The 55851-nt window shown below is 73.9% G+C and carries 48 protein-coding genes, 1 tRNA gene and 1 pseudogene; 21 read left to right on the plus strand and 29 right to left on the minus strand.

The window, feature by feature from the left end; genetic code table 11:
- From ACFVYI_RS22520 to ACFVYI_RS22530, 3 genes are all read right to left on the minus strand, one after another.
- Positions 1 to 1016 (minus strand): heavy metal translocating P-type ATPase (locus ACFVYI_RS22520; RefSeq protein ID WP_387888351.1); only part of this gene is annotated, 1016 nt, incomplete at its 3' end.
- A gap of 70 nt (positions 1017 to 1086) precedes the next feature.
- Entirely contained in the window at positions 1087 to 1305 is a 219-nt protein-coding gene (locus ACFVYI_RS22525) for a heavy-metal-associated domain-containing protein (RefSeq protein WP_380579522.1), read from the minus strand.
- Positions 1306 to 1547: 242 nt separating this feature from the next.
- The gene (locus tag ACFVYI_RS22530; RefSeq protein WP_387888354.1) at positions 1548 to 2489 is read right to left on the minus strand and encodes a PrsW family intramembrane metalloprotease; all 942 of its coding nucleotides are present in this window, start codon (positions 2487 to 2489) and stop codon (positions 1548 to 1550) included.
- Between the two features lie 151 nt (positions 2490 to 2640).
- On the opposite strand from ACFVYI_RS22530, the gene ACFVYI_RS22535 reads away from it, so the two are divergent.
- Positions 2641 to 3813, plus strand: coding sequence for a PP2C family protein-serine/threonine phosphatase (locus tag ACFVYI_RS22535; RefSeq protein ID WP_387888356.1), 1173 nt, complete (start codon positions 2641 to 2643; stop codon positions 3811 to 3813).
- Between the two features lie 24 nt (positions 3814 to 3837).
- Here the strand turns inward: ACFVYI_RS22535 and dhaL are convergent, their stop codons facing one another.
- Complete coding sequence (gene dhaL / locus ACFVYI_RS22540) at positions 3838 to 4464, minus strand: dihydroxyacetone kinase subunit DhaL (protein ID WP_387888359.1); 627 nt, start codon at positions 4462 to 4464, stop codon at positions 3838 to 3840.
- Between the two features lie 16 nt (positions 4465 to 4480).
- Positions 4481 to 5476, minus strand: a complete 996-nt coding sequence (dhaK, locus tag ACFVYI_RS22545) for a dihydroxyacetone kinase subunit DhaK (RefSeq protein WP_387888362.1) — start codon at positions 5474 to 5476, stop codon at positions 4481 to 4483.
- A gap of 158 nt (positions 5477 to 5634) precedes the next feature.
- Here dhaK and dhaM point away from each other — a divergent pair, with 158 nt between their 5' ends.
- Positions 5635 to 6027 carry a dihydroxyacetone kinase phosphoryl donor subunit DhaM gene (dhaM, locus tag ACFVYI_RS22550; protein ID WP_387888365.1) on the plus strand — a complete coding sequence of 131 codons (393 nt, stop codon included), beginning with the start codon at positions 5635 to 5637 and terminating at the stop codon, positions 6025 to 6027.
- A 28-nt stretch (positions 6028 to 6055) separates the two neighbouring features.
- Here the strand turns inward: dhaM and ACFVYI_RS22555 are convergent, their stop codons facing one another.
- On the minus strand, positions 6056 to 7771 hold the full coding sequence (locus ACFVYI_RS22555; protein WP_387888367.1) for a bifunctional 3'-5' exonuclease/DNA polymerase: 1716 nt from the start codon (positions 7769 to 7771) through the stop codon (positions 6056 to 6058).
- A 169-nt stretch (positions 7772 to 7940) separates the two neighbouring features.
- Between ACFVYI_RS22555 and ACFVYI_RS22560 the strand changes: the two genes are divergently transcribed.
- A complete protein-coding gene (locus ACFVYI_RS22560) occupies positions 7941 to 9965 on the plus strand; it encodes a M3 family metallopeptidase (RefSeq protein ID WP_387888369.1) in 2025 nt (674 codons plus the stop codon).
- A gap of 43 nt (positions 9966 to 10008) precedes the next feature.
- Here the strand turns inward: ACFVYI_RS22560 and ACFVYI_RS22565 are convergent, their stop codons facing one another.
- Together ACFVYI_RS22565 and ACFVYI_RS22570 are read right to left on the minus strand one after the other, a co-directional pair.
- Positions 10009 to 11478 (minus strand): cellulase family glycosylhydrolase, encoded by a 1470-nt coding sequence (locus ACFVYI_RS22565; RefSeq protein ID WP_387888371.1) that lies wholly within the window; start codon positions 11476 to 11478, stop codon positions 10009 to 10011.
- Between the two features lie 75 nt (positions 11479 to 11553).
- Complete coding sequence (locus ACFVYI_RS22570) at positions 11554 to 12186, minus strand: TetR family transcriptional regulator (RefSeq protein ID WP_387888372.1); 633 nt, start codon at positions 12184 to 12186, stop codon at positions 11554 to 11556.
- Between the two features lie 289 nt (positions 12187 to 12475).
- Here ACFVYI_RS22570 and ACFVYI_RS22575 point away from each other — a divergent pair, with 289 nt between their 5' ends.
- Positions 12476 to 13699, plus strand: a complete 1224-nt coding sequence (locus ACFVYI_RS22575; RefSeq protein WP_387888373.1) for an acyl-CoA dehydrogenase family protein — start codon at positions 12476 to 12478, stop codon at positions 13697 to 13699.
- Between the two features lie 246 nt (positions 13700 to 13945).
- On the opposite strand, the gene ACFVYI_RS22580 is transcribed toward ACFVYI_RS22575, so the two are convergent.
- Both ACFVYI_RS22580 and ACFVYI_RS22585 read right to left on the minus strand, forming a co-directional pair.
- On the minus strand, positions 13946 to 14755 hold the full coding sequence (locus ACFVYI_RS22580; RefSeq protein ID WP_387888375.1) for an enoyl-CoA hydratase/isomerase family protein: 810 nt from the start codon (positions 14753 to 14755) through the stop codon (positions 13946 to 13948).
- Positions 14756 to 14901: 146 nt separating this feature from the next.
- A complete protein-coding gene (locus tag ACFVYI_RS22585; protein WP_387888376.1) occupies positions 14902 to 15597 on the minus strand; it encodes a TetR/AcrR family transcriptional regulator in 696 nt (231 codons plus the stop codon).
- Positions 15598 to 15789: 192 nt separating this feature from the next.
- Here ACFVYI_RS22585 and ACFVYI_RS22590 point away from each other — a divergent pair, with 192 nt between their 5' ends.
- Complete coding sequence (locus ACFVYI_RS22590; protein WP_387888379.1) at positions 15790 to 17298, plus strand: MFS transporter; 1509 nt, start codon at positions 15790 to 15792, stop codon at positions 17296 to 17298.
- Positions 17299 to 17371: 73 nt separating this feature from the next.
- On the opposite strand, the gene ACFVYI_RS22595 is transcribed toward ACFVYI_RS22590, so the two are convergent.
- Positions 17372 to 17920 (minus strand): GNAT family N-acetyltransferase, encoded by a 549-nt coding sequence (locus tag ACFVYI_RS22595; protein WP_387888382.1) that lies wholly within the window; start codon positions 17918 to 17920, stop codon positions 17372 to 17374.
- A gap of 133 nt (positions 17921 to 18053) precedes the next feature.
- Here ACFVYI_RS22595 and ACFVYI_RS22600 point away from each other — a divergent pair, with 133 nt between their 5' ends.
- A complete protein-coding gene (locus ACFVYI_RS22600; protein ID WP_387888383.1) occupies positions 18054 to 18686 on the plus strand; it encodes a TetR/AcrR family transcriptional regulator in 633 nt (210 codons plus the stop codon).
- A gap of 399 nt (positions 18687 to 19085) precedes the next feature.
- Here the strand turns inward: ACFVYI_RS22600 and ACFVYI_RS22605 are convergent.
- Positions 19086 to 19158, minus strand: a tRNA-Arg gene (locus tag ACFVYI_RS22605).
- Positions 19159 to 19794: 636 nt separating this feature from the next.
- Between ACFVYI_RS22605 and ACFVYI_RS22610 the strand changes: the two genes are divergently transcribed.
- From ACFVYI_RS22610 to ACFVYI_RS22630, 5 genes are all read left to right on the plus strand, one after another.
- Positions 19795 to 20334 (plus strand): single-stranded DNA-binding protein, encoded by a 540-nt coding sequence (locus ACFVYI_RS22610; protein WP_387888386.1) that lies wholly within the window; start codon positions 19795 to 19797, stop codon positions 20332 to 20334.
- Between the two features lie 349 nt (positions 20335 to 20683).
- Positions 20684 to 22153, plus strand: a complete 1470-nt coding sequence (locus ACFVYI_RS22615; protein ID WP_387888388.1) for a Cys-Gln thioester bond-forming surface protein — start codon at positions 20684 to 20686, stop codon at positions 22151 to 22153.
- Positions 22154 to 22438: 285 nt separating this feature from the next.
- Complete coding sequence (ettA, locus tag ACFVYI_RS22620; protein WP_387888391.1) at positions 22439 to 24103, plus strand: energy-dependent translational throttle protein EttA; 1665 nt, start codon at positions 22439 to 22441, stop codon at positions 24101 to 24103.
- A 109-nt stretch (positions 24104 to 24212) separates the two neighbouring features.
- Positions 24213 to 24698, plus strand: coding sequence for an acyl-CoA thioesterase (locus tag ACFVYI_RS22625; protein ID WP_387888393.1), 486 nt, complete (start codon positions 24213 to 24215; stop codon positions 24696 to 24698).
- Between the two features lie 54 nt (positions 24699 to 24752).
- Positions 24753 to 25448 carry a hypothetical protein gene (locus tag ACFVYI_RS22630; RefSeq protein WP_387888396.1) on the plus strand — a complete coding sequence of 232 codons (696 nt, stop codon included), beginning with the start codon at positions 24753 to 24755 and terminating at the stop codon, positions 25446 to 25448.
- Positions 25449 to 25560: 112 nt separating this feature from the next.
- On the opposite strand, the gene ACFVYI_RS22635 is transcribed toward ACFVYI_RS22630, so the two are convergent.
- The 10 genes from ACFVYI_RS22635 to ACFVYI_RS22680 form a co-directional block, all read right to left on the minus strand.
- Positions 25561 to 25965 carry a globin gene (locus ACFVYI_RS22635; protein WP_360635919.1) on the minus strand — a complete coding sequence of 135 codons (405 nt, stop codon included), beginning with the start codon at positions 25963 to 25965 and terminating at the stop codon, positions 25561 to 25563.
- A gap of 92 nt (positions 25966 to 26057) precedes the next feature.
- Entirely contained in the window at positions 26058 to 27125 is a 1068-nt protein-coding gene (locus tag ACFVYI_RS22640; RefSeq protein WP_387888399.1) for an ABC transporter permease, read from the minus strand.
- Between the two features lie 89 nt (positions 27126 to 27214).
- On the minus strand, positions 27215 to 28132 hold the full coding sequence (locus ACFVYI_RS22645) for an ABC transporter ATP-binding protein (RefSeq protein WP_387888401.1): 918 nt from the start codon (positions 28130 to 28132) through the stop codon (positions 27215 to 27217).
- Between the two features lie 199 nt (positions 28133 to 28331).
- Positions 28332 to 29543, minus strand: a complete 1212-nt coding sequence (locus tag ACFVYI_RS22650) for an FHA domain-containing protein (RefSeq protein ID WP_387888403.1) — start codon at positions 29541 to 29543, stop codon at positions 28332 to 28334.
- A 73-nt stretch (positions 29544 to 29616) separates the two neighbouring features.
- Positions 29617 to 30972, minus strand: coding sequence for a VWA domain-containing protein (locus tag ACFVYI_RS22655; RefSeq protein WP_360635907.1), 1356 nt, complete (start codon positions 30970 to 30972; stop codon positions 29617 to 29619).
- A 67-nt stretch (positions 30973 to 31039) separates the two neighbouring features.
- Positions 31040 to 32395, minus strand: coding sequence for a PP2C family protein-serine/threonine phosphatase (locus tag ACFVYI_RS22660; protein WP_387888405.1), 1356 nt, complete (start codon positions 32393 to 32395; stop codon positions 31040 to 31042).
- A 3-nt stretch (positions 32396 to 32398) separates the two neighbouring features.
- On the minus strand, positions 32399 to 35029 hold the full coding sequence (locus tag ACFVYI_RS22665; protein ID WP_387888407.1) for a tetratricopeptide repeat protein: 2631 nt from the start codon (positions 35027 to 35029) through the stop codon (positions 32399 to 32401).
- A 4-nt stretch (positions 35030 to 35033) separates the two neighbouring features.
- Positions 35034 to 36392, minus strand: coding sequence for a hypothetical protein (locus ACFVYI_RS22670; protein WP_387888410.1), 1359 nt, complete (start codon positions 36390 to 36392; stop codon positions 35034 to 35036).
- 154 nt (positions 36393 to 36546) lie between these two features.
- On the minus strand, positions 36547 to 37506 hold the full coding sequence (locus ACFVYI_RS22675; protein WP_387888412.1) for a glutamate ABC transporter substrate-binding protein: 960 nt from the start codon (positions 37504 to 37506) through the stop codon (positions 36547 to 36549).
- A gap of 17 nt (positions 37507 to 37523) precedes the next feature.
- A complete protein-coding gene (locus ACFVYI_RS22680) occupies positions 37524 to 38918 on the minus strand; it encodes a hypothetical protein (RefSeq protein WP_387888414.1) in 1395 nt (464 codons plus the stop codon).
- A 325-nt stretch (positions 38919 to 39243) separates the two neighbouring features.
- On the opposite strand from ACFVYI_RS22680, the gene ACFVYI_RS22685 reads away from it, so the two are divergent.
- From ACFVYI_RS22685 to ACFVYI_RS22695, 3 genes are all read left to right on the plus strand, one after another.
- Entirely contained in the window at positions 39244 to 39819 is a 576-nt protein-coding gene (locus ACFVYI_RS22685; RefSeq protein ID WP_387888416.1) for a nucleosidase, read from the plus strand.
- Positions 39820 to 39850: 31 nt separating this feature from the next.
- The gene (locus ACFVYI_RS22690) at positions 39851 to 40381 is read left to right on the plus strand and encodes a DinB family protein (RefSeq protein WP_387888419.1); all 531 of its coding nucleotides are present in this window, start codon (positions 39851 to 39853) and stop codon (positions 40379 to 40381) included.
- 109 nt (positions 40382 to 40490) lie between these two features.
- Positions 40491 to 41927 carry a hypothetical protein gene (locus ACFVYI_RS22695; RefSeq protein WP_387888420.1) on the plus strand — a complete coding sequence of 479 codons (1437 nt, stop codon included), beginning with the start codon at positions 40491 to 40493 and terminating at the stop codon, positions 41925 to 41927.
- A gap of 90 nt (positions 41928 to 42017) precedes the next feature.
- Here ACFVYI_RS22695 and sigJ read toward each other — a convergent pair whose 3' ends face one another.
- A complete protein-coding gene (sigJ, locus tag ACFVYI_RS22700) occupies positions 42018 to 42905 on the minus strand; it encodes an RNA polymerase sigma factor SigJ (protein WP_387888423.1) in 888 nt (295 codons plus the stop codon).
- Positions 42906 to 43009: 104 nt separating this feature from the next.
- Between sigJ and ACFVYI_RS22705 the strand changes: the two genes are divergently transcribed.
- Positions 43010 to 43774, plus strand: a complete 765-nt coding sequence (locus ACFVYI_RS22705) for an SDR family oxidoreductase (RefSeq protein WP_387888426.1) — start codon at positions 43010 to 43012, stop codon at positions 43772 to 43774.
- 87 nt (positions 43775 to 43861) lie between these two features.
- Positions 43862 to 44386: a hypothetical protein gene (locus ACFVYI_RS22710; protein ID WP_387888428.1), complete on the plus strand. Its 525-nt coding sequence runs from the start codon at positions 43862 to 43864 to the stop codon at positions 44384 to 44386.
- A 24-nt stretch (positions 44387 to 44410) separates the two neighbouring features.
- On the opposite strand, the gene ACFVYI_RS22715 is transcribed toward ACFVYI_RS22710, so the two are convergent.
- Together ACFVYI_RS22715 and ACFVYI_RS22720 are read right to left on the minus strand one after the other, a co-directional pair.
- On the minus strand, positions 44411 to 45031 hold the full coding sequence (locus ACFVYI_RS22715; protein WP_387888431.1) for a cysteine hydrolase family protein: 621 nt from the start codon (positions 45029 to 45031) through the stop codon (positions 44411 to 44413).
- A gap of 97 nt (positions 45032 to 45128) precedes the next feature.
- Positions 45129 to 46196, minus strand: coding sequence for a hypothetical protein (locus ACFVYI_RS22720; RefSeq protein ID WP_387888434.1), 1068 nt, complete (start codon positions 46194 to 46196; stop codon positions 45129 to 45131).
- A gap of 134 nt (positions 46197 to 46330) precedes the next feature.
- Here ACFVYI_RS22720 and ACFVYI_RS22725 point away from each other — a divergent pair.
- A pseudogene (locus tag ACFVYI_RS22725) lies at positions 46331 to 47254 on the plus strand (GlxA family transcriptional regulator); the annotation flags it as partial.
- A gap of 35 nt (positions 47255 to 47289) precedes the next feature.
- Here ACFVYI_RS22725 and ACFVYI_RS22730 read toward each other — a convergent pair.
- Positions 47290 to 48336 carry a TetR/AcrR family transcriptional regulator C-terminal domain-containing protein gene (locus tag ACFVYI_RS22730; protein WP_387888436.1) on the minus strand — a complete coding sequence of 349 codons (1047 nt, stop codon included), beginning with the start codon at positions 48334 to 48336 and terminating at the stop codon, positions 47290 to 47292.
- A 223-nt stretch (positions 48337 to 48559) separates the two neighbouring features.
- On the opposite strand from ACFVYI_RS22730, the gene ACFVYI_RS22735 reads away from it, so the two are divergent.
- Positions 48560 to 49672: an FAD-dependent monooxygenase gene (locus tag ACFVYI_RS22735; RefSeq protein WP_387888439.1), complete on the plus strand. Its 1113-nt coding sequence runs from the start codon at positions 48560 to 48562 to the stop codon at positions 49670 to 49672.
- A gap of 14 nt (positions 49673 to 49686) precedes the next feature.
- On the opposite strand, the gene ACFVYI_RS22740 is transcribed toward ACFVYI_RS22735, so the two are convergent.
- The 3 genes from ACFVYI_RS22740 to ACFVYI_RS22750 form a co-directional block, all read right to left on the minus strand.
- Entirely contained in the window at positions 49687 to 51048 is a 1362-nt protein-coding gene (locus ACFVYI_RS22740) for an erythromycin esterase family protein (RefSeq protein ID WP_387888441.1), read from the minus strand.
- A gap of 231 nt (positions 51049 to 51279) precedes the next feature.
- Positions 51280 to 51957: a response regulator gene (locus ACFVYI_RS22745; RefSeq protein WP_387888444.1), complete on the minus strand. Its 678-nt coding sequence runs from the start codon at positions 51955 to 51957 to the stop codon at positions 51280 to 51282.
- Positions 51954 to 53207: a sensor histidine kinase gene (locus tag ACFVYI_RS22750; RefSeq protein WP_387888447.1), complete on the minus strand. Its 1254-nt coding sequence runs from the start codon at positions 53205 to 53207 to the stop codon at positions 51954 to 51956. Before ACFVYI_RS22750 ends, ACFVYI_RS22745 begins: the two co-directional genes overlap by 4 nt.
- Before the next feature lie 132 nt (positions 53208 to 53339).
- Here ACFVYI_RS22750 and ACFVYI_RS22755 point away from each other — a divergent pair, with 132 nt between their 5' ends.
- The 3 genes from ACFVYI_RS22755 to ACFVYI_RS22765 all read left to right on the plus strand — a co-directional run bounded on the left by ACFVYI_RS22755 (position 53340) and on the right by ACFVYI_RS22765 (position 55779).
- Entirely contained in the window at positions 53340 to 54257 is a 918-nt protein-coding gene (locus ACFVYI_RS22755) for an ATP-binding cassette domain-containing protein (protein ID WP_387888450.1), read from the plus strand.
- Positions 54257 to 55081 carry an ABC transporter permease gene (locus tag ACFVYI_RS22760; protein WP_387888452.1) on the plus strand — a complete coding sequence of 275 codons (825 nt, stop codon included), beginning with the start codon at positions 54257 to 54259 and terminating at the stop codon, positions 55079 to 55081. Before ACFVYI_RS22755 ends, ACFVYI_RS22760 begins: the two co-directional genes overlap by 1 nt.
- Positions 55082 to 55278: 197 nt before the next feature.
- Complete coding sequence (locus tag ACFVYI_RS22765) at positions 55279 to 55779, plus strand: cupin domain-containing protein (protein ID WP_387888453.1); 501 nt, start codon at positions 55279 to 55281, stop codon at positions 55777 to 55779.
- Positions 55780 to 55851: the final 72 nt, after the last annotated feature.

Below are 55851 nucleotides of genomic sequence, written 5' to 3' on the forward strand. Positions count from 1 at the left end.
CCGGCGTTGACGGTGGCACCGGTGACGGTGTCGCCGACCGCGACCTCGACCGGGACGGACTCGCCCGTGAGCATCGAGGCGTCCACCGCGGAGGACCCTTCGACGACGGTGCCGTCGGTGGCGATCTTCTCGCCCGGGCGGACCACGAACCGCATGCCGGGGGTCAGCCGGTCCACCGGCAGCCGGACCTCGGAGCCGTTCTGCAGCACCGACACGTCCTTGGCCCCGAGCCCGAGCAGGGCGTGCAGGGCGGCGCCGGCGCGGCGCTTGGAGCGCGCCTCCAGGTAGCGGCCGAGCAGGATCAGCACGGTGACGGCGGCGGCCGTCTCCAGGTACAGGGTGGAGGAGGCGTCGGTGTCGCCGATCGAGAGCGAGAACGCGTGCCGCATCCCGGGCATCCCGGCGTGGCCCCAGAACAGCGCCCAGAACGACCAGCCGAAGGCGGCCAGCGTGCCGAGCGAGACCAGGGTGTCCATGGTCGCGGCGCCGTGCTTCAGATTGGTCCAGGCGGCCCGGTGGAACGGCAGCCCGCCGTAGACGACGACCGGGCCGGTGAGGGCGAAGGCCAGCCACTGCCAGTTGGCGAACTGCAGGGACGGGATCATCGACAGCATGACCACCGGGACGCTGAGGACGGCGCTGATCAGCAGCCGGTCCAGCAGGGGGTCGGCCGCGGGTTGCTCCGGGGCGGGAGCGGGCCCGGCGGGGTCGGCCGGTTCGGCGACCGGCGGCGCGGGGACCTCGGCGGTGTAGCCGGTGTTCTCGACGGTGGTGATGAGGTCGGCCACGCTCACGCCCGGTCCGAAGTCGATCCGGGCCTTCTCGGTGGCGTAGTTGACCGTGGCCTCGACGCCCTCCATCCGGTTGAGCTTCTTCTCGATCCGGGCCGCGCAGGAGGCGCAGGTCATCCCGCCGATCGACAGCTCGACGCGGTCGCGTACCGCGGCCCCGCCGTCCTGGTCACGCGGGCCGGCGGCCAGGTCCGCGGCGGTGGTGGCCGGGGTGGAGGTGCTCATGCTGATCAGCTCCTTGAGGAGGGCGCGCGGCGGGGGCCGGGGCGAGCGGCCCCCGCCGCACCGCGGGGGCTCAGACGGACCGGCCGACCAGCTCGTAGCCGGCCTCGTCGACGGCGGCGCGGATCTGGTCGTCGTCGAGCGGGGCCGCGGAGGAGACCGTCACGGTGCCGGCCTTGGCGTCGGCCGCCACCTGGGTGACGCCGGCCAGTGCGGTGAGCTCCTTGCTGACCGAGCTCTCGCAGTGGCCGCAGCTCATGCCGGTCACGGTGTAGGTGATGGTGCTGGACATCGGGGCCTCCGGGAGATCTGTACGGCCGCGGGCATGCGCCCGGGCTCTCACTCTTGATGACACCATACCCCTGCGGGGTATTCCCCAAAGAGGGGGGTGGCGATGTGGATCGCATCGGGACGCGGTCCGACAGCAGAGCGTATGCGCCCGGACACGCTGCGCCCGAATCCGCGCCGGGTGGCGGCCGGATTCGGGCGCGGCGGGTGGTGCGGGGCCGGACGGTTTCGGCCGGGCCGGGGCCGCTAGGCGGGCGCCGACGGGTGCTGGGCCGGGATCGGGGCGGCCCGCTCGCGGCGGACCAGCAGGCGCAGCCAGAGCAGGCCGCCGAGCGAGACCGCGATCAGCCCCAGTGTGTCGTAGAGCGTGTAGAGGTGGACCTGTTCGCTGGTCGGGTCCGGCATGTAGCCGAGGTCGAACAGTGCGCGCTGCCAGTCGCTGGTGGTGGTCCTGGCGACCAGCCAGACGGCGATGCCGCCCATGCTGTCCCAGAGCGCGTGCAGCAGCGCGACGCCCAGATAGGTGAGGACGACCGGGAGCGTGCAGCGGAAGTGGCCGCCGCGCCGCTCGCGGAAGAGCACCCCGCCGAGGATCGCCGTCCACAGGATGTGGCCGACCGGTGCCAGCACCCCGCGCAGGATCTCCGTCTCCACCAGGCTCCTGAGCGAGAGCCCCTGGAGGCTGAGCACCGCGTTGAACGCGTACCCGGCGCTCTCGAAGGCGGCGAAGCCGGCGCCGACGGTGGCGCCCAGGACCAGCCCGTAGCGCAGCCCGCCGACCCGCAGTCGCCGGCTGACCATGACCAGGGCGGCGAGCTTGACCGCCTCCTCGATCAGGCCGACGCCGACGTACATCCAGACCGAGGGGGAGAGCAGGTACGTCTCCAGGACCGAGGCGCCGAGGACGCCGATGATGCCGCCGATGCCGAAGCAGGCGAAGATCCGGTCCGCGCCCAGGTCGGCGGCGTAGCGCTCGTAGGCCCAGACCACCATCGTGGCCGGGACGAGGAAGCTGCCGAGCAGCACGATCGTCGGTACCAGGTTGCTGTTCCCGGTGAGGAAGGTGACGGCGACGGTGGCGATCCAGAGCAGTAGGCCGATCAGGAAGACCCTGAGCCACTGGTCGGGTCGTGCCGCCGTGCGCGTCGGCGGATCGGAGATGCGGGGGGTGTTGCGGTATCCGGACACCGGTGATGGCCTCCCTTGTGTGGCCGCTTTAGTCGCACTGTATGACAAAGCGGTCATTTCGGTACCGATTGGCCCAGTGCGGGAGGTGCGGGTCGGGCCGCCTCCCGGGGGTGCGGGGGTGGGGGTGCTGATCGTCCGTTATGTTCGATATGTGTTCCCGATCCGCCGAGCCCAGTCGCCCGCGGTCCCCACCGCCACCGGACTGCCCCCGGAGCGGCGGCGCGGCGCGCTGCTGGCGGCCGACCTCCAGGACGTGCCGCTCTGGCGCCGGGCCAGCCCCGCACTGGTCGCGATACTGCTGGTCGGGCTGGCCGACCTGTTCTCCGGCAAGGACCGCTACCTCGCACCGCTGATGACGGTCGTGCCCACCATCGCCGCGCTCACCCTGCGGCCGCTCGAACTGCTGCTGGTCTGCCTGCTCGGCCTCTTCACGGTGTTCGGCCTCAGCCACTACGACGAGGTCGACAACGTCAACGACGAGCGCTTCCTCTACGGCGCGATGATCAGCTACCTGCTGCTCACCGTGTTCTCCGCCTGGGTCGCCAAGATCCGCATGCGCCGGGCGGCCGCCTTCGCGGCCGTCAGCTCCGTCGCCGAGGCCGCCCAGCGGGCGCTGCTGCGACTGCCCGGACCGGTGGTCGGACCGCTGCACCTGGCGGTCCGGTACGTGTCCGCCGCCGACGCCTCCCGGATCGGCGGAGACCTCTACTCGGTGCTGGAGACCCCGCACGGCACCCGGGTGGCGGTCGGGGACGTCCGCGGCAAGGGGCTCGGCGCGGTGCAGACCGCCGCCGTGGTGCTCGGCTCCTTCCGCGAGGCCGCCTACGACGAGGCCGGGCTGCGCGGGGTCGCGGCCCGGATCGAGGCCAGCGTCGAGCGGCACGCCCCGGACGGGGAGTTCACCACCGCGCTGTTCGCGGAGTTCCGGACGCCGGGGGTGATGCAGCTGCTGCAGTACGGTCACGTCCCGCCGATCCGGGTGGACCACGACGGCGGGGCGCACGTGCTGCACGCGCCCGACCCGTGGGTGCCGCTCGGCCTGGGCCGGCTGGCCGTCGGCGAGCCGGCCACCTGGGACCAGCCGTTCGGCCACGAGGACGTGCTGGTGCTCTGCACCGACGGCGTGATCGAGGCCAGGCACCGCAAGAGCGGCGACTTCTACCCGCTGGCGGAGCGGGTCGGCCCGCTGGTCCGGGGCGCGGCCCGCTCCGCGACGGAGCTGGAGGCGGCGGTCGGCCGGGTCTACGCCGACCTGCTGGAGCACACCGGCGGGGAGCTGCGGGACGACGCCCTGCTGCTCCTGATCACCCGGACGGACCAGTAGGGCGGGAGCGTTCCGCGTGCTCCCTCAGCCCCCGACGACCTCCGCGAGGGCGCGGAAGAGCAGGGCGGTGGAGGTGGCGCCCGGATCCTGGTGACCGACGCTGCGCGGGCCGAGGTAGGAGGCGCGGCCCTTGCGGGCCTGGAGCGGCACGGTGGCCAGTGCGCCCTGCTCGGCCGCGTCCGCCGCGGCCCCGGCGGCCTGCGGCAGGTCGGCGCCCGCCGCCACCGCCTCGCGGTACGCGGCCAGGGCCGGGGCGTAGGCGTCCACGATGGTCTTGTCGCCCGGCTCGGCCTTGCCGAGGGCCTGGACCGCCCGCAGCCCCTCGGCCAGCGCCCCGCCGAACGCGGCCGGGTCGGCCGGCCCGGGCAGCGCGGCGCCCAGGGCGCGGAAGGCCTTGCCGTACAGCGGGCCGGAGGCCCCGCCGACCTTGGAGATCAGTGTGGTGCCGGTCTTGGTCAGCACCGCCCCCGGACTGTCGGGGGCGAGGCCGTCCAGCGCGGTGAGCACGGCGGCGAAGCCGCGCCGCAGGTTGCTGCCGTGGTCGCCGTCGCCGATCGCGGAGTCCAGGTCGGTGAGCCGACCCTGCTCCTTCTCGACCGCGACCGCGATCGCGCGGACCCAGGCCTCGGCCAGTGCGGTGTCGAAGTCCATGACCGTTCCTCCTCCGTCAGGCCCGCTTGAGGGCGGGGGTGTCCACCGGGGCGTCCCAGAGGTCCAGCAGTCGGGCGTCGGCCTTGGTCAGGGTGAGCGAGAAGCCCGCCATGTCCAGGCTGGTCACGTAGTCCCCGACCAGGTTGCGGGCCACCGTGATGCCGCGCTCGGCCAACCGGGCGGCGACCTCGCCGAAGACGATGTACAGCTCCAGCAGCGGGGTGCCGCCCAGACCGTTCAGCAGGGCGATCACCTCGTCGCCGGCGCTCAGGTGGTGGTCGGCGAGGACGGTCTCCACCACCTCGGCGGCGAGTTCGCGGGCCGGGCGGAGCTTCTCGCGGCGGCGGCCGGGCTCGCCGTGGATGCCGACGCCGACCTCGATCTCGTCCTCCGGCAGGTCGAAGCCGGGCTTGCCGGCGGCCGGGGTGGTCGCGGCGGTCAGCGCGATCGCGAACGACCGGGAGGCGGCGTTGACCTGCTCGCCCACGGCGGCCACCTCGTCCAGCGTGGCGCCGCGCTCGGCCAGCGCACCGGCGATCTTCTCCACCAGTACGGTCGCGCCGGTGCCCCGGCGGCCGGCCGTCCAGGTCGAGTCCTCGACCGCGACGTCGTCGTCGACCAGTACCGTGCGGACCACCAGGCCCTCCTCGGCGGCCAGTTCGGCGGCCAGCTCGAAGTTCATCACGTCGCCGGTGTAGTTCTTCACGACGAAGACCACCCCGGCGCCCGAGTCCACGGCCTTGGCGGCGGCCAGCACCTGGTCCGGCACCGGGGAGGTGAACACCTCGCCGGGGCAGGCGGCGTCCAGCATGCCCGGGCCGACGAAGCCGCCGTGCAGCGGTTCGTGGCCGGAGCCGCCACCGGAGACCAGTGCGACCTTCGACGCCGCCGGGCGGACCGCGCGGGTGATCACCCGGTTCGCGATGTCCACCGTCAACTCCCGGTGGGCGGCGGCGACTCCGGCCAGTGCGTCCTCCAGGACGCTCTCCGGGGTGTTGATCAGCTTCTTCACAGCGCTTCGCTCCCTCGGCAGACGGTGCTGACCCGACGCTACGCCAGACGGGGGTGGCCGGCACGGGGTGCGACACGCGTGCGGGCGGCCGCGGTTCGACACGCGGGGTCGGCCGGACCACTCCCGTGGAGCAGCGGGACGGTCGTAGGGTCGGCGGTATGAGCGACTACGTGGGCATCGTCCTGGTCTCGCACAGCGCACGGCTCGCCGCCGGGGTGCGGGAGCTGCTGGGGGAACTCGCCCCGGACACGGTGCGGGTGGTGCTGGCGGCCGGAACGGAGGACGGCGGGCTCGGGACCAGTTACGACCTGATCGCCGGGGCCGTCGCGGAGGCGGACGGCGGGGCGGGCGTGGTGGTCCTGGCGGACCTCGGCAGCTCGGTGCTGACCGCCGTCACGCTGCTGGAGGACGAGCCGCGCCCCGGGGTGGTGCTGGTGGACGCGCCCTTCGTGGAGGGCGCGGTCGCGGCCGCGGTGACGGCCTCCACCGGGGCGGCCGTCACCGAGGTGGCCGCCGCCGCCGAGGACGCGCGGACGTTCCGCAAGCTGTAGCGGCCGCGGGGCGCGCGGCCGGTGCCGGCTACTTGGCGTCGGCGTAGCAGTCCACCACGGCGGTGGTGAGCGGGAACCGGACCGGCGTCTCCCCGAAGACCAGCCGGCGGGCCTCGTCCGCCGACTCGGCGACCGCGGCGGCCACCTGGTCGGCGAGGTTCGCCGGGGTGTGCACCACCACCTCGTCGTGCTGGAAGAACACCAGGTGCGGGCGTTCGCCCGGGCCCGCGGCGGGCAGCGCGTTCAGCCGCCGGCGCAGTGCCGCGAGCAGGGCGAGCGCCCAGTCGGCCGCACTGGCCTGGATCACGAAGTTGCGGGTGAAGCGGCCCCGGGCGCGGGCCGAGCGGCCGCCGGCCTCCCCCGCCGTCTCCGGTGCCTCGGTGAGGTCGAGCCAGTCGGCGGAGGGCGGCGGGCAGGGCCGGCCCAGCCGGGAGGCGACCACGCCGCCGTCCTCGCCCGTCCGGGCGGCCGCCTCGACGTATCCCATGGCGGCCGGGTAGCGGCGGCGCAGGGTGGCGAGGAGCGGGCCGATGTCCCCGCTGGTCTGGCCGTACATGGCGCCGAGCAGGCCGAGCTTGGCCTTGTCGCGGTCCCCCTGGAACGCGGAGGCGGCCAGCGCCTCGTAGAGGTCGCCCTCGGCCGCGGTGCGGGCCAGGCCGGCGTCCTGGGAGAGCGCGGCCAGCACGCGCGGCTCCAGCTGGGCGGCGTCGGCCACGACGAACAGCCAGCCCGGGTCGGCGACCACGGCGCGGCGCAGGATGCGCGGGATCTGCAGCGCGCCGCCTCCCCGGCTGGCCCAGCGGCCGGAGACCACGCCGCCGACCACGTACTCGGGGCGGAACCGGCCGCCGCGGGCCCAGGCGTCCTGCCAGGCCCAGCCGTGCGCGGCGTGGATCCGGGCGAGCTCCTTGTAGCGGATCATCAGCGCGGCGGCCGGGTGGTCCACCGCCTTCAACTCCCAGGACCGGGTGGAGCCGAGCTGGATGCCCCGGTCGGCGAAGGCGCGCAGCACCTGGCTGTGCGAGTCGGGGTTGAACGGGCGGCCGCCGAGGGACTCCTGGAGCTCGACGGCCAGCTCGGAGAGCAGCCTGGGCTGGGCACCGGGGACGGTCGGGCGGGGGCCGAGCAGCTCGGTGAGCAGCCGGTCGTGGATGTCGGTGCGCCAGGGCAGGCCGTCGTGGGCCATCTCGGCGGCCACCAGCGCGCCGGCCGACTCGGCGGCGACCAGCAGCCGGAACCGGGAGCGGGCGCCCGGGTCGGTGATCGCGGCGAGCCGGCGCTGCTGCTCGGCGTGGACGGCCGACACGGCGGCCAGTGCGTCGGCCCCGGGCGGGAGTTGGAGCCGGTCGGGGGCGAACAGGGTGTCCTGGCCGTCCCCGGACTCGGCGGAGCCGGGCTCGGGCAGGTCGGCGGGGACGGGCAGCCCGCTCAGCCGGGCCCAGGCGGCGCCGAGCGAGCGGGGCGCGCCGAACCGGCCCTCGTACGCCAGCAGCAGGGCCTCGACCAGCCTGAGGTCGTGGCAGCGGGCGAGCCGGTCGGGCAGCCGGGGGAGCAGGGGGGCGTAGGCGCTGTCGGTGGCCGCCCAGACCCAGCGGGGGTGCTCGGCGGCCTCCCGCTCGGCGACGGCGGCCGCGAGGTCCGCCACCGCGGCGGGCGGGCCGAGCGGGGCACCGGCGTCGTCGAGCGGCTGCAGCCGCCCGCCCGGGCCGTGCGGGTCGGGGACGAGGGCGATCCGGGGTGCCACGGGGGCTCCTCCTCTCGGGCGTACGGGCTGCGGACCTCGACGGTAACCGGTGGGTACGACAACCGGCGCAGGCGCGCGTGCCGGCCGGTGCGCCCGCGCGCCGGCAGTGCGCCGCCCACCGGGCCCGGTGGCGTTTGCCGGGCCGCTACTACCGCGTAGGGTCGGCGAAATGACCGAGAACCCGTTCTTCAAGCCCAGCACCCTGGTCTACGAACTGCCACCCTTCGCCGAGATCCGGGAAGAGCACTACCTGCCCGCGTTCGAGCGCGGGATGGCCGAGCAGCTCGCCGAGATCGCCGAGATCGCCGCCAACCCGGAGCCGCCGACCTTCGACAACACCCTGATCGCGCTGGAGCGCTCGGGTGCGCTGCTGAAGCGGGTCCGCGCGGTCTTCGACAACCAGGTCTCCTCGGACACCACGCCGGGCGTGGACCGGGTGGACGCCGAGATCAGCCCGCGGCTGGCGGAGCACCGGGACGCGATCCACCTGGACGCCGCGCTGTTCGCCCGGATCGAGGAGCTGCACGGGGCGCGGGCCGGGCTCGGCCTGGACGAGGAGTCGCTGCGGCTGCTGGAGCGGCGGCACACCGCCTTCGTCCGGGCCGGCGCCCGGCTCGGCGCCGCCGAGCAGCAGCGGCTGCGCGGGCTGAACGCCGAACTGGCCGCCGGCGCCTCGGCGTTCCGCCGCAACGTGTCGGCGGACTCGAAGGCGCGGGCGCTGGTGCTGGACTCCGCGGCGGAGCTGGCCGGGCTCTCGCCGGACGCGATCGCCGGCGCGGCCGAGAACGCCCGGGCGCTCGGGCACGACGGCAAGTACGTGCTGAGCCTGAAGAACTTCTCCAACCAGACCGAGCTGGCCTTCCTCACCGACCGCTCGGTGCGCGAGCGCCTGCTGACGGCCTCGCTGGGCCGCGCGGCCGGGACCAACGGCCCGCTGGCGATCCGGATGTCCGCGCTGCGCGCCGAGCGGGCCCGGCTGCTCGGGTACGACACGCACGCCGCCTACGTGGTGGCGGACGAGACGGCCGGCACCGTCGAGGCGGTCGACGCGCTGCTGGCCCGGCTGGTGCCGCCGGCGGTGGCCAACGCGCGGCGGGAGGCGGTGGAGCTGGCCGGGGCGGCGGCCGCCGACGGGATCGAGGAGATCGCCGCGCACGACTGGGCGTACTACTCGGAGCTCGTCCGGCAGTCCTCCTACCAGGTGGACGCGGCGGCGCTGCGCCCCTGGTTCGAGCTGGAGCGGGTGCTGCGCGACGGCGTCTTCTTCGCCGCCAACCTGGCGTACGGGGTGACCTTCACCGAGCGGCCGGACCTCACCGCGTACCACCCTGACGTGCGGGTCTTCGAGGTGTTCGAGGAGGACGGCGGCTCGCTGGGCCTGTTCCTCGGGGACTTCCACGCCCGGGCGTCCAAGCGCGGCGGCGCCTGGATGGACGAACTGGTCACCCAGTCGCGGCTGCTGGGCCGGCGGCCGGTGGTGATGAACAACCTGAACGTGGCCCGCCCCGCGCCGGGCGAGCCGGTGCTGCTCTCCTGGGACGAGGTGCGCACGCTGTTCCACGAGTTCGGCCACGCGCTGCACGGGCTGTTCTCGGACGTGCGCTACCCGTACTTCGCCGGAACGGACGTGCCGCGGGACTTCGTGGAGTTCCCCTCGCAGGTCAACGAGATGTGGATGGTCTGGCCCGAGGTGCTGGCCAACTACGCCAAGCACCACGTGACCGGCGAGCCGCTGCCGGCCGAGCTGGTCGAGCGGATGGCGGCCGCCGAGGGCTTCGGACAGGGCCACCGCACCGTCGAGTACCTGGCGGCGACGCTGCTGGACCTCGCCTGGCACACCGTGCCGCAGGGCCAGGAGATCGCGGACGCCGAGGAGTTCGAGGCGCGGGCGCTGGCGAAGGCCGGGCTCGCGGTGGCGGCGATCCCGCCGCGCTACCGGACGGCCTACTTCTCGCACGTCTTCGCCGGCGGCTACAGCGCGGGCTACTACGCGTACATCTGGTCCGAGGTGCTGGACGCCGAGACGGTGGACTGGTTCCGGGGCAACGGCCGGAGCGTGCGGGAGAGCGGCGAGGTGTTCCGCCGCGAGCTCCTGTCGCGCGGGGACAGCCGGGGCGCGCTGGACTCCTTCCGTGCGGTGGTCGGGCGCGACCCGGGGACCGCGCCGCTGCTGGCCCGCCGCGGTCTGGCGTAGCGGGGCCGGCCGGTGGCCCGCCGGCGGGGCGGGCCACCGGGCCTCAGCGGGGTGCGAGGGTCACCGTGACCGGGGTGCCCGGGCGGGTGTGCGGCAGGTGGATCCGGGCGCTGCCGGCCCGGCCGTCGGCCGGCTGGTCGAGCTCGACCCGGGCCGCCGGGGTGACGGTGACCCGCACGCCGGTGGGGAACGCCGTGGCCGGCAGGACCAGTTCGGTGGTCCGGCCGGTACCGTCGGCGGTCCAGTGCACGAAGGGGCCGTCCGCCGTCGTACCGGTGCGCACGGCCGTCCCGGCGACCGCCACCGGGTACGGGCCGAAGGCCGGCTCGTCGCCGGGGGCGGGTCGGCCGGCCGGGTCGAGCGCGCAGTAGCCGCCGTCGCCCCGGCACCAGTACCACATCGCCCAGCCGGCGGCGAAGCCGTCCATGGCCGCGACCTGGCGGCGGACCAGCTGGGTGTTGCCGGGTGTCCGCGAGTTCGGCGGGCCCCACTCGCCGACCAGTACGGGCAGGTGGTGCGCGGCGGGGTAGGCGGTGATCGCCGCGGTGTAGTTCTCGACGAAGCCGCCGGAAGGGTCCCAGTCGGCGCCGGACTCGACGGCGGTGTCGTAGAAGTGCGGCGCGTAGCCGAGCCGGGGCGCGCCGGGGCGCGGGTCGGTGAAGCCGGGCAGCCGGGTGGGCACGCCCTGGCCGACCAGGACGGTCGGCTCGACGAACAGCCAGGCACGGGAGTCCACGCGGCGCACGGCCCGGATCAGCCGGTCGTACATGTCGGCGAGGCGGCCCTGTTCGAGGGCGGCGGAGGCGGCGGCGAGCACGGCCGGATCGGTCGGGTCGCCGTCCACCGGGCCGAACGGCTCGTTGAACAGGTCGTAGCCCAGCAGTGAGCGGTGGCCGCGCAGTTCGCGGGCCAGCCGGGTGTAGAAGTCGGCCTGCCAGGCGCGCAGGTCCGGGTCGTCGTAGAGGTGGCGGAAGGCCGCCTGGACGGCGGGCTGGAAGTACCCGGCGAACCAGTCGTCCGGGTCCGGGGTGAACGGCAGGCCGTCGTCGCGGGTGGCCCAGAGCGGGATGCCGCGGTCGCCGCCGCCGTACTTCGGCCCGTAGACGTCCTGGTGGAAGTCGACCAGGGCCAGCACGCCGTAGCGGTCGGCCCAGTCGAGCACCCGGTGCAGGCGGCGCAGTTCGGCCGGGTCGAGGCGCCCGCGGGTGGGTTCCAGCCTGGTCCAGGAGACGGCCACCCGGATCAGGGTGAAGCCCTGGGCGGCCAGGGCCGCGACGTCCTGCTCGGTGGCCTCGGCGTACTTGTCGAGGTTGAAGCCGCGCAGCCGCAGGCGGCGGCCGGTGGCGTCGGTGAGGTCGGTGGTGCCGTCCGGCGCGGTGGCGGTGGCGGTGGGGAACCCGGCCCGGGCCGACCGGCCGTGGGCGTCGGCCCGGGCCGGGGTGGCGGACATCGGGACGGCCAGGGCGGCGGTGGCGGCGAGCAGGAGGGCAACGGCGGTGCGGCACGGGCGCATCGGGACCTCGCGGCATCTCGCGGAGCGGGGGGTGGGGCCCGATGATGCCCGGATTGCCGTGCACAGCACAAGGGTTCAGGCCGGCGGTGCCTCCGCCGCCGGGGTGGGCAGGACGGCGGTCGGCAGGTCGGCGGCGGCCGCGAGGCGCCCCCAGAGCAGGTCGGCGAGGGCCTGCACCATCCGGGTGCGCGAGCAGGGTCTGGACTCCAGCCACCAGTCGCCGGCCGCCAGCACCATGCCGGTGATGCCCCGGCCCCAGGCCTCGGCGAGGAGCTCGCGGTCGGCTCCGAGGTCGACCTGGCTCTGGACGGCCCGGGTGATCTCCCCGGCGATCTGCCGCAGCGCCGGGGCGAGCGCGTTGCCGACACCGGACGGGTCGCCCGGTTCGGGGTGGGTGAGCAGCCGGTAGACCTGCGGGCGGGCCTCGATCCCGGCGAGGTAGGTGTCCAGCACGTGCTCGACCCGGTCGCGGCGTTCCAGCGGCTCGCTCAGCGCGGCCCGTACGGCGGCCAGCAGGCCGCTGGTGTGGCGCTCGGTCAGCGCCCTGATCAGCCCGTTCCGGTCGCCGAAGTGGCGGTACAGGATCGGCTTGGTGATCCCGGCCTCGGCGGCGATGGCGTTCATGCTGGCGCCCGGGCCCTCCCGCTGGACCACCCGGTCGGCGGCGTTGAGCAGCTGCTCCCGGCGGGGTTCGTCGGCGGGCGGCATGGGGGCTCCTGGCGGGTCTGGCCGACGGGGTTCCGGCTGCGGGAGTGGTGCGGGGCGGGGTGGGGCTGTGTGGGGTGCGGCTGTGCGGGGTGGGCGTCGGGTGGGGTGGGGTGGGGCGCGGGGCGGGTGGGTCGGGGAGTCGCCCCGGGCGGGGCGTTGACATTCCTACCTATGAGTAGCAGACTCCCCGCGATGTTACCCCCGGTAACACCTGTCCGACACCGCTTCTGCCCCGCCCTTGTACCCGCTGCCGGCCCGGCGGCGAGGGGCCCCTTCGACCGGAGGCATCATGAGCACGTTCTCGCTGGACCCGGGCGCGGACCAGCTCGCCGTACGCGACTGGCTGCACGGCTTCGCCGCCGAGGTGATGCGCCCCGCCGCCGCCGAGTGGGACGAGCGCGAGGAGACCCCCTGGCCGGTCATCCAGGAGGCGGCCAAGCTCGGGATCTACTCGCCGGACTTCTACGCCCAGCAGTACTTCGACCCCTCCGGCGTGGGCATCCCGATCGCCATGGAGGAGCTGTTCTGGGGCGACGCGGGCATCGGCCTGTCCATCGTCGGCACCACGCTGGCCGCCGTCGCCGTGCTCGCCAACGGCACCGACGAGCAGATCGGCACCTGGGCGCCGCAGATGTTCGGCACTCCGGACGACGTCAAGGTGGCCGCGTTCTGCTCCTCCGAGCCGGATGCCGGCTCCGACGTCTCCGCGCTGCGCACCAAGGCCGTCTACGACGAGGCCAAGGACGAGTGGGTGCTGAACGGCACCAAGACCTGGGCGACCAACGGCGGGATCGCCGCCGTCCACGTGGTGGTGGCCACCGTCGACCCGGCGCTCGGCGCGCGCGGGCAGGCCTCCTTCGTGGTGCCGCCGGGCACGCCCGGGCTGAGCCAGGGTCAGAAGTTCAAGAAGCACGGCATCCGTGCCTCGCACACCGCCGAGGTGGTCCTGGACGGCGTCCGGCTGCCCGGTCACTGCCTGCTCGGCGGCAAGGAGAAGCTGGACGAGAGGCTGGCCCGGGCCCGCGAGGGGGCCAAGCGCACCGGCGGCCGGGGTAACGCGGCGATGGCCACCTTCGAGGCCTCCCGGCCGGCCGTCGGGGCGCAGGCGATCGGCATCGCCCGGGCCGCGTACGAGGTGGCGCTGGACTACGCGAAGACCCGGGTGCAGTTCGGCCGCCCGATCATCGACAACCAGGGCGTGGCCTTCCAGCTGGCGGACATGAAGACGCGGATCGACGCCTCCCGGCTGCTGGTCTGGCGGGCCTCCTGGATGGCGGCCAACAACCAGCCGTTCACCGCGGCCGAGGGCTCGATGTCCAAGCTCTACGCGGGCGAGACCGCCAAGTGGGTCACCGCGCAGGCGATGCAGATCCTCGGCGGCAACGGCTTCACCCGCGAGTACCCGGTCGAGCGGATGCACCGGGACAGCGCGATCTACTCGATCTTCGAGGGCACCAGCGAGATCCAGCGTCTGGTGATCGCCCGTGCGATCTCCGGGATGCCGATTCGCTGAGCGCGCGGGGCGGGGGCCTGCGGGGAGCCGGCGCGCCGCCCGGAAGACGGGCCCGGCCCTCAGGGTGCCCGCCACCGCGCCGACCACGGTCCGCGCGGTGGCGGGCACCCGCCGCGCCACCGGGGAACAGCCGGTCGGCGCGGGGCCCGGATGGTGGTGCTCGGCGGCGTGTTCGTCGCGGGCGGTGCTCCCGGCGGCTCGGCCGGACCGTCGATCGGATGATCGTCACGGTCCGTTCGCGCGGGGTCAGAAACGGGGTGGCCGGCCCTCCAGGAAGGCGGCGAGGCCCTCACGGACGTCCGGAGCCTCGCGGGAGCGGCGCTCCCAGGGCCGCAGCGCCTCGGCGGCCTGCTCCGGCGGGACGGCCAGCGCGGCCTTGACCGCGCCGATGGTCTGCGGTGACCGCGTGGTCAGCAGCCGGGCGAACTCCAGGGCCCCGGCGTCCAGCTCGGCGCCCGGCAGGACCCGGTCGGCCAGGCCGGTCGCGACACTCTCCCGGCCGCTCACCAACTCGCCGGAGAAGAGCAGGTACTTGGCGCGGGACGGGCCCACCAGCCGGGCCAGCCGCAGGGTCGGCACCGCCGGGTAGACCACGCCGAGCTTGGCCGGGGTGATGCCCAGCCGGGCGTCCTCGGCCACGAACCGCAGGTCGCAGGCGACGGCCAGCTGGCAGCCGCCGCCGACGCAGGCACCGTGCACCACGGCGACGGTCGGGTGCGGGAAGGCCGCCAGCGCCTCCTCGGCGGCGACGTTGACGGCGTGGTAGTCGTCGGCGCGGTCCGGGTCGGCGTAGATCCCGGACAGCTCGGCGATGTCCGCGCCGGCGCTGAAGGTGCCCCCGGCGCCGGTGACCAGCAGGGCCCGCAGACCGGGCTGCTCGGCGAGCCGGAGCAGGACCTTCGGCAGGGCCTGCCAGATCGCCAGGGTGACGGCGTTGCGCCGGTGCGGCCGGGCGAACTCCAGCACCGCGACGCCGTCCCCGCCGGTGTAGGCGTTGAGGCCGTCGACGGGGGTGGGCAGCGGGGAGCGGTCCCGCGTGAGCAGCGGCTGGTCCATGCGCACCTCCGGAGATCGTGGTGCGCACACTCTCTCAGGCGCGGCCGCGCCACCGCCGGGCGGACCGGCTGCCGGGGCCCGCGCCGGGCGGCCGCCGGTCCGGGGCGGGTGGTCAGGCCGGCCGGGCGGTCGGGCGAGTCGGGTGGTCAGGCGGACCGGGTGCCGTAGTCACCGAGGCCGTGCTCGACCAGGGCGAAGCTGCGGAGGGCGTTCTCGACGGCCTCCGGAAGCACGTCGGCGGCCCGTTCGCCGGCCAGCATCCGGCGGTGGTTCTCGTCGGTCAGCGCCAGCCGCACGCTCATCAGCTGGGCGGCGGCGACCCGGGCCGTGAGCCGGTCGCCGGCCGGGTCCTGGGCGAGCAGCTCGGTGGCGAGCAACTCGTTGGCCGCGAGGCCCCACCCGGTGGTGGCGCGCAGCGCCAGCGCGGGCGTCCGGTGGATCAGCCGGACCACGTCGAGCACGAACCGGTCGTCGCTCAGGCCGGTGGCCGGGTCGAACCGCTCCAGGGCGGCCAGGAAGTGGGTGCGCACCGCGGCCACCGCCGAGACGCCGGGGGCGCGATCGCGGACCACCTCGGCGGCTTCGCCGGTGTGCTGCTCCATCGGGCCCATGACCAGGTCTTCCTTGGACGGGAAGTAGTTGAAGACGGTCATCTTCGAGACCTCGGCCGCGGCGGCGATCTCGGCGACCGAGACCTCGTCGAAGCTCCGCTCGGCGAACAGGCTGATCGCGCTGCGCCAGATCCGGACGGCGGTCTGGCGCTTCTTGCGTTCGCGCAGGCCCAGGGCCGCGTTGGCCGGTTCTGGTGCTTCGGGATCGGTGGTCGCGGTGCGCTTCGCCATGGCAGGACTGTACCAGGATCAAAGATTGACCGGGGCGAATGATGTACCAAGACGAATACTTGACCCCGACGAAGAATTGACCGAGTAAAAAATGTCTGCCATGGTGAGGGCGGGCCGCCGAGCCGCACCCGTCCGGTGCGGTCCGGCCCACGTCCGAACGCCCGAACGTCACGATCCCCGGGGGGACTTCCGATGGCCGCCACCGCGCCGGCAGCAGCTCTGATGACGGAGACCCAGCGCAAGCTGGGCATGCTCTTCTGCCTGATCACGATCATCCTGGCGGTGCTCGACATGAACATCGTGTCGGCCGCCACCGTGCCGATCGTCCGGGACCTCGACCCGGTTCACGGCGTCGACCGACTGCCCTGGCTGGTCAGCGCCTTCGCGCTGGCGGCGACGGCGCTGCTGCCGCTCTACGGCAAGCTCTGCGACGTGTACGGCGCCAAGCGGGCGCTGCTCGGCGCGGTCGGCGTCTTCCTGCTCGGCTCGGCGCTCTGCGGGGCGGCGCAGTCGATGACCCAGCTGATCGCCTTCCGGGCCGTCCAGGGCATCGGCGGTGGCGGGCTGATGAGCGTGACGATGGTGGTGATGGCGCAGCTCAAGGATCCGGAAGGGGAGAAGGGTGGCGGCGGGGGCGGCATGGGCGGCATCGTCGGCGGCGCCGGCATGGCCGTCGGCCCGCTGATCGGCGCCCTCCTGGCGGACCACCTCGACTGGCGCTGGATCTTCTACGTCAACCTGCCGCTCGGCCTGCTCGTCCTGGTCGGCTCCGCGCTCGTGCTCAAGCTCCCGCGCTCGGCCGGGCGGCGCGGCCTGGACTTCCTCGGCGCCGCCCTCGCGGCCGCGTTCGCCACCGGACTGCTGCTGGTCACCGAGTGGGGCGGCAAGACCTACGCCTGGACCTCGCCGGAGCTCCTCGGGCTGGCCGCCGGCACCGCCCTCGCCCTCGGTCTCTTCCTGTGGCGCCAGGCCACCGCCGCCGAGCCGGTGCTGCCGCTCTCGCTCTTCCGCGTTCCGGAGATCCGGATCGGGTTCGCGGTGCAGGGCCTGGTCGGGATGGGCCTGATGGGCGCGATCATGTACGTGATGCTGTACCTGCAGGTGGCCCGCGGTGTCGCGGCGACCTCCGCCAGCCTCTACCTGATCCCGATGGCGCTCGGCATGACGGCGGTCGGCCTCGTGGTCAACCGGCTCTCCGCGCGGGGCTGGTCCGTCCGGGTCCTCCTGGTCTCCGGTGCGGCCTGCGCCACGGCCGCCCTGCTGCTGCTCGGGCTGAACGGCGCGGACACCTCGCTCTGGCTGGTGCGGGCCGAACTCGTCCTGCTCGGAATCGGCCTCGGCCAGCTGATCGGCCACCTCATCGGGGTCGTCCAGGAGGCCGCTCCGGTTCACCAGCTGGGCGTCGCCACCACCGGCATCCGGTTCTTCCAGACGCTCGGCAGCGCGCTGGGCGCCGCGTTCTTCGGCACCGTGCTGGCCCGGGTCTTCGACAGTGGCGAGCCCGGCACTCCGCTCGGCGCGGTGGGCCGCCTGACCGGCGCCGCCCGGGACCACGCGGTGCACAGCTTCATCGACGCGGTGGACGTGGTGTTCTTCTCGGCGGCCGGGGTGATGGCGCTGGCCATGGTGCTCGCGCTGCGGCTGCGGCCCACCGCGCCGACGGCCGAGTCGCTGCCGGAGCAGCAGGCGCTGGCCGCCTGAGCGGGGGTGGACGGAGCGGTGGGCGGACCGAGCGGGGCCCGGCGGACGCCTGTCCGCCGGGCCCCGCTCCGTGTCACGGGGTGGGCTTCCACTCGTGGGCCAGCATCGACCAGATCTCCGAGTCCCGGTAGACGCCGTTGACCTGGTACGACTCCCGCAGCGTGCCGTCGAGCCGCATGCCCAGCCGCTGGGCGAGGGACCGGCTGCGGATGTTCGCCGGGGTGGTGTGCCACTCGATCCGGTGCAGGCCGCGGGTGGTGAACGCGTAGTCGATCAGATGGCGGACGGCGGCGGCGACCAGGCCCCGGCCCTCGCCGGCGGGCTCGGTCCAGACGCCGATCTCGGCGACGCCGGTGGTGGCGCTGAAGGTCACGAACATCGTGCCGCCGACCAGCGTGCCGTCCAGCCAGATCCCGTAGAGCCGGCCCGCGTCGGCGGCCTGCCGGTCGGCGTAGCCCTGCAGGGTGGCGCGGGCCGACTCCAGGTCGGTGGAGCGGCCGGCCCAGCCGATCCACGGGTTCATGTGATCGCGGGCGCGGTCCATGTTGGCCAGGAACTCGGCTGCCTGCCACGGCTCCAGGGGGCGCAGTTCGGCATGGTCGGTGAGCGGGACGGCGAACATCGGCGGGCCTTTCGGGGCTGGGGGCGGTGGGCGGGACGGTGGGGGTGCGGCGGTGGCCGGTCGAGCGGTGGGCCCCTCGCGGTCCGGCCGTTCCAGCGTACATAACAAACGTTTGGTATGTACGATAGCGCCTATGACACCAGCCCGGGGAGACCATGAAGCCCGACGCAGGGACGTATCCGAGGCGGTCTGGCGGGTGCTGTCCTCGCGGGGCTTCGAGGGGCTGACGCTGCGCGCGGTGGCCGCCGAGATGGGCGCTTCCACCGGGCTGTTGACGCACTACTTCCCCAACAAGCGGGCGCTGGTGGCGCACGCCCTCGACGTGCTCGACCAGCGCTCCCAGGAGCGCCCGCGCCGGATCGCCCCGGGGGGCGGCAGCCCGCCGCCGGCCGCCGGGCTGCCCCGGCTGCGGGCGGCACTGCTCGACATCCTCCCGCTGGACGCCGCCGCCGCTGCCGGCAACCGGATCTGGGTCGGCTCCTGGGACGTGGCACTGGCCGACCCGGAGCTGGCCACCGCGCACGCGGCCCGGTACGGGCGGGCGCGGGCGTTGCTGACCGAGTCGGTGGCCGCCGCGCAGCGGCTCGGCGAGCTGCCGGACGACGTGGCCGCCGAGCAGCTCGCGGCGGGGGCGCAGGCCTTCGCGCTGGGGCTGGTGGTGCAGGCGCTGTTCGCGCCGGCGGAGTTCCCGGCCGAGCGGCAGACGGCGCTGCTGGACGCCTACCTGGTGGGACTGGCCGGGCCGGCGGGGGCGGAGCGGCTGTGACCGCGGCGGGGCCTGCGGCTGCGGCGGGGCCGGAGCGGCTGTGACGTGACGGGGCTTCGGCCGTGGCGGGGAGCGGGGTCGGGTCGCGGGCCGGGGAGGCCGGGGTGGCCGGGGTGGCCGGGGTGGCCGGGGTGGCCGGGGTGGCAAATGGCGAGCAGGAGACCGGGCGGTGCGCCGAACCCGGGGGCATTGTCTGATTTCGCCCGTTGTTTCCGTTCGGACCGTTGTTTCCGTCCGGACCGTGCGGCCGGTTCGTACCGGGGTTTCCCGTGGGCCGTTTCCGGCGCTGCCATGACACGCATTGTCACGGGTTATGTGCGTTCGGTGCCCGGAATTCCCCGGCGGGCCGGCCGGGCATAGCCCTCGCCGACGTTGTGGCCTGCGGGAATTCGGGCGCGGTGCCCCCAGCAGGATTCGAACCTGCGACCTACCGCTTAGAAGGCGGGTGCTCTATCCGCTGAGCTATGGGGGCGGGACGGACGGCGCCCTGATGGGCGTGACCGTTGCCGGGATCGGGCGACGAGCGCGCGGGGCGCCCGCTGTCCGGCCCCGTGCCTGAGGGTGGGGTGGGGGTTGGCGGGGCCTTGCCCTGTCGGGGACAGGATAAGGGTGTCCAGATCCTCGGCCGGGTGTAACAACACCGTCGCGGGTGTGTCGGCTTCGGTGGAGCGGTCCGATAATCGCAGGTGAAGGCCGTGCGTGCAGCGGTCTGGCGCTCTTCGGCGCCGGACGTTGTGCAGTCGTTACGGGGCTGCCGCCCCACCCGTTATGGATTCGGCACGGAGAAAGTACCCCGGTCGGCGCGGGTGGGGGGCCTTATTCGGGTTCCTTCGGTCGGATGACGTGGGCGGACGGCCGGGCAGGCCACCCCTGGGGGTGCGGCGGCGCGGCGGGAAGCGGGGCGTTTGTTGTCATGGCCGCGCAGAGGCGAGGCTGAAAGTAGGACCGGAAGGGCCGAAATTCACCCCTGTGAGTGACACCGGTTTTCCACAGGGCCGAGTTGTCCACAGGATTTCCGATCTCGCCGGCACGGATTTCCCGGGAAGTGCACTCTCAACTCGCACCGGTCGATTCCGTACGGTGCATCGGAGAGAACGGAGCGTGTTCTGTGAACGAGACCCAGGTGACGGTGATCGGCAATGTCGCGACCGAGGTGAGCTGCACGCGGACGGCGGACGGGGTGGCGGTGGCCAACTTCCGGCTGGCGTCGACGGAGCGCCGCTACGACCGGCTGCGGGAGGGCTGGGTGGACGGCGAGACGCAGTGGGTGACGGTGACAGCCTGGCGGGCGCTGGCCGGTCATCTGATCGGCTCGCTGTCGAAGGGGGATCCGGTGGTGGTGAGCGGGCGACTGAGGGTGCGGGAGTGGACGGAGGGGGAGGCGAGGCGCAGCAGGGTCGAGATCGACGCCCGATCGGTCGGGCACGATCTCAGTCGTGGCACCGCCGTCTTCACGTGGGGCGGGGGGTCGCCGAGCGGCCGCGAGGTGTCCGTGGGCGAGGCGGTGCCGGGCTGGATCGCGGACGCACTGCAGGCGCGGAAGGCGTCGGTCGACCCCCTGGCGGCACCCCCGTTGGCGGCCGTCGCGCCGGGTGCGCGGATGGCTGACGGGGGAACGGAGGGTGACGCCCAGGCCTCCTTGGTCTGACCGTCAGCTGATCCCAACTGTCGACAAATATGTTGATCGAGACGGTTGTTGTGCCCGCACGCGCAATCACCGGACCGGTTAAGCGAAAGATCCGGAGTTTCTGGCTGATCGTCAGCTTGTGTGGATGATGGGAGCATTGATAACGATACAGATACGGAATCGTCCTGATTTCGCATGGGGGTTTGCGCGCCTCCGTGGCTCAATAGGATTCGTCTGGTTCACACACATGCAGCTGCGTCACAGGGCGCGCGGTGCAATGCAAGGCGGGCTGCCCATCGGCTGGCCCGGCCCGGAGGGATCCCAGATGTTCCAGAGGCAGGGGCGGAGTCTTCCGCGCATAACCACTGTCATGCTCACGACCAGCGTAGCGCTGGGCGGGAGCCTGCTCGCGGCCGGTGCGGCGGCTGCGGCCGACGCGCCGGGTGCGGGTGTCACGGCGGTGATCCAGCCGACCATGCAGAGCGAGGAGATTGCCATCGAGGGCGGTCACTCCGTTCAGGGTGGTCTGTTCACCCTCAAGACGGCCAACGGCGAGCTCCGTACGTACTGCATCGACATCGACCACCCGGTCAACATCAAGAGCGGGGTCGAGTACCAGGAGTCGGACTGGAAGTCGAGCTCGCTCGGCCGCAAGGAGAAGGCTCAGGACGCCGCCAAGATCCGCTGGATCCTGGAGAACTCCTACCCGCAGGTCACCGACCTCAAGAAGCTGGCCGACGCGGCCGGCATCAAGGAGGGCGAGCTCACCGCCGACGACGCCGCCGCGGGCACCCAGGCCGCGATCTGGAAGTTCTCCGACGGCAAGAACGCCACCCCGGTGGACGCGCAGGCCAAGAAGCTGCGCGACTACCTGGTCAGCGACAGCAACAAGGGCATCGCCGCCGAGCCCAAGCCCTCGCTGAGCCTCACCCCGGACTCGGTGTCGGGCAAGCCGGGCGGCAAGCTCGGTCCGTTCACCGTCAACTCCAGCGCCTCCGAGGTGAAGCTCGCGGTCTCCGGCGACGCCGCGGACAAGGTGAAGCTGGTCGACAAGGACGGCAAGCCGGTCACCGGCCTGACCGGCCCGGTCGCCAAGGACACCTCGCTGTTCCTGGACGTGCCGGCCGGCACCCCGGACGGCACGGCCACCGTGACGGCCTCGGCCGAGACCGTCGTGCCCAACGGCCGGGTCTTCCTGAGCAAGGGCTACACCCCCGAGAAGCACAGCCAGACCATGATCCTGGCCGGCTCCACCAAGCTCAGCGTGGTGGACGCGGCCAAGGCCGTGTGGAAGGCGGGCAAGGGCCCGCTGGTGGACAGCAACGCCCAGGTCGAGTGCGACTCCAACGGCGTCCGGGTCAACGTCGCCAACGGCGGCGACGAGGCGGCCACCGTGACCGTCCAGCCGGGCAAGTCGCTCACCGTTCAGCCGGGCAAGATCGAGAGCGTGGTCGTCCCGGTCGCCGAGGACGCCGCCTACGCCATCACCGTCACCGGCCCGAACGGCTTCACCAAGGAGTTCAAGGGCATCCTGGACTGCAAGGTGACCAGCGTGACCACGCCGACCGCCAGCCCGTCGGCCAGCAAGAGCGCCTCGGCCACCCCGACCCCGAGCGGCACCCCGACCGGTACGCCGTCCGCCGCCCCGTCCAGCTCGACGGCGCACCCGGCTCCGGCCGCCTCCAGCCCGGCCCCGGGCACCACGGGCGGCCTGGCCGCCACCGGTGGTAACGACGCCACCCCGGTGCTCGCCGCCGTCGCCGGCGGTCTGGTCGTGGCCGGCGCTGCCGCGGTCTTCGTCCTGCGCCGCCGCGGTCGCCACGGTCGCAGCGCCGCCTGAGGCACCGCGCCGAGGTAGTACCGAAGGACCGAGGTACTGACGTACCGAAGTGAAAGGCGCCTGACGTGCCACGGCACGGCAGGCGCCTTTCCGTCCGGCCCGGCTCCCCGCACCCGCTGCGGGGAGCCGGGCCGCGGTGCGTCCGGCGGCGGTGGCCGCAGGCCCTGCGGGCTCTCCGGGTGGATACCCCAGTGGGGCAAGCGGGCGGTTCGGGCGCTCGGCCGGGTGCGGCACAATGGAAAGCTGCAACCCGACTTACTCCCGACGACGCCGGAGCGATCTCACGTGGCGGAATACATCTACACGATGCGCAAGGTGCGCAAGGCGCACGGCGACAAGGTCATCCTTGACGACGTGACGCTCAGCTTCCTCCCCGGAGCGAAGATCGGCGTCCTCGGTCCCAACGGCGCCGGCAAGTCCACCGTGCTCAAGATGATGGCCGGTCTGGAGCAGCCCTCCAACGGCGACGCCTTCCTCTCGCCCGGTTACACCGTCGGCATGCTGCTCCAGGAGCCGCCGCTCGACGAGGCGAAGACGGTCCTGGAGAACGTCGAGGACGGCGTCAGGGAGGTCAAGGGGAAGCTCGACCGCTTCAACGAGATCGCCGAGCTGATGGCCACCGACTACTCGGACGCCCTGCTGGACGAGATGGGCAAGCTCCAGGAGGAGCTGGACCACGCCAACGCCTGGGACCTCGAGGCGCAGCTGGAGCAGGCCATGGACGCGCTGGGCTGCCCGCCCGGCGACTGGGCCGTCACCAAGCTCTCCGGTGGCGAGAAGCGCCGCGTCGCGCTCTGCAAGCTGCTGCTGGAGGCGCCCGACCTGCTGCTCCTCGACGAGCCCACCAACCACCTGGACGCCGAGTCGGTGAACTGGCTGGAGCAGCACCTGGCCAAGTACGCCGGCACCGTCGTCGCCGTCACCCACGACCGGTACTTCCTGGACAACGTGGCCGGCTGGATCCTGGAGCTCGACCGTGGCCGCGCCATCGGTTACGAGGGCAACTACTCCACCTACCTGGAGAGCAAGCAGTCGCGCCTCAAGGTCGAGGGCCAGAAGGACGCGAAGCGTGCCAAGCGGCTCCGTGAGGAGCTGGAGTGGGTCCGCTCCAACGCCAAGGGTCGGCAGGTGAAGTCCAAGGCACGTCTCGCCCGCTACGAGGAGATGGCGGCCGAGGCCGACAAGATGCGGAAGCTGGACTTCGAGGAGATCCAGATCCCGCCGGGCCCGCGTCTGGGCAGCATCGTGGTCGAGGTGGAGAACCTCAACAAGGCCTTCGGCGAGAAGGTCCTGATCGACGACCTGAGCTTCACCCTGCCGCGCAACGGCATCGTCGGCGTGATCGGCCCCAACGGTGCCGGCAAGACCACGCTCTTCAAGATGCTGCAGGACATGGAGACGCCGGACTCGGGCAAGGTCAAGATCGGCGAGACGGTCAAGATCAGCTACGTCGACCAGAGCCGGGCCAACATCGACCCGAAGAAGACGCTCTGGGAGGTCGTCTCCGACGGCCTGGACTGGATCAACGTCGGCCAGGTCGAGATGCCGTCCCGTGCCTACGTGTCGGCGTTCGGCTTCAAGGGCCCGGACCAGCAGAAGCCGGCCGGTGTGCTCTCCGGTGGTGAGCGCAACCGCCTGAACCTGGCGCTCACCCTCAAGCAGGGCGGCAACCTGCTGCTCCTCGACGAGCCGACCAACGACCTCGACGTCGAGACCCTGTCCTCGCTGGAGAACGCGCTGCTGGAGTTCCCCGGCTGCGCCGTGGTCATCTCCCACGACCGCTGGTTCCTGGACCGAGTGGCCACCCACATCCTCGCCTACGAGGGCGAGAGCAAGTGGTTCTGGTTCGAGGGCAACTTCGAGTCGTACGAGAAGAACAAGATCGAGCGGCTGGGCGCCGACGCCGCCCGTCCGCACCGGGCCACCTACAAGAAGCTGACCCGAGGCTGACACCCAGCTGTCACAACGGCCCGGCAGACTGCCCTCCGGGGCGGCCTGCCGGGCCGCGGCCCGCCGCCGATGCCTTCCGGCGGGTCACCGGACGTCGAGGAGAACACCCGTGGCACGCCATATCTACGCCTGTCCGCTGCGTTGGTCCGACATGGACGCCTTCGGGCACGTCAACAACGTGGTCTTCCTGCGCTACCTGGAGGAGGCCCGGATCGACTTCATGTTCACCCAGGCCGCCGCCGCCGGCGCCGGGGAGTTCGCGGGCGGCTCGGTGGTGGCCCGCCACGAGATCGACTACAAGCGTCCGCTGGTGCACCGGCCCGAGCCGGTCACCATCGAGACCTGGGTGACCAAGATCGGCGGCGCCTCGCTGACCGTCTCGTACGAGATCAAGGACACCGCCGAGGACGGCGCCGAGACGGTGTACGTCCGGGCGTCCACCGTGGTCGTCCCCTACGACCTGGCCGAGGGCCGCCCGCGCCGGATCAGCCCGGTGGAGCGGGAGTTCCTGGGCCGTTTCGTGGACGACGGCAGCAGGGAGGACGGCAGCAGGGGCGACCGCAGCGTCGAGGAGCCGGCTGTCGCGGCGGCCTGAGCCCCCGGCCCGGACCACCACCCGTCACCGATACCCGATTCGAGCTGAACCGCGTTGACCGCTACCGCCTCCCTCGCCCTCGCCGACGCCGGGGAGGGCGCCGACCTGGCCGCCTTCCTGGTCCGCCTGCTGCGCTTCGACCGGGCGGCAGCCGTGCGCCTGCAGGCGGTGGCCAAGCAGGCCGGCGGCGACGGCGTGCTGGCGGTCTTCGGCCGGCTGCCACTGGGCAGTTCCGGCGCGCTGGCCGTCCGTACCGCGCGCCTCGCCGAGCTGGTCGGGCCGGCGGACCGCACGGTCTCCGCGGGGCAGCTGCTGGACGGCCTGGACAGTGAGCGGAACACCGTGGCGCTGCCCGCGCCCGTCACCGGCCCCGCCTGGGCCGGCCTGCTGCCGCCGCGCTCCGGCTGGCGCGCGGTCGGCGCGCCGCCGGTGGCCGAGGTGTACCCCGAACTGATGGCGGGGGTGCGGGAGTTCCGCGAGCGCAGCGAGGCGGTGCCGGTCCACCACCGGACCCGTGCGGTGCTGGACGGGTTGGCCGACGAGATCTGGTCCCGGCCGGTGACCGCGCTGCCCGAGCTGCCGTTGCGTGCCGCGCACGCGGCCTATGTGATCGGTTTCCTCAAGCCGGGTGCGCCGCTGACCGTGCACCGCGCCGGCGGCTGGCTGCGGCTGAGCGCCCCGGCGGGATCGGTGGCGGTGCGTACGGCGGCCGCGCCCGGTGCGGGGCTGGGGCTCAGCCCGATGCGCTAGGCCCTGTCCGGTCGCCGACATCCCCGGAAGCCGGCGGCCCCGGCCCCGGCGACCCCGGCGTCTGTCGTGCCGGGCGTCGCGTGGCCCCCGGGCGGTGGTCAGCGGGCGGCGGTCAGCCCTCGGTGTTGACCATCGAGGCGGCGGCGTAGGTGAGGTAGTCCCAGAGCTGCCGCTCGGCGTCGGCCGGCAGGGCCAGCTCGTCCACCGCCGCCCGCATGTGCTTCAGCCAGGCGTCGTGCGCCGCGCGGTCCACCGTGAACGGCACGTGCCGCATCCGCAGTCGCGGGTGCCCGCGCTGCTCGCTGTAGGTGCGCGGACCGCCCCAGTACTGCATCAGGAAGAGCGTGAGGCGCTCCTCGGCCGGGCCGAGGTCCTCCTCGGGGTACATCGGCCGCAGCAACTCGTCCTGCGCGACGCCCTGGTAGAACCGGTGCACCAGCCGCCGGAAGGTCGGCTCGCCGCCGACCTGTTCGAAGAAGGTCTCCTCGCTGAGCGTGCCACGCCGGATCTCTTTCACCCGACCATGGTCGCAGACGGCGGCGGGGCCGTACACCGGGACCTGGGGACCAGGACCGCAGGTGTACGACCCCGCCGCCGTCAGGAGTCGGCTCAGGCGTCTTCCCAGCGGAAGAACCGCCAGGCGATCGCGGTGAGCACGGCGGCGAACACCAGCAGCCCGCCCATGGTCGGCAGCGCGTCCATCACGCCGCCGCCCCGGGAGAGCACCGACTGGGCCGCGGTGACCAGGTGCTTCAGCGGCAGTGCCTCGGAGATGGTCTTCAGCCAGGTGGGCATGCCCTCGGTCGGGAAGAACGAGCCGGACAGGAACGACATCGGCAGCACGATGATCTGCGAGATGCCGTTGGCCGCCTCCTCGGTCTTGGCCAGCGACCCGGCCAGCAGGCCGATCGACATGAAGGCGATCGTCGCGCAGACCACCAGCGGGATGATCAGCCACCAGTCGCCGGTGAGTTTCAGCCCGAAGAACGGCATGGTGGCGACGGCCAGGAAGACGGCCGTCTGGACCAGGGCCGTCAGCACCGAGACGGCGATCCGGGACGCCACGATCGACCCGGCGCTCACCGGGGCCAGCCGCAGCCGGCGGAGCACCTTCTTCTTCCGCCAGGAGACCAGGGTCAGCGAGGCGCCGAACACCGCGCCGGTGGCCACCGCCCAGCCCAGCAGGCCGGGGGTGAGGAACTGGATCGGCTTCAGCGAGTCGTCCTCGACCTGGCCCGCGTCCAGGACGAAGGCCGCCGGCTTGCCGCTGGCGGCCTGGTTGGCCTGCTGGACGACCGAGTTGACGATGCCCCGGACGGAGCCGGCGCGGACCTGGTCGGCGGCGCTGAAGCGCAGCACGACCCTGCCGTCCGGGCCCTCCTTGATCATCGCGTCCAGGTCGCCCTTGCGGACCTTCTCCAGCGCGCCGGCCTCGTCGTCGCTGCGGCTGATGGTGAGGACCTTCTCCAGGTCGGCCCGACCGTCGCCCTGCACCGAGTCCAGCACCTGGACCGCGCCGACCTGCACCACCTTGGCGTGCGGGCTGGACGCGCCCTTGAGCAGGGTGCCGAACAGCAGCAGGAACATCAGCGGGAAGAGGATCACGAAGAAGACGGCGGTGCGGTCCCGGAGGAAGGCGACCACCATCACCCGGGAGAGGCTGACGAAGGCGCTCACCCGTTCGCGCTCCGGTTGCCCGTCGGGCGCGCTGGGACTTCCGGGCGTGCGCTGGGCCGGAACGGTCGCGCCCCGAGTGCGTTCGGCGCTCATGCGCGGTACTCCCGTCCGGTGAGCTGGAGGAAGACGTCCTCCAGGGTGGCGCCGCGGACTTCGAGTCCGCGCAGCGCGTTCTGCTCGGCCAGCACGGAGAGCACCGGGCCCGGCAGGCGGGTCGAGACGGCGAGCGAGACGCCGTCGTCCTCGACCGAGGCGATCTCGGCGCCGGTCGCCGCGAGCAGCTCGCGCGCCCGCTCGACGGACAGCAGCCCGGACTCCACGCTGATCCGCACGGTGTCGTCGATCTCGCGGACCAGCGCGGCCGGTGCGCCGGTGCGCAGGACCTTGCCGTGGTCCATCACCGAGACGCGGTCGCAGAGCACCTCGGCCTCGTCCAGGTAGTGGGTGGTCAGGACGACCGTGCGGCCCTCGGCGTTGATGTCCCGCAGGAGGTCCCAGAGGTTGCGGCGGGCCTGCGGGTCGAGACCGGTGGTGGGCTCGTCCAGGAAGACCAGCTCCGGGTCGTGGACCAGCGCGCAGGCGATCGAGAGGCGCTGGGCCTGCCCGCCGGACATCTTGTCGGTCATCACCCCGGCCGACTCGGTGAGGCCCACCCGCTCCAGCATCACGTCGGCGCGCTTGGGGCCGACGCCGTAGAAGGAGCCGAAGGTGCGGATCGTCTCCCGCGCCGTCAGTTTGTTGAAGAAGGCCGAAGCCTGGAACTGCACGCCGATCCGCGGCAGCAATTTCGGATTGCGCGGCCAGGGCGCCAGCCCCAACAGCTCGATCCGGCCCTCGTCGGGCTTGCGGATTCCTTCCAGAATCTCCAGTGTGGTGGTCTTCCCGGCGCCGTTCGGGCCCAGGATTCCGTAAAACTCGCCGACCTCGACGGTGAGGGAAACACCGTCGACGGCCTGCACGTCCCCGTACCGCTGACGGATTCCGTCGGCGGATATCGCTGCATTCATGTGGCCTGAGCGTAGGGGCATCCGGGGGCGCTGAGGAGACCGGGCGTACGTGATTTGAAGATCATTTTGCCGGGGCGCCCCGGCCGCTCCGAGGCGGCGTCCTGGCCGGTCAGGGCCGTCCGGGTCGTGCGTGTACGGGTGCAGGACGCCGACGGGGCCGGGCGGGAGCGGACTCCCACCCGGCCCCGGGCGTCGAGGGTCAGGCGCGGTGCAGGGTGATGGTGGTCCACGCCCCGATGTGGATCCGGTCGCCGTCGTTCAGCGGGATCGCGGTGTGCGGGGTGAGCGACTCGGCGCCGCCGTTCATCGTGGTGCCGTTGGTGGAGTCCTGGTCGACCAGCACCCAGCTGCCGTCCGCCTGTTCGGCGAGCAGCGCGTGCTGGTGCGAGGCGCCCGGGTCCTCCGGCGGGACGGAGAGGTCGATCTCCGGCACGGTGCCGCGGTGCTGGCTGCGCCGGCCGATCCGCAGCTGGCCGCGGCCGGTCAGCGGGATGCGCCGCTCGGGGCAGTACGGGGGGAAGAAGAGCCCCGCCGCCTCCGGGCCGCTGCGGGCCATCATGTCGGTGAAGTAGTCGCGGTCGGCCGAGACCACCGCGATCCAGTTGGTCCGGACCGGCTCGGGCGGGGCCGGCTGGTACGGCGGCTGCTGCGCCTGCTCCGCGTGCTGGCCCTGCGGGGCGTGCTGGCCGGGCTGGCCGGGCTGGCCCTGCTGGGCCTGCTGCGCCTGCTGGGTCTGCGGGGGGACCGGCGGGGCCAGGTTGAACGAGGTGCCGAACTCGCCGCCGCGCCCGGTCGGACCGGGCTGGGCGTAGACCGGGCCGGAGTCCTCGCGCGGCTGCTCCTGGTACGGGCGCTCCTGGTAGGACGCCTCCTGGTACGGAGCCTCCTGGAACGGCCTGCCGGCCTGCGGGTAGCCGTAGGCGGGCTGCGCCTGCTGAGGCGGCTGCTGGGGCTGCGGCTGCGGGCCGCCGTACGCCGCCGGGATGTTGAGCGGGGCGGGCCCGGTCGCGGGCGCCGCGCTGAAGGGCCCCGCGCTGGCGGGCGGGGGCTGGCGGTGCGAGGGCGCGGAGAGGTCGTAGTCGTACCCGCACTCCTCGCAGAACCGCCCGGTCTGCGGGCTGCGGCAGATCGGGCAGATCACCAGGCCCTCGGTGAGGTCGGGGAAGCCCTGGGCGCCCGGCTGCTCCGCCGGGTGCACCGGCCCGCCGAACGGCGCGCCGCCGTGGCCGGGGTGCCCGGGTCCGCCGTGCGCCCCCGGGCCGCCGAGGCCGTCATGGCCGCCGTGCGCCCCCGGCGCGCCCGGGAGCGTGCCTGGCGGCGGCGGGATCGGCGGCGGCGGTGTCATCGGGAAGCCGCAGAAGTCGCACCAGTCCTCGGCCTGCGACTCGTGCCCCCTCGGGCAGATCGGCATCAGGTCCCCCCTCGATTTCCAGCCAGCTGGGGCAGCGTCCGGCCGGGCCGCGGCCCGACCGGTACTTCAGCGGTCACTTCTTCACACGGACGGTTTTGGTCGACCGGGTCTCGAGGGTCATCGAGTCGGCCTCACTCACATTCTTACGGAACCGAACCGTACCCTCCTTCGGGTCGACCACGTCCACCACCTTCTGCAGCAGCTTGAACGTGCCTTCGTTCCCGGTCGCGTGGGCGATCCGGACGGCGGCGCCGAGCTTGGCGGTGGCGCGGTCGACGTCCCCGGCGCGATGCGCCTCCAGGCCCTCCTGGATCGACGAGGCCAGCTCGGCCTGCCCGGTGTAGTGGGCGACCTGCGGGCTGATCCGGGTGGACGAGGCGAGGTCGTCCGTCCAGACCGCCTTGACCAGGCCCTGCGACAGCACCTCGGGGGTGTTGCCGGTCTGCGGCGGCAGGACGAGGCTGATCCGGGCGGCGAGCATCTCGTTGCCGACGGCGGCGGCCGGGACCTCCACGCAGACGTGGTAGTCGCGGCTCTCGTCGCCCCAGGAGCCGGTCGGGTAGTCGCCGGCGCGCGGGCCGGCCTCGGTGCGGCGGCCGGTGAGGTCCTCCACGGTGGGGGCGACCTGCTTGACGAAGGTGACCACGGCGTTGGCCGGCGTCCAGATCCGCAGCGCGACGTCGGCGACCTGCTTGCCCATGGCCCCTTCCATCATGGAGCGGAAGTCCTCGGCGAGGCCGGACGGTTCGGCGACGATGTCGACGGTGCCGAGCAGTGCGGAGGAGATCTTGCGCAGCTCGTCCACCCGCCAGTCGGTGCCCACCCCGCGGCAGTCGGCGGTGAAGTGGCCGGAGACCCGCTCGATGACGCGCTCCAGGTCGGCCGCCGACTCGTGCTCGTTCTTGCCGTCGGTGAGCAGGATGGCGTGCCGGATGGCGATGTCGCGGCGGGTGAGGAAGAGCGAGTCCGCCTTGGCGAGCCAGGTGCCCATCGCGGTGCCGCCGGCCGCGCTGAGCCGGCGCAGCGCCTCCTTGGCCTGGGCCCGGGTGGCCGCCGAGGCGACCGCGAGGGTGCCGTCGCCGGGGTAGATGTCGCGGGCCTCGTGGGTGCCGGCCACCACCGCGAAGGCGACGCCGTCGCGGACGGTGTCGATGGCGGCGGCGGTGGCCTCCCGGGCGCCGCGCATCTTGCTGGCCGGGTAGTCCATCGAGCCGGAGCAGTCCACCATGATCACCACGGCGGCGGAGTGCGCTCCCGCGTCCAGCGGCCCGCTGTCGGTCACGCCGAGCGGGCGGCCGCCGGAGGTGCCGCCGCCGGTCGCGGTGACGGTGACGATGGCGTTCACCTCGCGGGCGCCGTCGGCGAGGAACGCGTTCTGGAAGATGTCCACGTCGAACCTGGGCAGGTTCGGCTTAGCCAGTGTTGCCATGGGCCGGTGGCTCCCGTCGGGTGGTCGGATGGTGCGAACGGTCGGTGGGGCGGGCGGCGCGCGGGCGTCAGCCCAGCGGCGGGCGCGGCGGCCGGGGCGGGACGCCGGGCGGGCCGGGGGGAGCCGGCGGGACGGGCGGCAGGGGCGCGGCGGGCGAGCCGATCACCGGAAGGTCCGGCAGCGTCGGGTCGTGGTCCTCCTCGTCCGCCGGGCCGCCGGCGGGGCGGCCGGCCGGCCGGACCACGGGCAGGTCGACCGCGGTGGCGGTGCGCTCGTCCTCCGCGTCCGGCCGCCCCGCGCCGGCCAGCCCGGTGGGCGGGTCGATCGGCAGCACGGCGACGGTGATGTTGTCGTGCCCGCCGGCCGCGACGGCGAACTTCACCAGGGTGCGGGCGGCGGCGAGCGGCTCGGTCCGGGCGTCCTGGCGGACGTAGTGGGCGAGTTCGGTGGCGGCCTCGGCGTAGTTCCAGAGGCCGTCGGTGCAGATCAGCAGGACGCCGGGGACGTGCGGGGTGAAGTCCAGGGTGTGCGGGACGACCTCCTCGGCGTCCGCGCCGAGCCAGCCGGTGATGGCGTGGGCGCGCGGGTCCGCGTAGGCCTCGGCCTCGCCCATCAGCCCGGCCTCGACCATCCGGGCGGCCCAGGAGTCGTCCTGGGTGAGCCGGAACGGCTCGGCGGCGACCCGGTCGTCCGGGATCCAGTACGCCCGGGTGTCGCCGACCCAGCCGATGGTGACCCGGCCGCCGGAGGCTATCGCGCTGACGTAGGTGCAGGCCGGGGCGTTGAGGTCGGGCCGGGCGGGCGAGCCGCCGTCCTCGGCGAGGGCGGCGACGGCGGCGGCCGCGTCGGCGATCGCCCCGCGCATCGCGGCGTCGGGGTCGCGGCCGGCCTCCAGCGCGGTCAGCAGCGACTCGGACGCGGCGTCGACGGCGGTCTCGGAGGCCTGGTCGGGCCGGTCGGAGGAGGAGACCCCGTCGCAGACCACGGCCACCACGACCGGCTCGCCGCCGGGCAGCGAGGTGGCGGCGACGGTGAACGAGTCCTCGTTGCGGTGGTGGCGCAGGCCCCGGTCACTGACTCCGGCGACGCCCCCGAGGGCCTTCTCCATGTGGTCGCGCGGACGCGGCTGGGCGCCGCCGCAGGCCTCGCAGTAGCCGTCGGAGGTGACCTGCGGCAGGCCGCAGTGGACGCACCCGGGCCCGCCCTGCGCGGGCACCGCGGACCCGGGCGCGGGGGCGGGCACCACCGGTACCGGGACGGTCGGCGCGTGGTCCGGTGCGCCGGCGCCCTGCGCGGCGGACCAGCTCGGGGGCATCGCGCCCGGAGCCGGCCGGCCGCTCCGGCTCGCCCCGCAGGAGCCGCAATAGGCGTCCTCCTGGTCCAGCGGCTCGGAACAGCTCTGGCACACGGTCTGCTGCGGCATTGGCTACACCCACGTCCTGGGGCGGGCACGGTTGGCCCGCTCCACCATCTCGATCCTGATCTCGGCCCGGTCGGCCAACCGGGCGAGTACCCGGTAGGACTGCTCCAGCGCGAGCCGCAGTTCCCGTTCGGCGGGCGGCCGTCCGAGGACGGTGACCTCGCCGGTCGTCGGAGTTCCGCCGGTCCCGCCCGCAGTGCCTGTCCCGCCGGCGATGGCGGTCCCGCCCGCGCCGCCCACCGCGCCGGTGCCGCCGGGCGAGCCGGCCGTCACCCAGCCGAGTGCGGCGTCGAGCACCTCGACGGAGAGCTCCTCGCGGGTCCGGTCGTCCAGGTGCAGGGCGGTCAGCTGCTCGGAGCACGCGCCGAGGTCGGCGCCGAGCGGGTCGGTGGCGGGCCGTTCGCGCAGCCGGGCCCGGACGGCGGCGATCCGGGCGGCGGTGAACTGGCTGGAGGTGGCGGGCACCGACTCCAGCACCCGGACGGCGCCGGGCCGGTCCCCGTCGGCGAGGAGGACCCGGGCGAGGCCGAAGGCGGCGCTGAGGTAGGCCTGGTCGGTGGTCCACACGAGGCGGTAGAGCTCGGCCGCGTCGCCGCCGTCGCCGAGCAGCTCGGCGCAGATGGCGAGGGCGAGCTTGGGGGCGCTCTCGCCGGGGAAGGCGTCGTAGACGGCGTCGAAGGCCTCGGCCGCGGCGCGCAGCTTCGTCTCGTCGGGGCTGTCGGGGGTGCCGGTGAGGGAGTCGACCAGGGCGGCGAGGCCGCGGTACCAGACCACCCGCCAGTCGTCCGGGTGGTCCTTCTCCAGGGCGGTCAGAGCCCGGTCGGCGTCGGCGCGGCCGCGCAGTTCGAGGTGGGCGCGCAGTTCGCGCAGCCGGCGTTCGGCGGAGTCGGCGGGGGCGCCGGCCAGCGCGGCGAGTGCCTCCGCCGGGTCGGCGGCCAGCAGGGTGGCCAGGAAGCCCGCGTTCGGGTCGCCCGGGTCGACCCGGGGGACGGGCAGGGCCAGGGCGGCGGCGGCCGGGTCCAGCCGGGCCACCAGCAGCTCGCCGCGCTGGACCGTCGGGAGCACCAACTCGTTGTCGACCACCCGCAGTTCCGGGCCGAACAGGGTGGAGAGGGCGGGTCGGGGCCGCTGGTCCTGGAGCGCCAGCACCTCGCGCAGCACGCCGGTGAGCTGGTCGGCCATCTCCTCGGCGGAACCGAAGCGGCGGGCCGGGTCCGGGTCGGTGGCGCGGACCAGGAAGCGGTAGTACGACTCGTACTCGGCGAAGGCCGGTACCAGCTCCGGCCCGGGCAGGCTGTCGCGGTAGGTGGTGCTGTAGCCCTGGAAGTCGAAGGTGAGCACGGCCAGGGTGCGGGCCACCGTGTAGAGGTCGGAGGCGGGGGAGGGGCCGTCGGTGGCGATCTCCGGTGCCTGGTAGCCGATGGTGCCGTAGATCGGGCCGTCGTCGTCGAGCCGGCGGACGGCGCCCATGTCGATGATCTTGAGCGCGTCGCCGCTCTGGATCACGTTGTCGATCTTGAAGTCGCAGTAGACCAGGCCCCGGCCGTGCAGGTACCCGAGCGCCGGCAGCGCCTCCAGCGCGTACGCGATGCCCTGCTCCACCGGCAGCGGCAGCCGCCGGCCGTCCGGCGTCCGGCGCTCGTTGGCGATCTCCTTGAGCGACTTGCCGCCGACGTACTCCATCACGATGTAGCCGTCGGTGGAGCCGGTGCGCAGGTCCGGGTGCTCGGCGAAGTTGATGATGCGGACGATGTTGGGGTGGTCCACCTCGGCGAGGAAGCGCCGCTCGGCGACGGCCACCGCGAGCGCGTCCTCGTCGCCGGTGTCCAGCAGGCCCTTGAGGACCACCCACTTGTCGTTGACCCGCCGGTCCACCGCCAGGTAGATCCAGCCGAGCCCGCCGTGCGCCAGGCAGCCGACCACCTCGTACTGCCCGCCGACGAGGTCCCCCCGGCGGAGCTTGGGCGTGAACGAGTACGGCGTGCCGCACTTGGTGCAGAAGCCGTCGGGGCGCCCCGGCCGGCCGTTCTTCTCCCGGCCCACCGGGGTCTCGCACTTGGAGCAGAACCGCTTGCGCTCCGGCACCTCCGGGTTGGCCAGCACCGCCTGCGCCGGGTCGGCCGCCGGTACGGTCGGCACCGTCACCAGGCCGGCGCCGAGCCGGTGGCGGGTGCCCGCGCTGACGCTGCCCCGGCTGCTGCGCACCGAGACCGAACGGCCGCTGCCGGTCCGGGTGGAGCGGTGCGAGCGGGACCGGCCGGACATCGAGCGGGACGAGCCGGTGCGGGTGGAGCGCGCCGAGTCGGGGTCGACCCGGGCGGACGGCACGTAGGGCTGGGTCAGCCCGGTGTCACCGTCGGGGGCGGTCAGGCCGCACTCGTCGCAGTAGCCGTCGTCGTCGATGGTGCCGGAGCACTCCCGGGGGCAGGGCGAACCGGGGCCCGCCGCGGCGGTCCGCACCGGGGAGCCGCCCGCCGGGGAGGTACCCGCCGGGGAGGTGCCCGTGGGGGAGGCGCCCGTGGACGGGCCGCCCGTCGAGGAGGTGCTCGCCGGAGCGAGCCCGCACTCGTCGCAGTAACCGTCCGGGTCGATCGTCCCGTTGCCGGTGCACTCCTGCCGTACGCACGCCTGCGCCATGAAACTAGCCCCCCAGTCCCTGTTCCTGTGTCCGTCCGTCGACCGGCCCGCCGCCGGGCGGTTCGGCCTGCGCCGCCGGCCGCAGCGACTGCTGGAAGCGGGCCACGGCGCCCGCCGCCGCCCGCAGGTCGCAGGGCGCGCTCCAGAGCAGCCAGCGCGCCTTCTCGTACCGCTCGATCACTTCCGGGTCCTCGGCCACCCGCAGCCGGGCCGCCATCGCCTTGTACGCGTCCAGGCGCCCCCGCAGCTCGGCCCGGACGGCCAGCGGCTGGGTCACCTCGGTCAGCGACTGCCGGGCCCGGCCCAGTTCCTTGGCGGCCGCGTCCTCCAACGCGTCCAGCAGCGGCGCCAGCCGGTGCCACTGCCCGCTCTGGCGCAACTCCAGGGCCAGCACGATCCGTTCGCGCAGCGCCGAGGCCGGCCCCGGCACGGCCGGCACCTCAGTGGCGGCTATCTTCGCCAGCACCTCGCCGCGCGCCCGGCGGGCCTCCGCCAGCGTGGCGTCGGCCCGTTGCAGCAGGTCGCCGACGCCCTGGAGCCGTTCCTCCGCGTCGTCGCGCAGCCGCAGCAGGTCCTCCAGCTCCACCCGGACGCCGTCCAGGGCCCGGCCGGCCCGGTCGAAGCGTTCGGTGTCCACCACGCCGGCCGGCGTGGCGAGCGCGGTGCCGTCGGGGCGGGTGCCGCGCTGGGCCGGTACCCGGGCGGGTCGCCAGAGCGCCAGCGGGTCGCTGCGCACCTCGGTCCGCAGCTCCGTCAGATCGGCTTCGAGCCCGGCCAGGTCGTCGCCGAGCGGGTGGTTGCCGGTGTGCACGCCGAGCGAGGCGGCCAGCGTCTGCACCCGGCGCAGTTCGGCCAGCAGCAGGTCGATCCGGGCCGGCAGTGCCGACCAGACGGCGTCGGCGGCGCTCACCACCTCCAGCACGGTGGCGTACCAGGAGTTCATCCTGGTCATCAGGTCGTCCAGGCTGACCCGCTCGACCAGCTTGGCGGGTGCGCCGAGCAGGTGCGGGCCGTCCGGCACCGCGCCGCCGGGCACGGTGACCGCCTCGCCGGTCAGCAGCTCGCTCAGCTCGGCGAGTTCGGCCGCGCCCGGCCTGGTCCGGCGGGCGCGTACCGCGCGGGCCGAGGCCAGTGCCTCCGAGTAGCGGTCGAACAGTGCCCAGAGCAGCGGCAGGCCCTGCCCGGCGACGGACCAGCGCTCCTGGGTGCGCCCGGTCAGTTCGGCGCCGTCGAGCAGCCGCAGGCCCGGGTGGTCCTGGAGCGAGAGCAGTGCCGCCTCGACCGCGTCGCGGTCCGCGCCGAGGCGCGCCAGCGCACGGTCCACCTCCTCCCGGCTCAGCACCGGGCCAGCGGAAGCTGCCAACGCCCTCTCTCCGTTCTCTGTTTCCCTGTCCTGGATCGATCCGCCCCGACCCTAGCCTGTGGCCACCGGCCCGGAGCCGGCCCGGGCGTCGGGCGGCCGTCGGGCGGGCCGCCCGGTGCCGCGCCGACCGATGCCGGGCCGGTCGGCGCGCCGGTCAACGCTGCATCGGCCAGTAGTGCTCGGCGTCGCTCAGCATGTACGGCTTGAGCCAGCGGTCGTACGCCGCCCGCCAGGCGCCGCTCGCGTGGTAGTCGGCGAGCACCTGGTTCACCCGGGCCGTGAGGTCCGGGCTGTTCTTGAGCATCGCGATGCCCATCACCGCGGGCCGGACCTCGCCGTCCACCAGCCGGACGGTCTGGTCCTGGGCGGCCTGGCTGGCCGCGAGGCCGTCGTCGGTCATGGTCGCGTCGACCTTGCCGAGCTGCATCAGGACCAGGCAGTCCAGGTGGTTCTCCACCGAGACGATCTTCCCGACCTTCGGACGGGCCTTCAGCTCGTCCTCGGCCGAGGAACTCGTCGCCGCGCAGACGGTCTTGCCGTCCACCGCCTCGTCGATGGTCCTCGCCGGGGACGCCTTGGGCACCACGACCCGCTGGCTGGTGTTGAAGTACGGCTTGGAGAAGGCGACCTGCTGGAGCCGGTCGCAGGTGATGGTCATGGTCCGGACGATCAGGTCGACCCGGCCCTCCTGGACGAACTTGACCCGCTCGGCGGTCGGGACCGCCTTGAGGGTCACCTTGTCCGGGTCGCCCATGACGGCGGTGCCGATCGCCCGGGCGAGGTCGATGTCGAAGCCCTCGATCTGGCCCGTGTTGGGGTTGCGGGAGCCCCAGCGGAAGCTGTTCTGGTCGACGCCGATCACCAGGCTGCGCTTGGCCTTGATGGCCTTCACCGCCGGGCCGTCCTCGCTGCTCGCCGGCACGCTCTGGTAGACGTCGCAGTCGTTGCCGGCCTGCTCCTGCTCCTGCTCCTGCTGCGGTGCCTGCGCCGGCCGCACCGTCGCGGCGGCCGGCAGGACGGCGCCCTGCGGGCCGCCCGCGCCGAGCACCGCCGCGCAGCACGCCGCCAGCGCCACCGCCGTCACCGACCGGGCCCGTACCGTTGTCCTGCTCATCGTGTCCCGTCCCCCCTCTACCGGTACTCGGCCAGTCGCCGGCCGAGGCCGCGGACCGCCGCGGCGGCCGCCACCAGGGTCAGCACCGCGACCGCGGCGGCGGCGGTGCGCAGGTCACCGTCGGTGCCCTCGGCGGCCCGCTTGAACTGCTGCAGCTCGGTCTCGGCGGCCTGGCCCAGCCGCTGGTCGGCGGCGTTGAACGAGGCGTCGGCGCTCTTCGCCACGTCCGCCTCCCGGACGGTCACCGTGGCGTCCAGCGCGGCCTGGTAGTCCGCGTCGACGTTCTCCAGCTTGCTCGCCGTGAGGTGCCGCTCGCGCCACTGCTGGTAGTACAGCTGCGCCTCGGTGATGGCGAGTCGGGCGTCCGCCGGGGCCAGCCGCAGGGCGTCCGGCAGGGTGCCGGCGTACCGGCCGGCCGGGGCGTCGGAGGCGGACAGGTGCTCGGTGGTCTTCGACCAGAGGTCCGCGTACTGGGTGCTGGAACCGCGGGCGACGAAGTGCAGGTTCTCCGCCAGCCGGGCGGTCAGGACGTCGACCCGGGCGGCGTTGAGCGCCCGCAGCGGGGCGGCGCCCCGGGACTCGCTGGTGTGCAGCGCGGAGTTCGCGCCCGTCCCCACCACCGTCAGCCAGAGCACGGCGGACAGGACGGCGGCCGTCGCGCCGACCAGCCCGATGTTGAACACCCGGTTGGTCCGCCGGTACAGCGTCACCTGCACCTGGAGCAGCGCCGCGAGTGCCAGCACGCCCAGGCCGTACGCGGCCCACGGGACGGCCTCGGCCTCGGCGTAGTCGTCCGCCAGCGCCTGGTTCTCGGCGGCGCTGAGCTGGGCGGCGGCCGGCAGCAGCACGGTGCGCATCTGGTCCGAGGCGTACCGCAGGTAGGCGCCGCCGAGCGGGAAGCCCTGGCGGTTGTCGGCCCGCGCGTTCTCCACCAGCCCGGCGTACACGGGTACCTGCTGGTTGAGCGTGGCGAGCCAGCCCTGGGCGGGGGAGGAGGTGGTGGTCCGCGCCGCCGCCTCGGCGATCAGCCGGGACGCCGTCGCGAGGTCCTGCTCGTAGCGCTCCCGGACGGCCTTCGGCTCGGCGCCCGCCAGCAGGAAGCCGGTGGCCGCCGTGGTGTCGGCGTCGGCCAGCGAGCGCTGGATGTCGGCGGCCGCCTGGCTCAGCGGCTGGCTGTAGGAGACCACCCGCTCCGCGGCCTGCGCACGGGAGTTGACCTGCCAGGCGGTGAGCGCGCCGAAGGCCACGGTGAGCACCGCCAGCAGTGCCCCGGCCAGCCGCAGCCGGCCCGGTGCCGTCCGGGTGGCCCGGCTCAGCCGGCCGAGCGGGTCGGCACGCCTGACCGCGGCCGTGCCGCCGGGCCGCGCCGGCGCCACCGTGCGGGGCCTCTCCGTACGTACTGGTGTCGCCACCGGCCTCACCCTCCCCTGTGGCCGGCTCCGTCGTCCGGGGCACGGCCGTTGCCAGCAGTATGGCCGTCACTCCCCGCGGCCACACCCGACTTGCGCCGATCTTGAGCATCGGCGGGCCCGGTCCTCGGGCCCGCTCCGCGGGCATCGTTGCGATCACTGGTGCCGGTGCCGCCGAGTCCCGTCCGGGCCCGCCCGCTCCGGCTGAGGGGCGGGTGGCGATCGGGTCGACGCGGGATGCACCCTATGCGGTTCCCCGGACAGCCGGAGGGGAGGGGTCCGGTTGTGCCGTCCCGGTCTCCGGTAGGGCCGTCCGTACCATGGCGGCATGCGACTTCTGGGAACGATCTCCGCCGACCGCCCGCTGCTCGTCGTCGCCGTCCGGGAGGAGGCGGCGTACCTGGGCGACCGGCTTCCGGTCCTGCTGACCGGCATCGGCAAGGTCAACGCGACCGCTGCGCTGGCGACCGTCCTCGCCTCCGGCGAGCACCCCAGCGAGGTGGTCAACCTCGGTACCGCCGGCGCCCTGCGCCCCGGCTGGGAGGGCACCCACACGGTCGTCCAGGTGATCCAGCACGACCTCGACAGCCCCGCCCTGCTGGAGCTCACCGGCCGCACCTACGGTGCTCCGCTGATGGTGGGCAAGGGCGACGGCCCGGTGCTGGCCACCGGGGACCTCTTCGTCTCCGGCGCGGCCGCCCGTGACCGCCTCGCCGAGCACGCGGACCTCGTCGACATGGAGGGCTACGCCGTCGCCACCGTCGCCCACCGGGCCGGGCTGCCCGTGCGCCTGGTGAAGCACGTCAGCGACGAGGCCGGCGAGGGCGCCGCGCACACCTGGCGCGAGTCCGTCGACGACTGCGCCCGCCACCTCGCGGACTGGGTCCACCACCAGGGGTGGTGACGGTCCGTCATGACGATCTAGGGTGGCCGGCATGACCGAGAACACCACCGAGAACACCGTCGCGCGCGAGCGCACCGACGTTCGCCCGCCCGGCATCGCCGCGGACGAGCCGACCACCCTGCTGACCTTCCTCGACTACCTGCGCGAGGCCGTCATCGGCAAGACCGACGGCCTCGCGGACGAGGAGGCCCGCCGCCCCGGCGTCGCCTCCGGCACCAGTCTGCTCTGGCTGGTCCGGCACCTCACCGCGGTCGAACTCAACTGGTTCGTCTGGGCCTACCGGGGCGAGGGCGGCGAGCCGTGGGACGACGACGCGCCCTCGCCCGGGGACGAGACGGTGGCCGGGTCGGTCGCCGCCTACCGGGCCGCGATCGCCCGCGCCAACGAGGTGATCGCCGCCGCGTCCGGCCACCTCGACCGCCCCGGCGTCCGCTCGCTGCGCCCCAACGCCGAGGCTCCGTCGATGCGTTGGCTGCTGGTCCACATGATCGAGGAGACCGGCCGGCACGCCGGTCACGCCGACATCATCCGGGAACAGCTGGACGGTGCGACCGGCCGGTAGTGGGGGGCGGGTTCGTCCGGGCCTGACGGGCAGTGGAATACTCCCCCGCGCACCACGGCGCCGCCTCGGCGGCGCCGCGCGTTTTTCACACAGGGGGATTCAGAAGTTCATGTCACCATCACGTAGAACCACGCGTTCCGCTCGGGCCGTCCTCGGGGCGTCGGTCCTCGCGCTCACCCTGCTCGGCACCTCGGCGTGCGGGCCGGACAACAGCTCGGCCGACGCCGCCGTGGCGGCGGGCGCGCCCGATCTCGGCCTCCCGTCCAACCTCGACGACCTGAAGAAGTGGAAGTTCGAGGACTGGGAGAAGTGGGCGAAGGACTACGCCCTCCCGGCCGCCACCAAGGGTTTCTGGACGCTGGAGAAGCTGCTCCAGGCCAAGCCGAACGAGCCGATCGCGCCGCCGGCCCCGCAGCCCGCGGGCACCCAGCCGCCGGCCCAGCCGTCGGCCCCCGGGGCTCCCACCTCGGCGCCGGGCACCAAGCCGCCGGCCGGCCAGCCCACCCTGCCGGGTCACCCGACCACGCCGGCCGCGCCGAAGCCGTCCAGCACCCAGCAGCCGGCCTCGCAGGCCCCGGCGCCGCCGAAGCAGCCCTCGCAGCCGCCCGCGGCGACGCAGCAGCCTTCGCAGGCACCGGCCCAGCCGTCGCAGCCGGGTCAGCCGCCCGCGCAGCCCTCGCAGCCGGGTCAGCCGCCCGCCCAGCCGCCCGCGCAGCCGGCCGACAACGGCAACGACCCGCTGCCGAAGACCGTCAACGCCCAGGCCGTGCAGCACCCGTACACCAAGGTCGCCGTGCACGGGAAACTGTTCGCCGACGAGCCGGGCGCCGCGGCCGGTGCCGCCGGCGGCCTGAACCACTCGCAGTGCTCCGCGACCGTGGTGGCCGACCCGGCCCACCCCGGCAAGAGCAACCTGGTCTGGACGGCGGGCCACTGCGTCCACCAGGGCAAGGGCGGCGGCTTCTACAGCAACATCACCTTCATCCCGGCCTTCAACAGCAGCGCCGCGCTGAGCGGTGGCAAGCAGGCGGACGAGTCCCAGTACGCGCCGTTCGGCGTCTGGGGCGCGACGCAGGCCGTGACCTCCCCGCAGTGGAAGGCGGAGGGCGGCAAGACCGGTGACGCGTCCACGCACTACGACTTCGCGGTCGTCCGGGTGAAGCCCGCGGACGGCGCGAAGTCGCTGGAGGAGACGGTCGGGGGTGCGGTCCCGGTCTGGTTCAACGCCCCGCGCGACCAGCTGAACGTCACCGAGTTCGGCTACCCGGCCGCCCCGCCGTTCGACGGCATGGAGCTGAACCGCTGCGAGAGCGGCAAGCCGGGCCGCCTGTCGTACGAGCCCACGCGCCCGCCGATGCTGGTCATCGGCTGCACCATGACCGCCGGCTCCAGCGGCGGCGGCTGGCTGGCCGTCAAGGACGGCAAGCCGGCGCTGGTCAGCAACGTCTCGGTCGGGAAGCACACCGGCGACCCGATGTACCAGGCCGGCCCGTACCTGGACGACGTCGCCGCCGGGGCGTACGACTTCCTCTCCAAGAAGGGCTGAGCCCTCCGCCGGTACCGGCCGCCCCCGCACGACGCCGGCGGGGGCGGCCGTTGCCGTCGGGCCCCGGGTTCCGTCGGCCCCCGGTCGCGGTCACGCCCCGAACGCCGCCAGGTCGAGCCAGGCCAGCCGCTCCGGGTCGACCAGCACGTCGATGGCGACGATCGTGCCGTCCACCACGGTGAACGCCATGATCGAGACCGGCTTGCCGTTGGCGCCGACCACCACCACGCCGGCGGCGCCGTTGATCAGCGCCGGGCGGACGAACGGCGCCAGCGAGCGGAACATGACCGCCTGGCCCGCCACCGTCGCGGCACCCGTGAGCACCACGTTCTGGCGGGCCCGCAGGGCCCCGCCGTCCGAGCGCAGCACCACGTCGGGGTCGAGCACCGCGAGCAGCGCGTCCAGGTCGCCGGTCCGGGTGGCGGCGAAGAACGCGTCGACGGCCGCCCGCTGGCGGGCGAGGTCCCGGTCGGGCGCCGGGGCCTGCCCCTGGACCTTGCGGCGGGCGCGACTGGCCAGCTGCCGGGTGGCGGCCGCGGTCTTCTCGACCAGCGGGGCGATCTCCTCGAACGGCACCGCGAACAGGTCGTGCAGCACGAACGCGACCCGCTCGGCCGGTGACAGCTGCGCCAGCACGACCATCAGCGCCAGCCCGACCGAGTCGGCCAGCAGCACCTCCTGCTCCGGGTCGACCACGCCCTCCCGGCCGAGCACCGGATCCGGGAACCGGGACTCCAACGGGTCCTCGCGCCGCTGCTCGCGCGAGCGCAGCAGGTTCAGGCAGACCCGCCCCACCACCGTGGTCAGCCATCCGCCGAGGTTCTCGACCTCGCGGGTGTCGGTGCGGTCGTACCGCAGCCAGGTCTCCTGGACGGCGTCGTCGGCCTCGCTGATCGAGCCGAGCATCCGGTACGCCACGGCGCGCAGGTGCGGCCGGTGCTCCTCGAAGCGCGTGGTCGGCACAGATTTCTCGTCCACCGTGTCACATTCCTTCGTCGCCGCGGGTCATAGCTGCAGAACCACGAAACCTAACGGCTGCGACTGGAAGATCAACATCCGGCCCGGGCGAATCGGAGGCGATCATGACGAACTCCCCGCTCCTCGTGACGGGCGGCACCGGCACCCTCGGCGGGCACGTCCTGCCGCTGCTGCGCGCGGCCGGCCGTGACGTCCGGGTGCTCACCCGCGGCGCACGCCCGGACGCGGACGGCGTCCGCTTCGTGACCGGCGACCTGCTCAAGGACGAGGGCACCGAGGAGGCGGTGGACGGCGTCGGGACGGTGCTGCACCTCGCGGGCGGAGCCAAGGGCGACGACGTGGCCACCCGGCACCTGGTGCGGGCCGCGCAACGTGCCGGGGTGCGGCACCTGGTGTACATCTCGGTCGTCGGGGCGGACCGGCTCCCGCTCGGCTACTTCCGCTCCAAGCTGGGCGCCGAGCAGGCGGTCGCCGACTCCGGCCTGCCGTACAGCATGCTGCGCGCCGCGCAGTTCCACGACCTCGCGCTGAAGGTGGCGGCCGGCATGGGCAGGCTGCCGGTGGTGCCGGCGCCGGGCGGGCTCCGGTGGCAGCCGGTCGACTCCCGGGACGTGGCGGCCCGGCTGGTGGAGCTGGCGCTGGACGAGCCGGCCGGTCTCGTCCCCGACCTGGTCGGGCCGGCCGTGTACCCGCTGTCCGAGCTGGTCCGGGGCTATCTGAAGGCGCGCGGCAGGAGCCGGCCGGCGCTGCCGGTCCGCGTCCCCGGCAAGGTCGGCCGCGCCTACCGGGCCGGCGACAACCTGACCGTCGCGGGTGCCGAGCAGGGCGGGCGGACCTGGGAGGCCTTCCTGGCCGAGCGGGTTGGGTGACGGGCGGTCGGGGCGTGGCCCGGGCGTGGCCCGGGCGTGGTCGGGGCGGTCCGGGTGGTGTCGGTGCGGGCCCCTAGATTGGCGGGCATGACGCACTCACTCCTCGCCGCCGTCCGGGACAGCGCCGTCGCCGCCGACTTCCTGCTCTGGCCGGGCGACTTCGACCTCGACCGCGCCGAGCACGTGGAGGAGGTCGTGCTGGCGTCGGGCGAGCCCTTGGAGCCGATCGCCGGGGACGGCGCGGGCGGCACCTTCTTCTTCTGCGGCGCCGGCGGCGAGGAGCGGCCGGTCCTCTACGCCGACTCCGAGGGCGGCGCCGCGCTGGTGGCGATCGGCCTGCCGGAGCTGGTCCGGCTGCTGCTGACCGTCCCGTGGTGGCGGGACTGCACGGGCTTCACCGCCGAGGAGAGTGCCGAGGCGGCCGAGCAGTACCTGGAGGACGAGCCCGGTCTGCTCGCCGACCGGGACGCGGCGGCGGCCGCCCTCGGGATCGAACTGCCCACCGAGGCGGAGGCGTTGGCCCGCCTCCACGCGGTGGCCACCGGGCCGGGGCAGGGCGTCGTCCTGCTCAACGCGGTGGAGCGGACGGCCTATGACGCGCTGATCCGCTGACCTGCTGGCCCGGCGGTCGGCCGGTCAGCCCACCGCCGCCGCCGACCGGTCGGCCGTCGCCGCCGTCAGGACGGCGGCGGTGGTGACCACCTTCGCGAACCGCATCGCGTGCAGCACCGTCGCGGTGGCACGGGCGAGTTCGGCGGCCGGGACGGTCACGCCGTCCGGGCCGACCATGTCGAAGGTGTGCATGGCATCGGTCGGGAAGATCGCGTCGTACCCGAGGTTGCCCGCCATCCGCGCCGTCGTCTCGTTGCACACATTGGTCATGATCCCGACGATCACCACCTGCCGGGCACCCCGTTCCCGGAGCCAGGCGTGCAGGTCGGGGGTGCCGTAGAAGGCGCTGTTCACCGGCTTGGTGATGTGCAGGTCCGCCCGCACCTGCGCGACCACGTCCTTCAACTCATACCCCGCGGTGCCCGGCACCAGCGGACCCGCCTGCGAGGCGTGCTGCACCACCACGACCGGGCGCCCGGTGTCCTGCCAGGTGTCGATCAGCTCGCCGATCCGCTGCTCGGCCTCCGGGTTGTCCCGCGGGCCCCAGAACGCGTGGTCCTCGAAGCCCTTCTGGACGTCGATGACGACGAGTACGGCGTCGGGGTCGATGGTCAGCGGGGCGTCGAATGCTTCGGTGTTCGTCATGCGTCCATCGTGCTCGCGCCCGAGCGCCCTTCGTGAGGGGCGCTGCCGCCACCCATCGATCGATTCCTGCCAGCGCCGCCGGCGCCCGGGAACGGGGTCAGGGCGCCAGTACCTCGTCGAGCCGGGCGCCCCGCGCGGCCAGGTCGGCGACGGCCAGCGGCTGCGCCAGGTCGGGCGCGAAGCCGGCGACGGCTGCCCGGCACTCCTCGGTGAAGTGCACGGTGCCGTCCTCGTCGACGCGTTCGACCCCGTCGCGCCGGCCGACCCGCTCGTTGTACGCGACGGCCTCGGCCGGGTCGAGCCCCGGCGGCAGGTCCAGCGTCACCCGTCCGTCCGCGATGCGCACGGGGTACCCGCCGGGCAGGCCGTTCGGGGCGGGCACCGACCACCGCAGCGGCGCTCCGCCGGGCAGCAGCGCCTCCAGCACGGGCAGCGCGGACGCCACCGTGACGGGGTTGTAGCGGGCTCCCGGGGCCAGAGCGGGGGCCCGGTAGGCGCAGGCGTCCTCGCGCCGGCCCTCCTCCCCGAGGAAGACCCGGCAGCGGTCGCCGGGGTCGGCGGGCTCCCGCGACTGCATGACGTCGAAGACCTGGGCGTGCTGCGCCAGCACGCGGATCAGCGGGAGATCGCCCTCGGGCCGGGCCGCGCGCAGCGCCGCGCGGGCCCGCAGGAGCACCATGCCGGCGTTGCCGAGGCCGAGTGTGGGGGCGAGTCCGAGGCGTTCCAGCACCGGCCCGGTCACGTCCGGGAAGGACAGGTTGGCCACCGGTCCGGTCCATCCGGCCTCCCGGACGGCCCTCATCACCGCGAGCACGACGGGCAGTTGGTAGGGCAGCCGCAACCCCAGCCCGGCGGCGAGCACCCCGCGCACCCGGGGGTCGTCCCGGCCCGCCAGCGCCCACGGGCCCTGGAGCGCGGCGCACTGGACGACGAGGTCGGGGCGGGTGCGCCGCAGCAGGTCCGCGATGTCGTCCTGTCGCAGGGCATCGAGGCGCACCGGTTCCACCAGGCAGTCGGCCGTGGCGGCGACGGTCGTGGCGGTCTCCTCGACCCCGGCCAGGGAGCGTCCGGCCAGGATCAGCCGCCGGACCCGGCCGCCGGCCGCGAGGCCCAGGGCGAGCCGCTGTCCCACGTCACCGACACCGATGATCAGTACTGTGCTCATCGCGCGACCGTACCCGCAACTGCCCCCGGTCCGGGGCCGGTTCCTCGAACTCCTGTGCTGCGGGGCCGCCCGGTGGCCGGTCCGGGTCCGGTCCGGGCGGACGCGGTCCGGGGGTGCGTCGCTAGATTTCTGCCATGCGGACTGTGGGTTGCCTGATCTTCGAGGGCGTGCGGGCGTTCGACTACGCGGTGATCGGCGAGGTGTGGTCGAACCGGGTCACCCGGCCCGGGCTGCCCCGTTTCGACCTGCGGGTCTGCGGGCCGCAGGGCGCCCGGGTGCGGCTCGGCGGCGGGCTGGAGCGGGTGCCGGACTTCGGCCTGGAGACGCTCCAGGAGTGCGACCTGGTCGTCGTCCCGGGGATGGAGCGGCTGCACGAGACGCTCGACCCGGCCGTGCTCGCCGCGCTGCGCGCCGCCCACGAGCGGGGCGTCACCGTCGCCTCGCTCTGCGCGGGTGCCTTCGTCCTCGCCGAGGCCGGTCTGCTGGACGGCCGGACCGCCACCACCCACTGGGCGCTCGCCGCCGAACTGGCCCGGCGCTTCCCGGCGGTGGACGTCCGCCCGGAGGTGCTCTTCACCGGCGAGGGCGGTCTCTGGACCTCCGCCGGGGTGGCGGCCGGGATCGACCTCTGCCTGCACCTGGTCCGCGCCGCGCACGGGCAGCAGGCCGCCGCCACCATCGCCCGCGCGATGGTCACCGCGCCCTTCCGGGCCGGCGGCCAGGCGCAGTTCATCCCCTCACCGGTCCCCGGGGGCTCCGGCGGCGACGACGCCCTGGCCCGCGTCCGCGCCGAGGTGCTGGGCGCGCTCGACACCCCGTGGACGGTCCGCCGGATGGCCGGGTTGGCGCTGATGTCGGAGCGCTCGTTCGCCCGCCGTTTCGTCGGCGCGACCGGCACGACGCCGCTGCGCTGGCTGCTGGAGCAACGCGTGCTCCTGGCCCAGCGGTTGCTGGAGGAGACGGACCTGCCGGTGGACACCGTCGCGGTCCGTTGCGGGTTCGGCGCGGCGGTCTCGCTGCGGCCCGCCTTCGTCGCCCGGGTCGGCGTCGCCCCGCGCGAGTACCGCCGGACCTTCCGGGGGCGCGCGGAGGATCAGGGTGCACCCGGTGCACCCGGTGCACCCGGGGCGGTCGGTGCACCCGGGGCGGTCGGGCCGATGCGGGAGGTCAGCCCGTCCAGCAGGTTGGCCAGGCCGAACTCGAACAGGGTGTCCAGGTCCAGGTCGTAGCCGCCGGGGAGGTCGGCCATCAGCCGGCTGAACACCGGGAAGCGGCCGGAGTCGACGAGCGCGCCCATGGCGGGGAGCTGGCGGTCCATCCACTGGTCCTCGGTGACGCCGGTGGCTGCCAGGGTCTGGTCCTCGCGCTCCAGGTTGACGGCGATGCCCTCGATGTAGCTGTACAGCAGCACGTGGATGTCCAGCACGGCCGGGCCGGAGAGGCCGTGGCCGTCGAGCGCGGCGAGCGCCCACTCGGCGTGCGTCATCAGGTTGGGCAGCAGCAGCGGCCGGGTGACGGGGCTGAGGTGCGCGAGCCAGGGGTGTCGGCGGAACAGCGCCCAGAGGGTCCGGGCGCCCAGCTCCAGGCGGGGCCGCCAGCCGGCGGGGGGTTCGGCCGGGTAGGAGGCCTCGCCGAAGGCCGCGTCGGCGGCCAGCAGGACGAGCTCCTCCTTGCTGGTGACGTAGCGGTACGGGGACATCGCGGACACCCCGAGCCGCCCGGCGACGGCGCGCATCGAGAGCGAGGGCAGCCCTTCGGCGTCGGCCAGTTCCAGGGCGGCCCGGACGATCCGCTCCCGGCTCAACTCGCCGTTGCCGTCGTCGTCATCGGCGGCGGGCGCTCGGCGCGGGGGCGCGGTGGCTGCGGTGGCTGCGGTGGCTGCGGTGGGCGCGGCCAGGGCGCCGGCCGGGGCGGTGCTGCCGCCGGCCACCACGGTGCCGACCCGCGACCGGGCCTCCACCAGCCCCTCCAGGCGCAGCACGGTCAGCGCCTTGGTGGCGGTGGCGAGGGCGACGCCCCAGTCCTGGGCGATCCGGCGGGTCGAGGGCACCCGCTCGCCGGGGGCGAGTTCTCCGGTGGCGATCCGCCGCCGGAGGTCGGCGGCGATGCGCTGGAAGGGCGGGTCGGTCTCCGTTGCCATGCTGTCGACTCCTCGGAAGATCTTTTTTGCCGGTGCCCGCTCTGTACTAGCTCAGACCCTACCGGCGCGAACGCCCGCCGGAGGACCCTCTGTCCTAGTACAGAAGCGACGGAACCCGCCTGTCGGGCCCTTGTAGAGCTCTGAATTTACGTCGTATATTCAGAGCGCTTACAGCGTACAGACACAGCCGACAGCCTAGCGGCAACGAACAGGGGAGCCCCTCATGAAGACCGTCCTCATCTCCGGCGGCGGCATCGCCGGAACCACGCTCGCCTTCTGGCTGCAGCGTCAGGGCTTCGCCCCGACCGTGGTGGAGCTCGCCCCCGCCCCGCGTCGCGGCGGCCAGGCCGTCGACATCCGCGGCGTCGCGCTCGACGTCGTCGACCGGATGGGGCTGACCGGACCGATTCGCGCCCTGCGCACCCGGATGCGCGGCATGTCCGTCCTCGACGCCGACGGCAACGAGGTGCACCGTTCCACCGAGGCGACCTACAGCAGCGGCCGGCTCGACAACGACGACGTGGAGCTGCTGCGCGAGGACCTCGTCGCCCTCCTGCACGAACACGTCGGCGGCGGCGTCGAGTTCGTCCACGGCGACACCGTCACCGAGCTCCGCGAGGACGAGCACGGCGTCCACGTCACGTTCGAGCACGGCCGCCCCCGCACCTTCGACCTGGTGGTCGGCGCGGACGGTCTGCACTCCAGGGTCCGCAAGCTGGCCTTCGGCCCGGAGGAGCGGTTCCTGCGTCACCTCGGCTCCCACGTCGCCATCTTCGGCGCGGACAACTTCCTCGGCCTGGAGGACTGGCAGGTCTGGCAGCGCGACGGCCACGCCGGCTACGGCATCTACCCGGTGCGCGGCAACAGCGAGTTGAGGATCACGTTCGGCTACGGGAGCGACGGGCCGGCCGAGCGCGACATGGAGGCGGCCAGGCGGCAGGTCGCCGAGCGGATGGGCGCCCTGCGCTGGGAGACGCCCCGGCTGCTGGCCGCGCTGGACCGGGCGCCCGACTTCTACGCCGACGTCATGGCCCAGGTCCACCTCGACCGCTGGTCCGCCGGCCGGACCGTCCTGCTCGGCGACGCCGGGTACTGCGCCTCACTGCTGTCCGGCCAGGGCACCAGCCTCGCACTGGTCGGCGCCCACCTGCTGGCCGACGAACTCGGCCGGGCCCGGACGGCGGGCGAGGACCACCACGCCGCCTTCGTGCGCTACGAGGAGCGGATGCGCCCCTTCGTCGCCCTCAACCAGGCGCTGGCCACCGAGAACCCCGGCGGTCCGCCGGCCGAGGAGTCGGTCGAGCGGGCGAAGAACGCCATCGCCCTCGACCGCTGAACGGGCCGGGGTCGTCACGGCGTCTTGTCGGCCTCCCGGACGTCATGGAGGTGGACGAGGACGTCGAAGGACTTGGCGAGCGCGAAGGTGCCGGGCGGGTACGGCGCCTGGGTTCCGTAGTTGCGGGTGGGCCGGGGGACGTTCAGCCAGGCCTGCGCGGCGGCCGGCGCGGTGCGGGTGTCCAGGTAGAAGTCCCGGTAGCGGACCTGGTCGAGGGTGTACTCGTTCAGGTCGGTCCCGGGGGGACCGTCGGTGAACTTCTTCCAGTCGCCGCCGAGCGCGGCGTCCTTCGACAGGAACGAGCCCTGGTAGAACGTGAAGCCGATCGGGAGGTAGCCGCGGCCCAGCGTGTCGCGCAGGAAGGCCCCCTGGGTCTTCGGGTACAGCGCGGGATCGCCGGCGGCGTAACCGACGTGGTCGTTCTGGGCCGACACCAGCACCTTGTGACCGGTGCGCTGCTGCCACCAGGTGACGTTCTGGGCCATCACCTCGTCGCGGAACCGCTCGAAGCCGGGCAGCGACTCCTTGTCGGTGGGGTCCAGGGTGAGGAACGTGGTGGTCTGGGCGACGGAGCGGGCGTTCTGCTCGGCCCACTCGAAGGCCTCCCCGCCGGCGCCCCGCAAACTGCCGACCAGGTCCAGGGCCTGCTGGGCGCGGGCGGCGAGCTGCCGGCGCTCCGCGAGGGGCTTGCCCAGGTAGGCGAAGACGTCATCGATCGGGCGCAGGCCGGTGTAGAGCTCGTCGAGCTGTGCGAGCGCCTGCGGGTGGTTCTGCCGGACGTAGTCGGTGATCCGGGCGAAGAAGGCGTCGTCGAGCGAGGGGGCGCCGAGGTCGTCGCCCATGAAGTGGACGGTGCGGTCCGGATGACGGCGGTTGTAGTCGCGCATCCACTCGATGAGGCTCACGAACTCCTCGCGGTCCCAGGGGGAGTTGGCGAGGGTCTCCTTGGCGACGGTGCGGGCGTCGCCGCCCTTGCCGGTCTGGAGGTAGTCGTCGATCCGGAGCCCCGCGGACCAGCTCAGTTCCAGGGCGAAGGTGGTGAAGCCCTTCTCCTCGACGAGGTAGCGGAACACCCGCTCCTTCATGGTGAAGAACTCGTGCGAGCCGTGGGTGGCCTCACCGAGGCCGACCACCCGCGCGTCGCCGATCATCGTGCCCAGGGCGCGCAGGTCGGTGGTGTTCCGGCCGGGCTCGGTCGTGCGCAGCGGGTGGGCCGCCTGCTCCAGTGCTCGGACGGGATCCTGCTTCCTGCCCGCTGTGCCGGCCGGGTCGGCGGTAGCCGCCTGGGCGGCGACGGGGGCGAGGACCGCTCCCGTTGCGACGACTGCTGCGACCAGCAGCCGTCGCCGGCCGATGTGCTTTCGGTTCCTGACCATGTTCTAGCCCCTCGACGTGCTCGTTTGCCATGTGGAACCGATCATCACCTGCGATTCCATGGCCGCGCGCTGAGGGAAGCCTCCGAAATCGTCCGGGGGGATACCCCCCGTCGGGAGGGCAGCGGAAGGGGGCCGAAAGGACGGGGCCCGTTGCCCGGGTGGACCCCCGCCGGGATCGGGCCGGGGCGCCGACTTCCGCCCGGTCCCCGCTCCCGGCACCGGGAAGCTGCCTCAGCGGGGCGGCGTGACGAGCCCCGCCTCGTAGGCGGTGATCACCAGCTGGACCCGGTCCCGGGCGCCCAGCTTGGCGAACAGCCGCGACACGTGCGACTTGGCGGTGGCCACCGTGATGAAGAGGTCCTCCGCGATCTCGGCGTTCGACCGGCCGCGCCCGACCAGGGTCAGGACCTCCCGCTCCCGCTCGGTGATGCCCTCGATCGGCCGGGGTGAGTCCGCCGGGGCGGCCGGGGGCCCGGCGGCCCCCGGCCGTCCGACGAAGTCCGCGATCAGACGGCGCGTCACCCCCGGCGCGATGAGCGCGTCGCCGGCGGCGACCACGCGGACCGCCGCGAGGATGTCGTCCAGCGCCATGTCCTTGACCACGAAGCCGCTGGCACCGGCCCGGAGCGCGTCGTAGACGTGGTCGTCCTCGTCGAAGGTGGTCAGGACGAGGACGCGGGCCGTCGCCGGACCGGCCGTGATCAGGCGGGTGGCCTCGATCCCGTCCATGCCGGGCATCCGGATGTCCATCACCACGACGTCGGGGCTCACCTCACCGACCAGTCGGACGGCCTCGGCCCCGTCGGCGGCCTCACCGACGACCGTCAGGTCGGGCTCGTCGGCCATGATCACGCGCAGACCGGACCGCACCAGCGGCTGGTCGTCGACGAGCAGCACGCGGACGGTCATCGGGCCGCCGCCGGAACCGCGACGGGAGCGGGCAGCGGTACCCGCGCCGCCACCCGGAAGCCGCCCTCGGGGCGCGTCCCGGCGCTCAGGTGACCGTGCAGCAGGCCGACCCGCTCCCGCATGCCCACCAGCCCGAAGCCGTGGTCCGAGCCGCTCGCGGCGGCCCCCCGCCCGTCGTCGACGATCTCCACCGACAGTTCCCCGTCCCCGTAGTCGATGGACACCCGGCAGCGCCCGGTGCCCGCGTGGCGGACCACGTTGGTCAGCGCCTCCTGGACGATACGGTAGGCGGACAGATCGATGTCGGCCGGCAGCGGACGCCGCTCCCCACTGACGTGCAGGTCGACGTGGACCCCCGCGTCCGCCGTCGCCGCCGCCAGCCGTTCGATGTCCGCCAGGCCCGGCGTGGGCGTGCGCGACGGCTGCGCCGAGTCCGCCGCGCCCGAGTCCGCCTGACGCAGCGCCACCAGCGTGCGCCGCAGGCCCGACAGGGTCTCCCGGCTGGTGGTCTCGATCGCGCGCAGCGCCTCCCGGGCCTCGGCGGGCTGGGTCTCGATCACCCGGCTCCCCACCCCGGCCTGGATGGCGATGATGCCGATGCTGTGCGCGACCATGTCGTGCAACTCGCGTGCGATCCGCAGTCGTTCGGCGGTCACCGCCTCGGCGACCTCCTGCGAGCGCAGCGCCACCGCGTGCTCGCGGCGCTCGCGGCTCAGCAGACCGACCATGCAGGAGGCGGCGATCGCCAGGACGGCGATCACGGCGTTGACGGTCAGGCCGTCCCCGTGCGCGAAGCCGCCGACCATCAGGAGCTGGGCGACGACGGACACGGCGACGGCGACGATCGACGTCCGCCGGGCGGCGGTGGCGACGATGAAGCCCAGGAGGGCGTCCATCGCCAGGAAGGACAGGAACTGGCTCTGGTAGGACGCCGACAGGGGCGACCCGAGGGTGCCCGGTGTGCCGACCACCACGAGGGCGGAGCCGAGGTGAGCCGTCACCAGGGTCAGCAGCGGCCACCGTCGGAGCAGGCCGACGAGCAGGCTCACCGACAGCATGGCCCCGATGCCGTGGACGGTGCCCGAGGCCCGCGGCGCACCCCCCACCAGCAGACCGATCGCGAGGAAGTACAGCACCGCCCCGGCCCAGGCCGTGACCTTCGTTCCCGGCAGGGGCGGCCTGCCCGTTCGCGAGGGCGGGTGCGGGGTGAAACCCGCAGGTGGCGGGGCGGTGGTCGCTGTGGTGTCCATGCCGCGAGGGTAGCCAGCCGCCGCCCACCGGGCATCGGACCGGGGATGTACGCCCCCGGGTTGATCATGGCGCGCGATTTGCCGCCCACGGCCCGATGTCCGGACAGGGGGAGTCCCGGCAGGGTTGCCGTTGTGATCGAAGTCAACGAACTCACCAAGCGCTACGGCGGCAAGACGGCCGTCGACCACCTGTCCTTCACCGTGCGGCCGGGCCAGGTCACCGGATTCCTCGGCCCCAACGGCGCCGGCAAGTCCACCACCCTGCGGATGATCCTCGGCCTGGACACGCCCACCGCGGGCACCGCCACCGTCGGCGGCGTCCCCTTCCACCGCCACCCGCGCGGACTGCGGCACGTCGGCGCCCTCCTCGACGCCGGACAGGTCCACGGCGGACGCAGCGCGGCGGCCCACCTGTCCGCCCTGGCGCGCAGCAACGGCATCCCGCTGCGCCGGGTCGACGAGGTGCTCCAGGAGGTGGGGCTGGCCGAGGTGGCGAAGCGCCGCATCGGCGGATTCTCCCTCGGCATGAAGCAGCGGCTGGGCATCGCCACCGCGCTGCTCGGCGACCCGCCCGTGCTCATGTTCGACGAGCCGATCAACGGCATGGACCCGGAGGGCGTGCTCTGGGTGCGCCGGCTCTTCCGGCGGCTGGCCGCCGAGGGGCGCACGGTCTTCCTCTCCAGCCATCTGATGTCGGAGATGGAGAACACCGCCGACCAGTTGGTCGTGATCGGACGGGGCCGCCTGATCGCCGCCGAGTCGGTGCGGGACTTCGCGGCCCGTGGCACCCGCGGCAGCGTGGTGGTCGGGACTGCGCAGGCCGCCGAGCTGGCGGCCGTGCTGACCGTGGCGGGCGCCGCGGTCGAGCCGGAGGGCTCGGCGGGGGCCGAGAGGCTCACCGTGACCGGCCTCCCGGCGGACCGGATCGGCGCGCTCGCCTTCGAGAACGGCATCCGGCTGGACGAACTGACCACCCGTACCGCCTCGCTGGAGGCGGCCTTCATGGAACTCACCGCCGACAGCACCGAATACCTGGCAGGACAGTCCTGATGACGATGCTCGCCTCCACCCCCCGGACCATCCCCGCTGCCGTGCCGGCCGCCCGCTTCGGCGACCTGGCCGCCGCCGAGTGGATCAAGATCCGGTCCCTGCGGTCCACCCCGTGGGTGATCGGACTCACCGTCCTGTTCGTCATCGGGTCCGCCGCCGCGGCCACTTTGGCGGACAAGGACACCGGATCCGGCCCCGCCGACTTCCTGGCCTACGACGCCTACCCGCCGGCCGGCTACTGGACGTTGATCCTCGTCGCCGCCACCATGGGCGCCCTCACCGTCGTGAGCGAGTACAGCAGCGGGCTGATCCGCACCACCACGGCGGCCGTCCCGGCCCGCGGCTCGGTCGTGCTGGCCAAGGCGGCCGTCACCGCCGCGCTGTGGAGCGCGGTCGGCACGGTCGCCTCCCTCGGCTCCTTCCTGGTCTCCCAGGCCGTCCTGGACGGGCGCCACGCCGGCGTTCCGATCACCCACCCCGGCGTGTTCCAGGCGCTGGTGGCGTCCGCGCTGCTGGCTCCGGTCTGCGCCGTGGTCGGTCTGGGCCTCGGCGTGCTGCTCCGGCACGCCGCCGGGACGGTGGTCACCAGCGTCTTCGTCCTGCTGATGCTGCCCACCATGTTCTCGGAGAGCAACCGCTGGTCGGCGGACGTCAAGCACGCGCTGGTGTCGGCCGCCTGGCACCGCCTGGTCCAGCCCTGGGAGCCGGACCCCGACTCCCTGGGCTACACCGCCACCGTCCCCGGCTGCTGGCTCGTGTACGTGCTGTGGCCGCTGGTCACCCTCGCCCTCGCGGTGGTCGTCGTGCGGCGCCGGGACGTGTGAACGGCTCGTCGGGGGCTCGTGCGTGACGGGCCCTACCGGGGCCCGGAGCCACCCGTGCGGGCCCGGCGCCGGCGGAGAAATTGACCCATGAATGTGTCACGGAAATGCACCATGTGACGGGTCTTTAGACGCCATAGAGTCGTAGACACAAGGCCACGGCGAGAGACCGGGGCCGGATCGAACAGGGAGTCACCACGATGAACAGCGCCGCACTGAAGCCGGTTCTGACCCGCGCCGCCGCCGCCGAGACCACCAGCGACCCGAGCAGCGTGATGACCCTGCTCGCCGACTGCGGCACCGACGGCAGCCCGATCACCAGCTACCGCTCGTCCTTCGCCAAGGGCGCCGTCGGCGCCCCGGCCCACTTCCACACCCGGGCCTCGGAGCTGTTCTTCGTCATAGGCGGCGAGCTCCAGGTGCTGGTCGAGGACAAGGTCGAGATCCTCGGCGCGGGCGACTTCCTGCTCGTCCCGCCGCACACCCCGCACGCCTTCGCCGCCGCGCCCGGCTCCGAGGCCGACGTGCTCTTCGTGTTCACGCCCGGCATGCCCCGTTTCGACTACCTGCGCCTGCTCGGCCGGGTGATGCGCGGCGAGGCCAGCCCGCAGGAGATCAAGGACTCCTCCGAGCAGTACGACAACCACTACGTCGACAGCCCGCTCTGGCGCGCCACCCTCGAAGCCGCAGCCGGCAAGTGACCGGCGGAGCAACCGGGGGCCGATGACGGCGAACGGGGTGGCAGCCCTCAGCGCCGCCACCCCGCCCGGGAC

The sequence above is a fragment of the Kitasatospora sp. NPDC058218 genome, assembly GCF_042882445.1.
In the GTDB taxonomy this organism is placed as follows: Bacteria; Actinomycetota; Actinomycetes; order Streptomycetales; family Streptomycetaceae; genus Kitasatospora.

Excerpts from the sequence above, each read along its gene's own strand:
- ACFVYI_RS22525 (WP_380579522.1), bottom strand. The coding sequence starts at position 1,305 with ATGTCCAGCACCATCACCTACACCGTGACCGGCATGAGCTGCGGCCAC.
- dhaL (WP_387888359.1), bottom strand. The coding sequence starts at position 4,464 with ATGGACTTCGACACCGCACTGGCCGAGGCCTGGGTCCGCGCGATCGCG.
- dhaM (WP_387888365.1), top strand. The coding sequence starts at position 5,635 with ATGAGCGACTACGTGGGCATCGTCCTGGTCTCGCACAGCGCACGGCTC.
- ACFVYI_RS22560 (WP_387888369.1), top strand. The coding sequence starts at position 7,941 with ATGACCGAGAACCCGTTCTTCAAGCCCAGCACCCTGGTCTACGAACTG.
- ACFVYI_RS22565 (WP_387888371.1), bottom strand. The coding sequence starts at position 11,478 with ATGCGCCCGTGCCGCACCGCCGTTGCCCTCCTGCTCGCCGCCACCGCC.
- ACFVYI_RS22570 (WP_387888372.1), bottom strand. The coding sequence starts at position 12,186 with ATGCCGCCCGCCGACGAACCCCGCCGGGAGCAGCTGCTCAACGCCGCC.
- ACFVYI_RS22575 (WP_387888373.1), top strand. The coding sequence starts at position 12,476 with ATGAGCACGTTCTCGCTGGACCCGGGCGCGGACCAGCTCGCCGTACGC.
- ACFVYI_RS22580 (WP_387888375.1), bottom strand. The coding sequence starts at position 14,755 with ATGGACCAGCCGCTGCTCACGCGGGACCGCTCCCCGCTGCCCACCCCC.
- ACFVYI_RS22585 (WP_387888376.1), bottom strand. The coding sequence starts at position 15,597 with ATGGCGAAGCGCACCGCGACCACCGATCCCGAAGCACCAGAACCGGCC.
- ACFVYI_RS22590 (WP_387888379.1), top strand. The coding sequence starts at position 15,790 with ATGGCCGCCACCGCGCCGGCAGCAGCTCTGATGACGGAGACCCAGCGC.
- ACFVYI_RS22595 (WP_387888382.1), bottom strand. The coding sequence starts at position 17,920 with ATGTTCGCCGTCCCGCTCACCGACCATGCCGAACTGCGCCCCCTGGAG.
- ACFVYI_RS22600 (WP_387888383.1), top strand. The coding sequence starts at position 18,054 with ATGACACCAGCCCGGGGAGACCATGAAGCCCGACGCAGGGACGTATCC.
- ACFVYI_RS22615 (WP_387888388.1), top strand. The coding sequence starts at position 20,684 with ATGCTCACGACCAGCGTAGCGCTGGGCGGGAGCCTGCTCGCGGCCGGT.
- ACFVYI_RS22645 (WP_387888401.1), bottom strand. The coding sequence starts at position 28,132 with ATGAATGCAGCGATATCCGCCGACGGAATCCGTCAGCGGTACGGGGAC.
- ACFVYI_RS22650 (WP_387888403.1), bottom strand. The coding sequence starts at position 29,543 with ATGCCGATCTGCCCGAGGGGGCACGAGTCGCAGGCCGAGGACTGGTGC.
- ACFVYI_RS22655 (WP_360635907.1), bottom strand. The coding sequence starts at position 30,972 with ATGGCAACACTGGCTAAGCCGAACCTGCCCAGGTTCGACGTGGACATC.
- ACFVYI_RS22660 (WP_387888405.1), bottom strand. The coding sequence starts at position 32,395 with ATGCCGCAGCAGACCGTGTGCCAGAGCTGTTCCGAGCCGCTGGACCAG.
- ACFVYI_RS22665 (WP_387888407.1), bottom strand. The coding sequence starts at position 35,029 with ATGGCGCAGGCGTGCGTACGGCAGGAGTGCACCGGCAACGGGACGATC.
- ACFVYI_RS22675 (WP_387888412.1), bottom strand. The coding sequence starts at position 37,506 with ATGAGCAGGACAACGGTACGGGCCCGGTCGGTGACGGCGGTGGCGCTG.
- ACFVYI_RS22685 (WP_387888416.1), top strand. The coding sequence starts at position 39,244 with ATGCGACTTCTGGGAACGATCTCCGCCGACCGCCCGCTGCTCGTCGTC.
- ACFVYI_RS22690 (WP_387888419.1), top strand. The coding sequence starts at position 39,851 with ATGACCGAGAACACCACCGAGAACACCGTCGCGCGCGAGCGCACCGAC.
- ACFVYI_RS22695 (WP_387888420.1), top strand. The coding sequence starts at position 40,491 with ATGTCACCATCACGTAGAACCACGCGTTCCGCTCGGGCCGTCCTCGGG.
- ACFVYI_RS22705 (WP_387888426.1), top strand. The coding sequence starts at position 43,010 with ATGACGAACTCCCCGCTCCTCGTGACGGGCGGCACCGGCACCCTCGGC.
- ACFVYI_RS22710 (WP_387888428.1), top strand. The coding sequence starts at position 43,862 with ATGACGCACTCACTCCTCGCCGCCGTCCGGGACAGCGCCGTCGCCGCC.
- ACFVYI_RS22715 (WP_387888431.1), bottom strand. The coding sequence starts at position 45,031 with ATGACGAACACCGAAGCATTCGACGCCCCGCTGACCATCGACCCCGAC.
- ACFVYI_RS22720 (WP_387888434.1), bottom strand. The coding sequence starts at position 46,196 with ATGAGCACAGTACTGATCATCGGTGTCGGTGACGTGGGACAGCGGCTC.
- ACFVYI_RS22730 (WP_387888436.1), bottom strand. The coding sequence starts at position 48,336 with ATGGCAACGGAGACCGACCCGCCCTTCCAGCGCATCGCCGCCGACCTC.
- ACFVYI_RS22735 (WP_387888439.1), top strand. The coding sequence starts at position 48,560 with ATGAAGACCGTCCTCATCTCCGGCGGCGGCATCGCCGGAACCACGCTC.
- ACFVYI_RS22740 (WP_387888441.1), bottom strand. The coding sequence starts at position 51,048 with ATGGTCAGGAACCGAAAGCACATCGGCCGGCGACGGCTGCTGGTCGCA.
- ACFVYI_RS22745 (WP_387888444.1), bottom strand. The coding sequence starts at position 51,957 with ATGACCGTCCGCGTGCTGCTCGTCGACGACCAGCCGCTGGTGCGGTCC.
- ACFVYI_RS22750 (WP_387888447.1), bottom strand. The coding sequence starts at position 53,207 with ATGGACACCACAGCGACCACCGCCCCGCCACCTGCGGGTTTCACCCCG.
- ACFVYI_RS22760 (WP_387888452.1), top strand. The coding sequence starts at position 54,257 with ATGACGATGCTCGCCTCCACCCCCCGGACCATCCCCGCTGCCGTGCCG.
- ACFVYI_RS22765 (WP_387888453.1), top strand. The coding sequence starts at position 55,279 with ATGAACAGCGCCGCACTGAAGCCGGTTCTGACCCGCGCCGCCGCCGCC.